A 52,876-nucleotide genomic window follows, 5' to 3' on the forward strand; every position below is an offset into this window, starting at 1 on the left:
GCCCGGCGCGATGGGCGTCACGGAGTTCCTCTCGATGGTCTCCGCGTGGTCCGGCGTCGTCACCGGACTCACGTACGTGTTCTGGGGGCTGCTCGGCGTCTTCTTCCTCACGTACTGGTTCGGCGACGCCGACGGCGGGCGCAGCGCCGCGGCGGCGGCCCGTGACACGCTCCCCATCGCGCCGTTCGCGCTCCTGCTCGGGGCCATCACCGGCGGCACGCAGCTCGCGATCGCCTGGGTCGTCGGCCCGGCGCTCCCCGACATCGCGGCCGGGTTCGTCGTGCTCGCGGTCGGGCTGCTCCTCGCGAACAACGACGTCCTCGTTCCCGACCGCGAGTGGGAGTTCCCGGACGACTCGACGTGGAGCGACACGTGGCTCGGCGGCCTCGACCTCGACGAGATCTCTCGAGACCAGCCGAAAAAGGAGATGTCCGTCCTGCTCGCGTGGACGCCCTACCTGCTCGTCGCGGTCGCGCTGCTGCTCACGCGGTGGCCGGACCTGTCCGTCGCGGGCACTGACGTCCTCCCGTGGATACAGAGCTTCTCCCTCTCCCTCGAGTCGATCCTCGGAACGGAGCTCGGATACACGCTTCAGTACCTCTATCTCCCCGGAACGATGCCGTTCGTTCCCATCGCCGTCCTCACCGGCTTCCTCCACCGGATGGATCTCGACGAGATGGGCGCGGCGTGGCGACGGTCGGTCGAGCAGGTCGCGCCCGCCGCGCTCACCCTCGTCATCGCCGTCTCGATGACGCAGATCATGATCCAGTCACAGACGAACGCCGCCGGTCTCCTCGGCATGATGGAGGCGCTCAGCCGGGCGCTCGCGATGGGAGCCGGTGGGCTGTTGCCAGTGGTCTCGCCGTGGGTCGGCGCCATCGGCTCCTTCATGACCGGGAGCAACACGTCCTCGAACATCCTCTTCAGCGTGCTCCAGTACGACGCCGCCGCGGCGGTCGGCCTCTCCCGCACGATCGTCGTCAGCCTCCAGAACGTCGGCGGCGGGCTCGGGAACATGGTCTCCGTGCTGAACGTCGCCGCCATCTGCGGCGTCGTCGGGATCACCGGGCGCGAGGGCGACCTCCTGCGGAAGGCCATCGTCCCGATGGCGATCTTCGCCCTCTTCGCCGGGCTGTTCGGCATGCTGCTGACGTACGTCCTGGTCCCCGGCCTGTTCTGAACGTCCGCGTTCACCGCCGTTTTCCCCGGCCTCAGCGACCGACCCGCCGACCGAGCCGTTCCGTTCCCGTCGGAACGGGCGCCCCGCGATCGGGTCACGCGGGGCACCGCGAGCGCGTGCCGCGACGGACTCGGGTCCCGTCAGCGCAGCGCGTCGAGGTCGAACTCGAAGGCGGCGACGGGCACCTCCAGGTCGTGCTCGACGAGCACTTCGGGGTGGACCTCGCCGATCACGCCGACGGACTCGCCGTCGACGACGACGCTCGCGGTCCGCCCGTCGATGAACGTCGGGTGCGCGGTCCGCGGCGTCTCCAGCTCGGCGCCGAAGTCGTCACACACCGCCTGGAGTCGGCCCTTCGCGGCCTCGTAGGAGGCGTCCCGGCGCGCGACCGCGCCGGCGACGTGGCGGGACTCCGCCACGCTCGTGTTCTCCGATTCGTCGCGCTCGGCGACGAAGCCGATCTCGGCGACGTCCTGCGGGTAGGCGTTGTGGGTGTTGCCCTCGAGCAGGAGCAGCAGCGACGGGAGCGCCCACGTCCGCAGCTGGGTGTACTCCTCGCTGTACGGCTCCGTGATCGCGACCGGGTCGCCGCCGCCGAAGGCGTCGGTTCCCGGCTCCAGGTTCATGCGGTCGTAGTTCTCGACCCCGCTCGTCATGTGGAAGTTGAGCAGGTCCTCGAAGCCGAGCCCGACGAGGCTCGTCCGGACGGCGTCCTCGAGGCGGGTGCGCTCGTGTCGCCCGCCGACGGTGCCCACGTCGGGGTAGCGCGGCTCCAGGCGGTCGAAGCCGTACGCACGTCCCACGTCGTCGACCAGATCGAGCGGGTGGAGCACGTCCACGCGGTACGGCGGGATCTCCACCTCGTAGGTCACCTCCTCGCCGAGCGAGTACGTCGCGTCCAGCCCGGAGCGCTCGAAGCAGTCGACGACCTCCTCGGGTTCGAAATCGACGCCGAGTAAGGTCTCGATCCGGTCGTGGGAGACCGACTTCTCGTCGACCTCGAGGTTCGGGCGGACGAGGTCGGCGCCGTACTCCGCGGGATGGGTCGCGCCGTCGGCGTACGCGACCTCGACCTCCTCGATCGTCGCGCCGCGCGCGGAGAGCGCGTAACAGACGATCGTACACATCTTGTCGATCGTCCACTGGTCCGTGCCGGTGAGCTCGACGAGCAGCTCGCGGGACCCGGTGTCCACCTCGGTCCGCCGCCCGTTGATCACCGGCGGGAACGAGAACAGCCCGAGCTCGTCGTAGATCGCGGGATAGCGGTCGTACTCGCGCACGAGGTCGGCGTACGTCCGGCCGGTGTCGTGTCCCTCGAGGACTTCGGCGGGCGTGAGCTCGTCGGTCGCGTCGAGCGGGACGAACGTCTCGCCGTCCGGCTCGATCCCGCGGTAGGTGATCGACCGCTCCGCGCCCTCCCGCAGCGGCGCGCCCTTGATCATCGCCAGGTCGTGGATCCCGATCGCGCCCTTCGCGCGGCCGCGACCCATCGTGGCGTGGAGCTTCTCCTGGAGCTGGATCAGCGACTCGAGGGCGGACTCGTCGAGGTCGACGCCGCGGACCACCGCGCCCGTGACGTAGGGGCGCTCGTCGGGCACCGACTCGTCGACCTCGATGGTCCACTCGGCGTCGTTGACCTCGGGGACGTACACCCCGCGGTCGTCGCCGTAGTGGTAGCGCAGCGAGCGCGCGACGCCCTCGACCGAGAGCCGGTCGAGCCGGTCGGGCGCGAACTCGAACTGGAGCTCGCCGTCGTCGGTCTCCCCCTCGAACTCCAAGCCGAGCCCGAAGAGGTCCTCTCTGAACTCCTCGTCCGTCTTCTCCGTGCGGCCGGTGAGCCCGCGGAGCGCGTCGGGGTCGACGTCGACGACGGGCATCAGTAGCTCACCTCCGCGTTCCGCAGGAAGTCGATGTCGGCCAACGTTCCGTGGAGGTCGCGGATGTCCTCCGCGCCGGTGGTGAGCATCGCGAGCCGCTCGAGGGCGAGCCCCCACGCCATCACGTCGCAGTCGACGCCGAGGGGCCCGGTCACCTCCTCGCGGAAGATGCCGGAGTTGCCGATCTCGATCTCCTCGCCGGTCTCGGGGTGGTCGCCGAACAGCTCGAAGGAGGGCTCGGTGTAGGGGTTGTAGTGCGGTTTAAACCGGATGTCCGTGATCCCGAACTGGCGGTAGAACTCCTCGAAGGTGCCCATCAGGTCGCGCACCGAGAGGTCCTCGGCCATCACCCACCCCTCGATCTGGAAGAACTCGAGCAGGTGCGTCGGGTCGAGCGTATCGTTGCGGTACACCTTCTCGACGGAGAAGTACCGCTGGGGCGGCTCCAGCTCCGCGCCCGCGTACCCCGAGAGGTACCGCATCGACAGCGAGGTGGTGTGCCCGCGGAGGGCCACCTCGCGCGCGAAGTCGGCGGACCACGGCGAGTGGTAGCCGTCGCCGTCCTCGCCCCACCCGTCGCGGTGGGCGGTCTCGACGCGGTCGATCAGGGCGGGAGGGATCTCCGCCATCGGCTCCACGTCCAGCGCGAACCGGTCCCAGTGGGTCCGCGCCGGGTGGTCCTGGGGCATGAACAGGCAGTCGTTGATCCAGAAGTCGCTGTCGGCGTGGGGGCCCTCCATCTCCTGAAAGCCCATGCCGACGAGCACGTCCTTCACGCGGTCGGCGGTCCGGCGGAGCACGTGTTTCCGGCCGCCCTCGACCGCCGGCGCGTCCGCTTCGACGTTGTACTCGGCGAACTCGACGTCCGCCCACTCCCCGCTGGCGAGGAGCTCCGGGGTCACCTGGCCGACCGTCTCGGCCGCCTCGACGCCCTCCATCAGCGCGTCGACGCCCGCGTCGGTGAGCGTGACCGCGCGGGTGGTGCGCTCGGCGAGATCGACGAGCCCGCGTGAGGCGAGCCGGTCGAGGACGCCCTCGTCGTCGACGCTCCCGCCGTCGGCGAGCGTCTCGAGCGCGGTCGCCTCGGGATCCCCGTCGGGATCGGCGGCCGGATCGACCGTCAGATCGCCCGAGTCGATCGTTCCGAGCCCCTTCCGCGGGAGGTTCGCGAGCGCGATGTCGACCTCGGGACCCGCCAGGTCGGCGCGGCCGATGACCTCGCCCATCGGGGCGGCCGACGAGGCCGCCCCGGCGTCGACCGCCGCCCGGTAGAGCCGCGTCTCGGGGAGGCCGTCGGCGACGTAGTCGCGCCCCTCCTCCGTGAGTTCGGCGACCGCCGTCGTCGTCTCGGTCACGGCGAGCAGCCCCTCATCGCGCAGGTCGAAGGCCGCGCCGGTGACGGTCTCGGGTTTCAGGCCCGTCTCGGTCGCGATCTCGTCCATCGTCCGTTCGTCCGTCGCGCTCGCGGCCTCGAGGACCGCGAGCTGTCGTTCCGGGAGTCGCATTCGGTTGTGTGGATACGTGTGTGGCTGGGTGGTAACGGTTCCGGCACGTCGCCGGCGCGGTGCGTGGCGGCGAGGACGGGAGCGCGATCCGCGGGGACCGCCCCGTCGCCGCCGGCCGAACCGCGCGGTTTCACCGACCCGCCGCGGGACGGCTCCGCCGCGCGCGTCTCAGTCGAAGAACGGCTCGAACGCGTCGCCGTCGGCTTCCCTGGCGATACCCTCGCAGGCGCGTTCGAGTGCCATGTGCGCCCGTGGAGCGTGCGCCCGATTATACGTTTCGCTCGATCCGCCGCGCCGGACGCTCCCCGCCCGAGTCTGGTGGTTATCCGACCCGATAACCGGCGGGGAGCGTTTATATATCGACGGGCCAAGGGAGCGCCATGAGCAGCGTCACGACGAACGTCTCCGATGCCGGATCGCCGTCCGAGTCGGTCCGGATCGCACACGGCCATGACGAGCGACTACCGAGCCTCGCCGTCGTCGAGGCGCTCGCCGATCTCGCCGGCGTGAATCCCAACGGGCTCGGCGACGAGGCGGGGATCGTCCTGTACGACCACGTCGACCCCGACGCGCTCGACAGGCTCGTCACCCATCGTTCCGACGGCGACGTCGACCTCTCGTTCACCGTGGGGGCGTACGAGGTGCGGGTCGACTCCGACGAGGTCGTCGCCCGTCCCGCGGAGTAGCCGTCCCGCGGAACGGCGCGTTCTCAGGCGTCGTCCGCCGCCCGTTCCCGGAGCGCCGCGATCCGGTCGCCGAGCGGAGGTTGGACCTCGAACCACGTCGACCAGTCGCCCGTCTCGGGCTCGACCCCGCGTCGTTCCGCGACCGTCTCGAAGGCGTCGGCGACCCGAGCGGCCCCGACCGCGTCGGCGGCGCGGTCGTCGGCCGCGTACTGGACCCGCCGTCCGACCCAGAAGGAGGCGAGCCCGATCGCGACGAGGGCGGAGAAGCCGGCGTCGAACGCCACGGCCGTCGTCACGATCGCGGTGAGGAGCCCGACGACGACCGCGATCGCGACGGCGCGGAACTCGGCGTAGTACGTCCGGACGCGACCCGCCTCGGCGGCGAGGAGCCCGAGCGCGACCTCCTCGTTCAGCTCCCCGAGAACGGCCTCGGTGAGAAGGAGCACCCGCCGGCGCGGCGGCCCCTCGACGGAGACCTCGATCGCGTCCGGGTCGGCACCCTCCACGACGGCGACCCGGTCGACCGAGAGGCCGGCCTCGCGGCGGAGCTCGTCGAGCGCCGCGCGCTCGGGACCGGTCGGCTCCCGGAGGTCCCGGAACCGATCCGCCGCGTAGAGGGGGCCCACCGCGACGGCGAGGAACGCGAGGACGACGACGCCGACGAGGAACGCGGCCGTGAGCATCGGCCGATCGTCGAGCCCGCCGCGGCTAAAACCACGCGGTCCCGGCGACTGCCCTCTCGACCCCCGTCACCGGGGAACTCGGCGCGCGATCGCACGGACCGCGTCGGCGGCGGCGCCGCCGGGGGCCGCGTCCACGACGGGCCGTTCCTCGACGACCGAGCGACCGACCCTGGGGTCCGCCGGGACGATCGCGACCGGCGCGCCGATCGCGTCCGCGACGGCGTCCGCCGGCGGCTCCTCGACGACCCGATTGACCGCGCACGCGACGAGCCCGGCGTCGAGCTCGCGGGCCAGCTCTCGGGTCCGGATCGCGTCCGCCAGCGCGAACGCCCGCGGGGAGACGACCACGAGGCAGGCGTCGGCGATCGCCAGCGGGACGCCCGCGTCGGCGCGCCGTCCCGCCGGACAGTCGATCACGACGGTCCCGTGCGTCCGTTCGACGCGCTCGACGGCGTCGCCGAGCCGAGTCAGGTCCGCCGCCCGCGCGCCGGCGAGCGTTTGACCGCAGGGAACCACGTCGACCGGACCGGGGCGGAGCGTCTCCTCGACCGACGCGCGACCGGCGAGCACGTCGTGGAGATCCGGGCCGCGACCGGCCGGGAGGTCCGCCATGCCGAGGTCGGCGTCCACGACGGCCGCGCCGAGCGCCGCCGCGACGTTGTACGCGAGGGTCGTCTTCCCGACGCCGCCCTTGCCGCCCGCGACGGCGAGGATCACGCGAGCCGCTCCAGCGCCTCGGTCGGCACGTCCGTCTCCTCCGCACGCGCCGACAGCGCCGCCGCGCGCTCGCTCAGCCGTCTGAGCGCCGCCGCGTCGTCGGCGACGCGCTCGTCGAGGGTCCCGACCGCCGCCACCCCGCCCAGGCGGTCGACCGCGTCGGTCGCCGTCGCGAGGTCGGCGCCCGTCAACCGCTCCGCCCGTTCGATGCGGCGCTCGGCCCGCTCCATGCGTCGTTCCGCCCCCGCGAACGGGTCGTCGGGGCCGCCCCGTTCCGTCGAAACGGCGGCGACGTTCCCGCCGACCGCCCCCGACACGCGAGGGTCAGCCTCCCCGTTTCCGCCGTCGTCCGGTTCCGGGTCCGTATCGGCCGTCGGCGTCGCCGGGTCGTTCTCGTCCACCGCCTCCGCGTCGGCGCCGTCCGCCGGCCCGGCGTCGTCCGTGCCCGGAGGGGTCGTCCCGGCCGCGGATCCGTCGCCCGCGCACGCGTCGACGACCGGACCCGTTCGACCGGCGTCGACGACGGCGTCCCGCGGCGGGCGATGGTCGCCGAGGGATCGGACCGCCGCCTCCGCCGTGCGGGGAGGCGAGTCGACGGCGGCGATCGGTCCGGCGTCCGCGATCTCGACCGGGGGATCGGCGATCTGCTCGGTCGGCGGGACGACGACCGCGAACCCGACGCCCCGACGTTCGTCCGGCTCGAGACGGAGCGTCACGCCGCCCGCGTCCCACCCCGCCTCCGGAACGCCCGATCGCCGCGGCGGGAGTGCCGGGCCGTCGATCCGGCTTCGGACGCGCACACGTTGCGGAACGGCGGTCGCGTTGTGGACCCGACAGGCGACGAACCGCACGCTCCCCTCGGGTTCGACGGTCCACGAGAAGTCCACGCTCATGCGCCGGCTGGCGCGGCATCCTACCTAAAGCTCGGGTCCGGTCACGGGGACGCCGAGGATCGCTTCCGGATCCCTCCCCTCCCACGCGTCGGAAACGGGCTCGGCCGTCGGGCGGAGGACCACCGGTCCCTCGATCTCCGCGATCCGTATCGCCGCGAGCGAGGCGGCGCGTCGGGGACCGTCGTACCCGCTCGGGGCCCTCCCGGCGTCGGCGGGATCGCCCCCCGGAACCGCCGACAACGCCTCGCGGAACGCGTCGTACACCGCTCGCGAGAGCTCCTTCCGGGCGTCTCGCCTCCGGTTTCCCAGCCGGTCGCGCAGGACGAGCCGGCGCTCGCGCTCGTCGCGCGCCGCGGCCGCCCGCTCGCGTTCCCGCTCGAGCGTCTGTTCGGCCGCGATCCGAGCGGTCTGTGCCTCCGACAGCTCCGCCGCGGCCGCCTCGAGGTCGGCGAGCACCGCCGCGGGATCGGCACCGACCGCCCGGCGGCCCCGGACGTCGCCGCGGAGCGCCGCGACGCGTTCCGCGAGCCGCCCCTCCTCGCCCGCGGCGTCGGCGAGCCCTCGTCGGGCGCTCTCGAGGTCGACTTCCGGGATCTCGATCGCCGTCGACTCCGCGCGGATCGCCGCGATATCGTCCGCGACCGACGCGGTCCGTCCGCGGGAGCGCGCCGCGGCGGCGAGCTCCCGCCTGAGGCTCGTTCCGGTCGGCACCCGCCCGAGCACGACCTCCGGATCGGGGACCGGCGCGTCGTCGACGCGTGCGACCGGCGCGTCGTCCGCTTCGGAAGCGGTCACAGCTCCCGACGCTTCATCGCCTCCGGGTCGGGGTGGTCCGTCCCGGCGGCGAACGACGCGTAGGGCGTCGACCTCGCGTCCCGCTCGGCGTAGGCGCTCGCCGCCCGCCTGACCGCGTCGTCGACGATCGCGAACTCGTTGAACGGCTCCGTTCGCTCGATCTGGACGGCGTCGCCGTGGCTCTCGCGCAGCCGCAACGCCAGAAACGCGCCGTACGCGCTCGCTTCGAGCAGCGCCGCGCGGCCGAACCGCCGGACCACCTGGTCGTCGTGGCGGCGGCACGCGTTGCGGAGCCCGGTCCGGGCCGCTTCCGAGTACGTCACGACCAGTATCACGACCGTCGGTCACGGTTATCGGATATATCGGTTCCGAACCGCCGCGGCGCCCGGCCTCGGCGACCGGTCGAGCCGCGAACTCAGACTCGCTCGAGGTCGAACTCGGGAACGTCCCCGTTCGCCTCCGACCCCACCCGCCCGGCGGCGTCCGCGTCCGGCGCGGGATCGATCCCGGCGGCCGCCAACACCCGCTCGCGCGCCGCCGCCCTCGAGGGGGCGACCACGACGCGTCCGTCGACCGGCGGATCGCCGACCGCGCGGAAGACGGCGCCCTCGCCGTCGAACTCCGTGGCGTACGTCCGGAGCACGGCCGCGACGCGTCGTTCCGTCCCCGAGAGGTCCTCCTCGCCGTTCTCGAACGCGCGGAGGGCGTTCTCGACGTTCCGCAGCGCGGATATCCGGTCCATCTACGTCGTCCGCAGGTGGCCCTGCTGTGGCTCGTACACTTCGCCCTTCGTCCGGAGCTTCTCGATCTCCTGTTCGGCCTTGCCGGGGTCCATGCCGATCTCGCCCGCGCGGTCGAGCACCTCGTCGACGGGCGCGCCCTCCTCGTACTCCTCCTCGATGTCCGCGATGAGCCCCTTGATGTTCTTGATGCGGTCGCGCTGGCTCTTCGAGGTGCCCGTCTCGACGACGTCGGCGTCGAACTGGCCCGTCTCCGGGTCGACCCCGATGTCCTGAAGACACGACTCGACGATGTCGGTCGCGCGGTCCGCGTCCTCGCGGTCGACCGTGTCGGAGAGGCGAACCCGTGCGCTCGCCTCCGAGAGCCGCACCATCGCCTCCAGCTTCCGGGCAGTGACCGGCACGGGCGCGTCCTCGTCGGCCCCCTTCGCGCGGAGGTCGACGTAGAACTCCTCGATGAGCTCCTTCGCCTCCTCGGTCATCGTCGGGTAACAGGAGCGTTTCGCGTGCGCGATGTACTTCCGAAGCAGCTCGGCGTCGATCGCCGGAGCGACCTCCTGGGTCACCTCCGCGACCTGATCCGAGGTGAACTCCGAGGTCGCCAGCTCCTCGCGCTGGGTGTTGAGCTCGCCGGCGTAGTTCGTCTTGATGATGTGTTTCGCGAGCCGCGAGTCGTGTTCGGGGTCCGGCTGGTCGGTCACCGTGAAGATCAGGTCGAACCGCGAGATGAGCGCGGGCTCCAAGTCGATCTGCTCGCCGATCGGCTCGTACTGGTCGAACCGCCCGTACTTCGGGTTCGCCGCGCCGAGCAGCGAACACCGCGCCTTCAGCGTCGCGTTGATCCCCGCCTTCGAGACGGAGATCTTCTGCTGTTCGAGCCCCTCGTGCATCGCGGAGCGGTCCGAGGAGTTGTGGACCACCAGCCCGTTTGCGACGAAGTTGTGCGTCCCCTCGACGGTCAGATCGTACACCTTCGGCCGCCGTCCGTCGTCGATCCGGGACAGGATCGACCGCAGTTCCTCCCTGACGGCGGTCACCTCGCTAACGACCGCCTCACGCAACTCGTCGAGCCGATCCGTTTCGACGGATCCGGAGAGCCACCGCGAGACGGTCGCCTGGCTCACGTCGAACGACGACGAGACGTCGGTCTGACTGACGCCGTACGCGTCGAGTGCGGCCAGCAATTCCGTTCGCGTCCCCTTTGGGAGTTCGCGGTCGACGAGTTCTCGCGCGCGTCGCTCGACCGTTCCGATCGGTCCGCCGATGGCGTCGGCGAGTCGCTGTCTGAGGACCGTGCCACGGTGTTCGACCGATTCCGGAGGAACCGCCTCGACCGACTCGACCCGACGCCACTTCACGTCGCCGCGGACGAACTCGCGGAGGTCGTCGAGGTCGGTTTCCGCGACTTCGGTGAGCACCTCCCGGAGTCGCGCGGTCACCGTCCGACGGACCTCGTCGCTCTCGCCCCACTCGCGGGAGATCTGCTGTTGGGACAGCGTCGTCCCCTCGGCTAACTCGGACTGCGAGACGTGGTATCGACTCCGAAGCTCCGAGAGGGTCTCCCACGTCGGCGTCGCGTCGAGCGCGTCGCGGTCTTCGTCCGCGCGCTCGCGCCGGTTCTCGAACGCCGCGAGTATCCGCTCGGCACGGTGTAGCGAGACGTTCGCATTCCCGTTCTCGAAGTCGTGATACGTGACCGCACCAACGCCGCACTCGCTCTGGTGAAGCCGGAGCGAGTCGCGACACCACGCGAGTACGCCGTCGATCTCCGGGACCACGTCGAGGATCGTGCGGTCGCCGTCGGCGGCATCGACGACGCGGTCGAGGGCTTCGGCCTTCCGCGTGGCCGTGAACCCGACGTACCGCCGGAACGCCGCGAGCGAATCCGCGTCGGTCACCGTGAGGTAGTACACGTCGCGCCCGCCGTCTCGCTCGCGGTGCTGGAGCTGACTCGACACGCCGAACCGTAAAAGGAGGTTTCCGGTGCCGCGGAGGAGGTCTCGGCTCGCCGACGCTATCCGAACGTTGCCCGCCGACTCGTCGACGTGCCCCTCGCTGTCGGCCACCGCGCGGACGAACGCGGCCTTCGCCGCGCGGCTCCCCGTCGTCACGGCGGTCGGGAAGCACTTCTCGTCGTACCGACCGAGGTTCATCCCCGCGTCGAGGACGATGTCGGCGTGTTCCTTCCCGGCGACGCGGACCGTCTCGACGCCCTCGTCGCGCCTCTCGCTCGGCGGCCGCACCGGCTCCGCGTCGAACGCCGCCCGCGCCGCGCGCTCGAAGTCGGCCAGCAGTTCGTCGTCCGCGTTGGTGAACCGGACGCCGTAGACGCCCTCGTCGCGGTCGTAGTAGACGTTCCCGTCGCCGGAGAGGTACCCGAGGACGCTCGCCGTGGCGGCGTCGACGCCGTCAGCGTCGATGCCCTCGCAGCCGTCGGGTTCGGTCGCCGGTCCGTTCCCACGGCTCGCGGCCGCCGCTCCGCCGTCCGCCGCCGTCGTCGGGATCTCGCGGGGGACGTACACCCAGTCGCCGGCGTCGAGCGCGGCCGCCTCGCGCTCGACGCGCTCGCCGTCGTCGAGGACGAAGAACGGATGGTCGGCCGTCGCCGTCAGCGACTCGCCGGTCTCCATCGTCACTCGGGTCAGCTCCGACGGCGCGTCGTACTCGTGGACGGCGGAGACGGGACGCTCGACCAACCGGCCGCTCTCGTCCATCGACCAGACGGCGAGGTCGACGTCTCGGATGCGGCGACCGTTCGAGAGCGATTCTATGTCACCGTCTTCGGCCGCTTCCCGCGCCAGTTCGTCGATTCGTTCCACGCGTCCGTCCGCGAGTGAGACCAGCGTGTCGCCGGTCACGCAGTCCATCTTATCGAGTTCGTCGACCGCGGCGATTCCCTTGTCGGCTAAGACGAGCGCGCCGGCCTCGAGCGACCACTGCTGGCCGTCGCCGAAGTCGTCTCTTACGGCTGCGGCGGTAAGGCCCGCCGCCGAGGAGCCCTTCCCGGAGGTGTAGACCGATCGAGGAGCGATGTTTTCTACATACGAAATCATCTGGGAGTTGTGTGAGATGATCCCGTTCGAGACGTAGTTGTGCGTGCCCGTTACCTCGAGATCGTACACCCAGTCGTCCTCGGATTCGACCCGTTCGATCGACTCGATTCGATCCCATCGAACGTCTCCATCGACGAATCGACGCAGTGCGGCAACGTCACGCGCGGTAGAACCGCCGTCCGCTTTAGCAAGCACCTCGACTTCGGAGCCGTTCGAGGATCGACACGCGTCCTCGAACGCATCGACGATCCGACGAAGCGCGGTCCGACTCGGGTTTCGATTTCCGGCTTCGTAGTGTCGGAACGTGCTCCGCGGGACGCCGCATTCGTACTGCGTCAGCCCGAGCGATTCACGTAACCGGCGAAGGGTCGAACCGACGCCGGGGACCACGTCCACGTTCGTGTTCTGGTCCGTCTTGAGGTGTTCCTCGGCTGCGGCCTGTTTCCGATCGGTGATGAATCCGATATCGGTAACGTATCGATCGAACTGTGACCCGCTGATACGGAGACGGTGACTGCCGTTTTGCCGCTCGTGTATCTGGGTCGTTATCCCGTGCTGAAGCAGGAGAGAACGAACGCCCGTGAGCAACTCCTCGCTCATCGACGCGACGGTTATCTCGCGTTGTGAGGTCGAGACGTGACCTTCTCCCTCGACAAAGCCTTCGATGAACGCTGCCGTGATAGCCTCGGAGGTGCCGAAGATACTCGGAGGAACTCGCCTTCCTGACGAGTTCTCGAGTATAGCCTCATCGATCCCTTCGAGGAAGCTGACGAACTCTCCCGCGGAGCAGAGCAATTCATGTACGCTCTTCCCGTCGTGTGGTTTTCGGATGGTGAATTCGAGTCCGAGGTTCGCGAGCGTGTTGCCGGCGTCGTCGAGGACTGCCTCGTCGTTGTTCGTGATCGAAACGAAGCCGGAGTGGTCGTCACGTTTCTCCACGTATCCCTCCGCTACGACGTATCCGATGAGACGAGCTAGCGCCGCAGTCCACTGCGTCGGAGGTTCGAGACGAACCGCGTTGTACGACCGTGCCCTACGGAAGTCGACGTCAAGCGTGTCATCGGCGTCGACGTCGAGTCGGCCGGGAGCCGCCACGAACTCGCCCACGTCCAGATCATCGGCCACCACCGGAGTGAACCGTGCGTCGCGCTGGACGAACAAGGGGTGAGACGGCGTCACTTCGATCTTCCGTCCCGACGAGGTTTCTATCCGATACATCGTTTCGGGGGCTTCTCGCTTCCAGACCTTCGTCGCTCGCGACCGTGCGATCGATCCCTCCTGCTGGAGGGCAGGAACCTCGAAGTCGACGTCGTCCCAAACGCCGTCGTCTACTTCCTTCGGATCGTCGAGGTTCTCCTCGACGACTTCTCTTATTTGACGTTCCCGACCGTCCCCGAGCGTGACATGCGTGTCTCCGTGAACACACTTCCCTGTACCAGGGTCGCCAATGAGGAGCATGTGGAGGTCGCCGCGGATCCGCGAGCCGTCGGGGAGGTGTTTGGTGACCCCCGAAAAGAGCTGGAGGATCATCGCGAGCTTCTCCTCCTCGTAGCCGTAGATGGCGGGCGCGATGGAGTCGACCATCGCCTCGTAGATGTCGTCGCGGTTGGAGAGCTCGATGATCTCACGGCGGTCCTCGTCGGTGATGTCCATGTCCTCGAACTCCTCGTCCTCGATGGCGATGGAGACGCCGTCCATGTACAGGTCGAAGATGGCGGACTTCTCGTTGCCCTGCTCGACCTGCTCGATGTGGAGGACGCCGACGCAGGTGACGTGGTCGCCGGGGCTCACCTCGCCGGTGATGTCGTCGACGATGTCGACGTCGAGCGACTGGGGCGTCTCGCCGCCGCGGAGTCCCTCGGGCGACTCCTGGATCCGGAGCTTCTGGGAGTCGACGAACTCCGACTGGTCGAAGTTGACGCGGAAGGGACCCTGCCGTTCACACCCCTGACACTCGTGTGGCTCCTGGAAGCCGCCGTCGCTCTGTGGAATGTACGTCATCGTCCCGCAGCGTTGACACTCGAAGGCCGCCTCGGTCACCTTCGGGCGAACGTCGGTCGCCTTGCGGACGATCCCCTGGACGGAGACGAGCTTGCCGATGTGGTCGTCGTGGACGCGGATCCCGCGGATGTCGATGCTCTCGGGGAGGTTCCGGAGGCGGACGTGTGCGCGGCCGAGGCTGACGTCCGCGGGGAGGTCGTACAGGCGAAGCGCCTCCTCGGCGTACTCGCGCATCTGGTCGGGCTTCGTGAGGAAGTCCTCGGCGAGGTCGCGGTCGAACTGGAAGAGGTCGTCGTACTCGACGTACAGCGAGCGCTGCTCGTTGGGGTACTTCTGTGCGAGGGTGCCTATCTCCTCGCGGTAGTAGTTCCGGTAGAACTGGATGAACCGTTCGGTGAGGTCCTGATTCCCGGCCTGAGCCATTACGCCACCCCTTCGTCGGCATCACGTATGAACCCCGTGCTCGACCGACGGAGCGGGGTGGTTCGGGCTACGCCCGCGAGACGAACGTCGCGTCCGCGGAGGTCCGTCCCTCGTTGAACGAGAGCACCTTCGCGCGTATCACGTCGCCCTTCCCGAGGTCGCTCGGGACGTCCTCCGTGAAGACGACGAACCCCTCGACCTTGCCGACGGCGACCTCGCGGCCCGAGTGGTGGTCGGTGAGCTCCGTCACGCCGAACTCGTAGGTCTCGCCGATCTCGACGGGCGGCTCGCGCTCGCGGGCGGCCTCGTGAGCGCGTTCGGACTCGCGCGCCTCGTCCGAGGGGCCGCGCACGCGGTTGAGGACCCCGACGAGGACGAGCAGGACGACCGCGGCCGCGGCGGCGACGGTGACCGGAGAGGTCGGAATCATACGCCCCCGTCGCCCCGTGGTCACCTAAACGGTCGGGATCCGGGCGTCGGTCGGGGCCGCGGGACGTGGGTGGCGGCGACGCGCGACGACCGTCGCACATGAGAAACGCCTTTGCGGCGGCGCCCCCGGTATCGATCCAATGCGACACAGCCGCGAGCGGCCTCGACTCGTCCACGGGAGCGGTACCGTCCACGAAGGTGGTGTGGCCCGCGGAATCGGTGCCGTCCACGGGAGTGGTGCGGCGTGAAGGTCGCGGACGCGGTCCCGGAGTTCGCGGACGCCTTCGGGTTCGAGGAGTTCAACCGGATGCAACGCGAGGCGCTGCCGGGGATCGTCGAGACCGACCACAACGTCGTCGCCTCCGCGCCGACCGCCTCGGGAAAGACGGCGCTCGCCGAGCTCGCGATCTGTAAGACCCTCTCGGAGGGCGGAACGGCGCTGTTCGTCGCCCCGCTCCGCGCGCTCACGAACGAGAAGGAGAGCGAGTGGGAGCGGTTCGAGGAGCTCGGCTACTCCGTGTACGTCGTCTCCGGCGAGCGCGACCTCAACCCCCGGCGCGCCGAGCGCGCCGACGTGCTCGTCACGACGCCCGAGAAGGCCGACAGCGCGACCCGGAAACACGACTCGGCGCGCTACTCCTTCATCACCGACGTCGACTGCGTCGTCATCGACGAGGTCCACCTGCTCGACTCCGAGAAGCGCGGGGCCGTGTTGGAGGTCACCGTCTCGCGGCTCCGGCGGCTCCAGGACCCCCGCGTCGTCGCGCTCTCGGCGACGATGCCGAACGTCGACGACGTGGCCGAGTGGCTCGACGCTCCCGCCGAAACCACCTACTCGTTCGGCGAGGAGTATCGCCCGGTCGACTTGGAGACCGGCGTCAAGACGTACAGTCACGGCTCGAACGCCTTCGCCGACAAGTACCGCCGGCTCTATCGGGCGATCGACCTGGCCGAGCCGCACGTCCGCGAGGACGGGCAGGCGCTCGTGTTCGTCTCCTCGCGACAGGACACGGTTCAGGCGGCGAAGAAGGCACGCGACGAGATCACGGAACGGGACGTCCCGATCGACTCGCGGGGCGACTACGACTTCCACACCGACGCGACGGAGCTCTCGAACGACACCCTGCGACAGTCCGTCCTCGACGGCGTCGGCTTCCACCACGCCGGGCTCTCGAAGGGGGACCGCGACCGCGTCGAGGCGTGGTTCAAGCAGGGGAAGATCAAGCTGCTCTTCTCGACGTCCACGCTCGCGTGGGGCGTGAACCTCCCCGCGCGCTGCGTCGTCATCCGCGACACGAAGTACCACGATCCCCTGGAGGGGGAGACCGACATCTCGCCGCTCGACGTGCTCCAGATGCTCGGGCGGGCGGGCCGCCCCGGCTACGACGACGTGGGGTACGGCTGGGTGGTGTGTGACCGCGCGGACGCCGACAAGTACCGAACCCTCCTCCGGGAGGGCAAGGAGATCGAGTCGCGGCTCGCGGCGGAGCTGGAGTCGCACCTCAACGCCGAGGTCGCGATGGGGACGATCCGCGATCTGGGGGACGTGATGGAGTGGCTGAAGACGACGTTCTACTACGTCCGCGCACGGTCGGAGCCGGAGGCGTACGGCTTCGACGGCCTCCGCGACCGCGTGCGCGACACCCTCGACTCGCTGGTCGAGGAGGGGTTCGTCGCGGCCGACGACGACCTCGCGGTCGAGCCGACGACCCTGGGTCGGCTCGCCTCGAAGTACTACATGCGCCTCGAGACCGCCCGACAGTTCCGCGACCTCGCGGAGCGCGACCGGCTCACCGTCGATTCGGTGCTCGAGACGGTCGCCGCCGCCGGCGAGTTCGACTCGGTGTCGGCGCGCTCCGCCGAGTCGGACGCGGTCGACCGGATCCTGGATGGCCGCGACACCGACCTCGAGGACGGCCACCGCAAGGTGTTCGCCATCCTGCTCGCGGGGATGGCCGACGCGACCCCCTCGGACCTCCGCTCGGACGCGTGGGTGATCCGCCAGAACGCGCTCCGCCTGCTCGCGGCGCTCTCGGAGTTCCTCGACCGGTTCTCCGGCCCGCGGGCGGCCAACCTCGCGTGCCGGATCGAGGCGCGGCTCGAACACGGCGTCTCCCGCGAGGCGGTCGCACTCACCGCGATCGACGGCGTCGGATCGGGACGCGCGGAGCGGCTCGCCGACGCCGGACTGACCTCGCCGGCCGCGGTCGTCGAGGCCGGCCCGGAGGCGCTCGCGAACGCCGGGATGAGCGACTCGGTGGCCGAGCGGATCGTCGAGGCCGCGGGCGAGTGTCCGCGGATCGACGTCGACTGGGGGGCGTTCCCCGAGACCGTCGCCGCCGGCGAGAACGAGCTGTGCGAGGTCGGCGTCTCGACGGCGGGCGGCGGCGCGCACGTCGGGATCCGCGTCACCGTCAACGACGTGGAGATGACCGAGACCGCGACGTACCTCGACGGGGAGACGACGACCCCGATCGGCGTGTTCGGCCCGCCGGACGCCGACGAACTCGAGTTCGTCGTCGAGGTGGTCTTCCCCGACCTGCCGCTGATGCCCGTGCGCGCCAGTCGAACCGTTCGGGTGGAGTAGGGAACGAGTGCGGTGGCGTCGCCGGCGGCTCCGCCGCCGGCTTCAAGCGAGAGCTTCGCTCTCGCCCTGCGCCTCCGAGTGCCCCGCAGGGGCGCGAGGAGCCCGCGAGGGACGCCACGAGCGAAGCGAGTGGCAACGAGGCGCTCCGCGCCTCTGGCAGCCGGCGGCGAAGCCGCCGGCGACGAGGCTGGGGAGGCGTGAGGTGCGGTTGCGGTGCTGTACGGGGCGGGACTCAAAGGGGCAGTCGCGATTCCCGCGAGCGTAAGCGAGCGGGAAGTCGAGAGACGAAGTCTCTCGGAAGGACGAAGCACGGCGACGGAAACACCGCAGCGAGCAACGCGAAGCAAGGAGCGCACCGAGCCGCGCGAGTCCTCGCGGCTGGGGCTTTGATGATGTCTTCCGTAGTCGTGTTCACCGCATCAGCACCAACAGATGAGTGATCGGTTGGATCTTTCGCGGAGCGGATCTTGAGTCCGTCGCCGTTTCCGGTCTTGAACACCTACGACTAGTGAGGAATTCCGAGTGAAGTTTTTGCGAGGGAAGAACGCTCCGAGAGCGCCCTTCCGCATCACGGGGGATGGACCCCGGCGATGCGAGGGGAGGGATTTGAACCACGGTCGCGCCGAAGGCGCTCCCTGATTCGAATCCCTCCGTCGTGCATTCGCGCGCTGTGGCGCGCTCATGCGAGGGGAGGGATTTGAACCCACGGACCTCTACAGGAGCGGATCTTGAGTCCGCCGCCGTTTCCGGGCTTGGCTACCCTCGCACGCGGTCGTGGATTCGACGCCGCAGCCCTTTATGCCGTCGGTTCCGCGCCGACCAGCCGCGCCTCGAACCCGCCCGCCCGCGACTCGCCGACCTCCAGCGTCCAGCCGTGAGCGGCCGCGACGCGCTCGACGATCGCGAGCCCGATCCCGGTTCCGCCGTCCTTCGAGACGCCGAACTCCGTCACCGCCTCCCGCTCCTCCTCGGGGAGGCCCGGCCCGTCGTCGGCGACGTACACGCCGCGGTCGTCGACGCCGACGCGAACCGTCGGCGCCTCCCCGGCGTGCTCGAAGGCGTTCGAGAGCAGGTTCCCGAGCGCCCGCCGGAGGAGGCTCGGGTCCGCGAGCACCGGTCCCCCGTCCTCCACGACGAGGGTCGCGCCGGCGGAGGGGTCGCCGAAGTCGCCCGACTCCCAGCAGTCACGCGCGAGCTCGCCCAGATCGACCGCGGTCTCCTCGACCGCTATCGCCGCCGGCTCGCGCGCCAGCACCAGCGCGTCGTCGATCAGCGCCCCGATCCGGTCGAGCGCCTCCTCGGCGGGATCCAGCCGGTCGAGGTCGCCGGTCTCGCGGGTCAGATCGACGTATCCCCTCGCGACCGACAGCGGGTTCCGCAGGTCGTGTGAGAGGAACCCGGAGAGCCGCTCGAGCCGTTCGTTCAGCCGTTCGAGTTCGCGCTCCCGCTCGACGCGAGCCGTGACGTCGCGGATGACCCCGACGACGCCGACGATCCGGGAGCCGGCCAAGGGGTCGTCGCCGCCGTCCGCTCCGTTCCCGATCCGACCGAGCTCCGCCGCGGTCAGCGGCGTGAGCCGAGTCTCCGTGGTCACGGACGACCCGTCGTCGAGCGTCGTCGTGAGCTGGATCCGCTCCTCCTCGGCGTCACCCGAGAGAACGCGCTCGGCCGCCTCGCGATACCGGTCGCCCTCCTCTTCGGGCCAGTAGCCCGCCTCGACGAGCCGCTCGGGGTGTTTCGCGAGGAGGAGGTCGTCGTCGAACCCCGTCACCTCCCGGAGCCGGTCGTTGGCGAACACCCGGACGCGGTCGGCGTCGAGCACGTACGCTCCGTCGCGGATGGCGTCGACGACCGCCGCGGCGTACCGATCGCGGTCGCGATCCCGCCCTTGACCGTCGTCCGGGGCGTCTTCGTCCGTCGAGACCCCGTCGTGGTCCGGGGTCTCCTCGTCGTCCATGGACCGAGCACGGAGGCGAGCGATAAGTGTGCGGCGATGTCCGCGAAACGGTTAGGTCGCTGGCGACGCGACTGGCGGCATGGACGATCACACCCGCGATCCGGGCGTCGCCCCGCCGATATCGGGCGAACCCGTGGGCTGGCGGCGCGACCGGACCGCGTCGAACGGGTGGGAACACGGGACGCTCCGGCGGGCGGTGGTCCACGGCGTCCGGCTGTACAACGACGGCGCGTATCACGAATCTCACGACTGCTTCGAGGACGAGTGGTACAACTACGGCCGCGGGACCACGGAGAGCACCTTCCTCCACGGGATGGTCCAGGTCGCGGCGGGCGCGTACAAGCGCGTCGACTTCGGGAGCGACGCGGGGATGCGGAGCCTCTTCGAGACCGCGCTCCAGTACCTCCGCGGCGTCCCGGCCGACTACTACGGGGTCGCGGTCGACGAGGTCCGCACGACGCTCACGGCCGCCCTCGACGACCCGACCGCGATCGACGGCTGGCGGATCGAGCTCGACGGCGACCGGCCGACCGCCGGTCCGGACAGCTACGCGTACGCGGAGGAGCTCGATTGACGGAGCGGCGACGGGGTCGGACGGGATCGCCCGCCCCGACGACCGGTTTATGTCGCCGGAGCGCGGAACGGGTACAACGATGGAGCGTCCCGGATCCGAACCCCGATCCCGGCGTCGATGTCTCCGCGCGATCGCCGGGATCGGGGTCGTCTCCCTCGCCGGGTGTCTGAACCGCGGGGGGTCGACGGAACCCACCGACGTCGACGCAAGCGAAGTCGACGTCAACGCGAGCGAAACCGACGGAGAGAACGCGACCGGAAACGACACCGAGGAGGTCGACGAGGACGCGGACGAGGGCGGCGACGGCGACAACGAGGACGACGACGGCGACAACGAGAGCGACGGCGACTCCGACGGCTCCGCGGACGCGGAGAGCGACCCGATCCACCCGGAATACGAAACCCGCGAGGTCGTCGTCGAGACCTCCGCCGGCGACGCCCTCGGGTCGGTGACCGCGGCGATCGCGGACACCGACGACCTCCGGCGCACGGGGCTGAGCGACACGGAATCGCTCCCCGAGGACCGCGGCATGCTGTTCGTCCACGGGTCGGTCCGGAGCCTGACCTACTGGATGCGCGAGATGGACTTCGGGATCGACATCGTGTTCGCGGACGCCGAGGGCGTCATCACCGGGATCCACCACGCGCCGGCGCCGGGCCCCGACGAGGACGGGACGGATCAGACGTACGGCGGCCGCGGGAAGTACGTCCTCGAGGTCGCCTACCGGTGGACCGAGGAGCGCGGCGTGAGCGTCGGCGACGTGCTCGTCTTCGATCCGGTCGAGTGAGTGGGCCACCGTGATCGGTCGGTCGCGTGGGGGAGTCGCCGCCGTCGGCTACGACCGGCAAACGACCGACCGATCCGTTTCACTCCTCGGAACGCCGGGACGCACACGAGCACCGGAACGAACGGGCGTACCGACGCCGTCCCAGGATCCCCGTTCTCCGTGAGCGTGAGTCGCCTCTCCGCTGCTCACCCGCCGCCGGACGACTGACCGAGCGAACGAACGAGATCACCGTCGACGTAGATCCTCTCGGTTCCCGTGACCTCCACGGTGTGATTCCGCGTCTCGAACTCGACGCTCCAGGCCCGACTCTCGTGATCCACCAACTCCTCGATCGCGTCGGTCGACACGTGGTCGTACAGCGTCGTATCGAGGTTCGCCGGCTCGACCCCCTTCGCTTCGGCGAGTGCCTCGGCGATCTGATTGGCAACGGATTCCACGACCCGTCGTTGCTTGTCGATACGGATTAACTTTTCCACACTCCTCGATCGAACGCGCTTCGGTCCGGTACGCATCGAGATCCGGCTCTCGAGCCGTGACCCGGAGACGGACTCGGCAGCATCCGAACCCCGTTGTCACTCGGACGGTATATTTAACACAGATTAGTAAGATCGCTGAAATCACATGAGACGACTCGTCACACGGAGCTTCCGGGCGTACAGCGCGTTGGCCGTGACACTGGCCGGTCTCACCGCCCTGTGGGCACTCGACGTCGTCGCGGTGCCGATACCGGTCGTCGGCTACGGCTGGCTCGGCGTCGCCGTCGTCGGGACCCTCGTCGCCGTGGGAATGTACACCGCTCCCGAAGCAACGCTCGAACGGGACGCCACCGACGAGCGGCTGGAGACGTTCGAGGAGAGCACGTTCACCGGACGGCCGCTCGAGCTGTACATCGGCGCGCTCGCCGTGTGGGCCGCCGTCTCGTTCGGCTGGGTCGTCGGCGGGATGAGCCCCGGCGGCCTCGAGCTCGTCGGCTACGGCTGGCTGGCCATCGCGTTCTACGGCGCCGTCGTCGTGATCGGGCTCGTGACTACCCACGGCGATGCCGTCGCTACGGCCGTCGATCCGACGGAGACGCTGAAGACGAACGACTGATCCTCGCTCGTCACTCGGATCCACCGGGGGTTCGGTCGCCGACCGGCGGCCGGCGGCTCCGCCTTCGACGACGGCCTCGAGGCCCGAGGCGCGAAGTGCCCGGAGGAGCGGGCGGCATACAGCCCGAGATCCGCTGACGACGCGCGAAAACACGACACCTACACGATAACCTATTTTATATTAAACCGCCTGCTCGAAACGGTTTGCCGTTTACCATTTCCTTGTGGCGTGTCACCATGGAGATGCTCCGGCCTCGCGACGGGGAGGGGGTTCCTTCGTCGACGCGACCCTACGAGAGCAACGCCAAACTCCTCGGAGACCTTCCGTGGGTCGCGTTTCCGGCGGTCGTGGCGGGTCTCGTCCTCGTCGGCGGTCAGCTTCGCACCCCGCGTCCGGGGCAGGCGGTCCCGTTGCTCGACGTCGTCGCGGTGGTTCTGGTCGTATCGCTCGCGTGGCCGCCGTCGTACCGGCTGCTGCGCGACCGGCGCCGCTCCTCGCGGGCGATCACTCCGCCGGCCGTCCCGAGTCCTCCTCGCCACGCGAGAGCCGTGCGTCGTCCTCCGTGGGCTGGTCGGGGACCGCTCCCGGTAACCGGAGAACGACCGTGGTCCCGGTCGTCGACGTCTCCTCCCGGCGTATCTCGCCGCCCGCCGAGTCGGCGATCCACCTGGTCAGCCAGAGGCCGAGCCCGCTCGCGTGAGTGAGCTGGGAGATGTCCTCCTCGCCGGCGACGACCTCCCACTCGGCGTCCGAGATGCCGGGGCCGTCGTCACGGATCCTGACCTCCGCCCACTCGCTCCCGTTCGAGACGCGTCGGGCGTCGATCGAGACCGTCGGGGTCTCCGCGTCGGCGTGCTCTATCGCGTTTCCGATCAGCTCCTCGAACGCACGGCCCACGTCCTCGGTGCCGTTCACCCACAGCGCCTCGGGAAGGTCCACGTCGATCTCGGCGTCCGGATGCGCCGTCCGCGCTTCGGCGACCGCCTCCCGGAGACTGGAGACGACGTTCATCGGGCGGGCGTCCCGCTCGCCTCTGCCCAGGACGGCCTCGAGCTCCTTGGCCTTCTCGCTCAACGTCGCGACGTCCTCGGCGTTCGCGCGAAGCCGCTCCGCGTGTCCGACGAGCTCCTCGTCGTCGATCCGGTCGACCAACTCCGACGCCAGTCCCATGACGACGTTCATGTCGTTCCGCAGGTTGTGCCGGAGCACTCGATTGAGCACCTGTAAGTAGCGTTCGCGCTCCTTCTGGTCGGTGATGTCGGTGTACACCGCGAACGCGAACTGCTCGCCGTCGAGCGAGTAGGGGATGCTTCGCACGAGGAAGTCGCGACGACCACCCGCCGTCTCCCGTTGGACGTCGACGCGCACCTGCTCGGCCGTTCGGGTGCTCTCGTGGAGGATCCCGGCGTCCGGGGCGTCCTCGGTCGGCACGACGAGCGCGTTCAGGTCCGCGCCGCGAGCACGCTCCCTGTCGTACCCGAAGACGTCCGCGAAGGCCGGGTTACTGAACTCGACGATCGGATCCGTGCCCTCGAAGCGCACCTCGACGACCGGGTCCGGGAGGTTCTCGAACAGCTTCCGGAACCGCTCGCGTTGGGCCTCGAGGGAGGTGCGGGTCGCCGCGAGCTCGCCGATGTCGTGTAACACGCCCGCGATCGCCGCGTTCCCCCGGTCCGTCTCCGTCGCCGAGAACTCGAACTGGACGGGTCGCGTCTCCCCGCCCTCCGATCGGACCTCGGTCTCCGTCGTCCGGTGGTCGTCGGGCGACGCCGTCCGTACGTCCCGAAGCGTCGCCCGGAGCGACGACGCCTCGCTCGCGGGCACGAGGTCCGTGAGCGGCGTCCCGACGAGCTGACCCGGTTCCCGTCCGAGATACGTCGTCAGCGGTTGCGTCTCGAAGGCGAACTCCCCGTTCCCGTCCAGCAGAAACACCTTCTCGTCGAGGTGGTCGAGGATGCGGTGGAGCTGTCGCATCTCCGTCTCCCGCCCGAGGCGGTCGAACGCGCTCGCCGCCGTGATCGCGAGGAGTTTGACCAGGGCGGCGTCCTCGTTTCCGAACGCGTTTCTCGTCGTCGCGCCGACGCCGAGCACGCCGTGGTCGTCAAGCGGGATGAACATCCCCGACTCGACCGCGCCGTATCCGACGTCCGTCGCGTCCGCGAAGTCGTCGACGACGACCGGCTTCCGCGACCGGAACGCCTCCCCGGCCAGGCCCTCGTCGTCGCCGAAGGTCGGCGGCTCGGGAACCCGCGCGTGTGCCTTCGCGGAGTACCTGGTCGGCGGCAGCGTCCCGCTCTCGGCGTCGTGGAGGCGGACCGACGTGATCTCGTACCCGAAGACCCGCTCCATCTCGTCGACGATCGCGTCGAGGAGCTCGTCCTCGGTCGTGACCTCGATGAACGCCTGGGAGGCGGAGACGAGCGCGTTGAGCGTCTGCTCACGCTCCTTGCGCTCGGTCACGTCCTGGGCCGCCCCCCGGATCGTCACCACGTCGCCGTCGGCGTCGGTGATCGGCAACCCCTGGACGCGGAGCCAGCGAAGCTCGTCGGGGGTCTTCCAGTAGCGGAGCTCCACGTCGAACGACGAGCCGGACGCGACGGCCTCCTCGACGGCGTTCTCGATGGTGGGTCGGTCGGCCTCGTGATAGACGTCGAGCGCCTCGTCGAGCGGCGGCGCCGTCTCGTACTCGACGCCGAGGAGATCGAAGAGGTGCTCCGTCCAGAAGACCTCGTCCGTCTCCACGTCGATCTCCCACCCGCCGACCTCGGCGACACGCTCGGTTCGGTTGAGCAGGTTCTGGAACCGCTCGAGTTCGTCCTCACGCCGCTTGCGTTCCGTGACGTCCGTGAAGTACACCGATAAGCCCTCCTCGTCGGGATACGCCCGAACCTCGAACCAGACGTCCAGCGGTTCGAACCGCTCCTCGAAGGAGACGGACTCCTGCGTCTCGAGGGCCTCGTGATACTTCTCGTAGAACGTCGTTCCGACGGCCTCCGGGGCGTTCTCCCAGAGGTGTCGCCCGACGACGCCGGCGTCGTCGTCGAGCCCCATCGCCCCGCGAAGCACTTGGGCCCCCATGTCGTTGATGTAGGTGACGCGCCAGTCGGTGTCGACGGTGAAGAACGCGTCGTCGACCCGCTCGAGCGTGCGCTTGAGTCTGTCCCGCGTCGCCGTGAGCTCGCGGCGCTGTTCGCGCCGTTCGAGCTGTTGGCGCAGCCACTGTGCCATGATCTCGATGAGGGCCCGTTCCTCGTCGGTGAACTCGGACCGCCGCGGGTCGCGGTCCGCGAAACACAGCGTTCCGTACAGCTCGCCGTCGACGGCGATCCGAGCGCCCATGTAACAGCCGAGGCCGAACTTCTCGAAGGCGGGGTCGTCGGCGATCTCGTTCGACGCGTTCCGTACCGTCAGCGGCGACTCCGTGTCGGGGGCGACGGTTCGGCGACAGTACGTCTCCGAGAGGTCGCTGGTGATCCCCTCCTGGATCAGTTCGTGGTCGCCCGCCGCCGCGACGATCTCGAAGTCGCCTGCCGCCTCGTCGATGCGGGCGAGAAACGCGACGTCCGTCCCGAACACGTCGGAGCCGAACGCGAGCAGCTGATGGACCTGTTCGGTAAACGTCGCCTCCGGATCGGACGTGATCCGGTGGAGCCGCTGGAGCCCGTCCTGGCTCGCCTCCAATCTCGCTTCGTAGCTTCGGCGCTCACGAACCCGCGACACGACGGACTCGATCTGGTTGGCGACGAATCCCTCGTGTACCTCGCCGTCCCGCATCTCGACGATGCCGGTCGCCGAGCTGTCGAGGACGTGATCCGCGTGTGCCGTCCCGGTCGCGAGCAGGATCGGCAGCTCCGGGTGATCGGCGCGCAGCGTCGAGAGGACCGCCACGCCGTCCATCGCCGGGGGACTGTGGCGCGTCACCACGCAATCGACGCGCTCGTCGGCGAGGACGGACCGTGCCTCCTCGAGCGTCGAGACCGTCCGGAGCGTGAGGTCGTCGCGCTCCGTGAAACTGAGCTGCGACGTGAGATCGATCTCGGTTCCGGCCGACGGCTCGAGTACGAGGACGCGAACGTCCTCCCCGGATTCGTCCCCAAACGACATGTATTATTACACGGTTGAACCGGGCGTTGATAATAGTTCCGAGCGGGACGAGACGGATCTCACACGATCGACCACCCCTCGCCGGCGGGTGACCGCCTCGGACACCGGCCGGGAACCGTCCGCGGAGCGGCCAGCCCTGTCGGACGGCTCGACCGATCCCGCCGCCGGCCCAGCCGTGGCGTCGCCGGTGGCCGTGGCCGCGGGACGTCCTCTCCCCGATCGTTTCGGCACGCCAACATATATGTGGACGCGCGGCTCACGTCAGCCCGATGAACACGCTGGCGGCGGACTGCGACACGGTCCTCGTGGCGGGGCCGACCCTGTCGGGTCGACGACGGCTGCTTCACCGGACGCTGTACGACCGGGCTGGCGGGTCGCTCCTCGTCGCGACCCGGCAGCCCGCGGACGACGCGCGCGAAACGCACCGTCGGTTGCGCCCCGACGACGCCCCGGACGACGCCGACGGCGGCTCGGCCGACGGCGACTCGCCCGTCGTCGTGGACTGCGTGACGAACGCGTTCGAGCACTCGACGGACGACACCCGCCGGACGCGGTACGCACAACACCCGAGCAACCTCACCTCGATCGGGACGACGTTCACGGAGGTGATCGAGGCGCGGGAGGAGCAGTCGCTCGCGGTGGGCATCGAGACGGTCTCGCCGCTGTTGGTGTACGCCGACACGACGGACGTGTACCGGTTCCTCGACCTGGTCGTCCGGCAGGCGACCGACGTCGGCTGGCCGGTGACGGCCGGGATCGACACCGCCGCCCACGACGACCGGACGGTCGAGCAGTTCGTCACGCTGTTCGACGCGGTGGTACGGACGCGATACGTCGACGGCGAGCGCCAGTACCGGCTCCAGCGTCCGGAGCGGACCGACTGGCGGCCGGTGTACCCCGAGGTCGGAGACGCTGAACCTGAACGCTGACGCTCGCGCTTGAAGATGCGGGAGGGGGCCGATCCACGCCTCCGTCAAAGAAGGACGGACTCACGAACGGGGTCACGAGTCCCGTCGCTCGTGACCGGAGCCGCTCCGAGAGCGTCGAGTCCGAGACACCGGATCACGGCGTCGAGACCGGCGGCGACGAAGACGTCTCCGTCGACGGTGCTCGTGTTCGATCGGTCTCGTCCGAGGACGAGAGTGACGCCGGCGGCGGGTGACGTGACGCTGGATCTCTCGCCGTGTCACTCCCACGCCGAAGCGTGAACGTTTCGTCTCGGGCTTCTCGCTCCATCGATCGCCGTCCGAACGGCTGCCGTCTGTCGTTCACACAGAAACGAGGGTGTCCGTCGCGGTTCGACCCATGCCCAGTCGACGTGCTCTGTGCTGATATCGACGGTGCGTTCGGCGGTGAAACACGCGTAGTGGACGGCAAACCTGTCCCGGCCGCTCTCGTTCACCCATGAATCCGCCGCCAGGATGTCGCCGATCTCAACCGAGAGATCGGTCTCCTCGGTGATCTCGCGTCGAAGCCCGGAAACGGTGTCCTCGTCGGTTTCCAGCCGGCCACCGGGCAACTCCCACTCCTCGTCGGTCGCGCGTTGGAGGAGCAGTGTCCGGCCCCGTGGACCCGTAACCACGCCGCGAACGCTGACCGTCGCACAGTGGAGAGTATCGGTCATTGGATTGACTGGTCGCCTTTCGATAATAAAGATACGGGGCACTCCGGGAACTCCGCCACACCGTCGGGACCAGTTCGTGACTCGTCACGAGGTCGGTCCTAGCTCCTCCAAGACGACCCCAGCTGGATCCAGAGGTCTCGCAGCAGCGCCACGCCCGTCACGCCGAGCACGATCGCGGAAAACGCTGTCCACAGCCGGACGTTGATGCCGTTAACGCCCGCCCAGAACGGGACGCGCGGTCGTGGTCGTGCCGTCGCGAACGGCCACAACAGATCGGACGGTATCCGGCCGGTCACTAGGACGGTGTAGGTGTCGCCGACGAGATGTAGCAGATACGCGCTCACGAACGCGCCCCCGAGGCGGATCCGGTCGGTTCGCCAGGCGTACAGAAGAACGGCGATCACGATCGGCACGGCGATCGGGAGCGAGTGGGTGAACACTCGCCCGCTCGGCAACAGGCCGAACTGATGCGCGAGCGGCTTGTCCACCAGATCCGGAAACTGGCTGCCGACGGCCGTTACGCCGACGACCGCGACGGACGGGAGGGCCCGGTCGCGGACGGCGACGTAGGCCACGACCGGAAGGAGGGCGACGAGCAGGTGTTCGTGCGGGAACACGCTCGCCCGTTGTCTCGCGGCGCAAAGAAGCTTGTCGACTCGGTGAGACCGTTCACGTCGTCGGTCGGCAGCCGTTCCACTGCGAGCCGGGAAGCCGCGACGACGCTAGAAGTGACGTCACCACCCACGTCGACACGATTCGCACCTTGCTACGGCGGACAGTCCCCGCTCGATGACTCGACCGCACTCACAGCGTGGAGGTCCCTCGTGTTCGGCCATGCGATAACATGACGTATGACCTATATAACCATTTTGCCGGTCGCGTTCCTCGCCGTGGGGCTCGGATCGGAGCGAACTCCCAGTGTCCGCTCAGCGCGTACGACGCCGACGAACGCCGACTCGTCCTCGAACAGCGCGAACGGGTCGCCTTCCGCGACGGCGTCCTCGAAGACGTGGTGATCGCGATGTGTGCGGCCTACGGGGCGAAAGATTCCGGCGACGCCCGGAAAACACTGGACCTCCGCTTGAAGACCGGCGATGTCGCCCGCGAGAGTGGGTCCGACGTCGTGACCGAGACACACGTCCAGGAAGCCCGCGAGCGCGTTCAAACGGACCAGGTGGTTGAGGGGATACAGAACTACTCGCAACATGGAAAGCTCGTGTTGTACGCACTCACACGGCTCCACGAGCGCGGCGACACGCCGGTTCGGACGCGTGACGTCGTCGAGACGTATCGGTCCGTGGCTCGCTCGGAAGGGGTGAGTCCGGTCTCGGAGCGGTCTGTCCGTGACTACCTTGGCGAGTTGGCACAGTTGGGGATCACAGGCGTGACGGAACACAACCGAGGCAAAGACGGTGGGAAATACAACGAGCATCAACTCGAACAGTCCGTGTCGGCGGTTCGGAGTGGGTTGTCGACGCTTTTGGAGTCGGCGTGAGTGAGGATTCGCTCGTGGTACTGAGATAGCGGCGTCCGCCCCGTGCTAACAGCGGAACCGGTGGGGTGGGTGTGTCGAGTCGCGTCGCGATCGAAGGTTAGTGGGTGGATAGTTCACCGTTCTCCCCTCTCTTCCCACTCCGGACGGGGTGTCGGGGACGGGAGTTCGTCAACCGCCGTTCGGAGTTCGTCCTCTGTCATCCACGGGAAGCACCGTTCGTGGAGTTCGAATTTGCGGAACTTGTTGAGATGGACCCAACTGTACGTTGCCAGCCCTTTGTCCTCATCTGCCCGGTTGTCGATCACATCCCAAACCTCCTGTTCGTCGATGTCGAGGCCGCTCTCTTGGGCGCGATCAACGAGCGACTCGACGTTTGCTTGGACTTCATCCGCCGCCAAATCGTCTGTGAACGCTATCTCGAGGGCGGCTTGAACGACGTGCTGTTTCGAGTCAAGATTCTCGTCAGTCACCCACGCGTAATCACGTGGGAACACGTGCGACTTGTCGAAATACGGTGGGTCATCGATCTCGCCCAATTCAGGCGCCTCCCCACCACTCTCCTTCTCGAAGATACCGACGATGTAGTCGCTGTACGTCGCGAGCAACGAAAACATGATATCGAACGTATTGAGTCGGTCAGTCGGGAGTTCGAGGAGATCACCCATGATGAACGGATAGGCACCGAGCTGCTTCGTGAGTTCGTTCTGGACGGCGCGAAGCCGGCGGATATAGGGGTCGCGATAGCTCCCCAAAATGAAATACGATGTCCGCTGACTCCAGAGATACGGCAATTCACGCTGGGTGAACCGCCAGATTTCCCGTTTCTCTGCAGGCTCAAGTTCGATACCCCCGACGGCCTCGTGAACGACGGTCATAATTTCCCCAGCGTCCGGTGGCGGGCTTGGGTCGGTCATTAGCTGCCAATTCAAATTACATCACCTTGTCTCTTCTGAATTACATTGGTTTTTTCTGAATTAACCAACTTGGATGGCCCTAACTGTTATGTCGCCCTCCCTCGTACCAGCACATATGAGCGAAACCGACACTGGTGCGGCCGATGCAGGGCCGTTCGCAGAACAGCAGCGGCTGTTCACGCTGTTGTCCCAGGATACGCGCCATCTCATCATCCAGGAGCTGCTGGGCCATCCCGCCCATCTGATGTCGCTCGCCGAACTCGAGTATATGACCGGAAAGAGTCAGGCAGCCATCAAAGACCAGTTGGAGACGTTGATCGACGCCGGGCTCCTCGCACGCTACACGTACGACCCAAGCGAGGGGACACGTGATCTCCCCTCTCAGTTCTACGGATTCACAGAGCAGGGGGTCGAGGTCCTCCACGACTACAAGTATCTCCGTGGGCTTCCGGTCGCACGTGCCCTCTACGAAAACACGCGCAAGACCGAGAAAATCGAGCGCCACGAATCGGCCCCTCGCCCGGAGCTTCCCGACGCTGTTGCGGACGCACTCGAGTTCGACGAGCCCGATCTCGACGCCATCGATGGTGGCACAAACCGATAGAGACAATACCGCTTCGAAAAGCCAGCGGCCAGCCGTATCGTCGCTAGCGAGGCCCTGCTGGGATTCGTGATCAAAGAAGAACGCATTTTGCCTACATCTCTGTAGTAGGACTATGGCCCACGAGTGCGACGATTGCGGAGCGTCGTTTGAGACACTCACCCGCCTCCGCCTCCACGACTGTGAGGATGTCCAGTCGGAGACATCCGTTGGCTCGGCTAATCTCGAACAGTCAGAATCCACAGATTCGTCGCCAGCCGACAAACAAAACGCGGCCGTCGCCGAACTCGATACCCTACTCGACCGCTTCTCGGGTGGTGACAGAGCCGCCCTTCACGACGCAGTCACCGAGTTCGAGTCGGCGCTCTCGGCTGCACTCGAGGAAGACACCAGTGGCGACACATACCGAGACGTGTTCTGGCCGTACCACGAGCGCGTTGGTGAAGCCCTTGACGAGGCGGCGCAAGCAGCTGGCTGGAGTTTTCTTGAGGAGGTCATCGATGCGTACGACCCGACCGCGGACGACGAGCTGCCGCTTGTGACGCCCACGATCGCGAATGCTGTGGGACGGAATCTGATCCGCACGCGGGTAACCGAGAATGTGGAGGCGATTCCAGTTGCGGCGCTCGAGTACCTCGATGGCGTCGCAGTCAACGCCGCCGATACGGCCGATACTGCGCGGGAAGAAGTCCACGCGTACGGGTGGGGAATCGGGCATCCTGACCACTCGGTGGCCGACCGTCTCCACGCCCGCGCCTCGGAGGACATCTTCTCGGTTACTCCGACACTCGAACACGCGTTCTACGCAGACCAGTACGCGGCGGTCGATCTGCTCGACGCGTTAGTGAGAGACGAGTCGATCGACGGAACGTTCTCGCGTCCCGCCCGTGAGGATATGCCGTATCGTCGCTATCTGCTTGATTGCGTCTACGGGCTGCAGACGGACGACCACTGGCCAGGGATGCCGCGGTACTACGACTGGCACGAGGAGTTCGACGACACGTTCGAGCTGGACGACACGGTCGAACAGCGCATCTGTGACCTCGTCGAAGAGGCCGGCTTCGACGCCGACCTGCCGAACGACTGGACATTCCGGGATCTCGGCATCTGAGGAACCAACAACACGTTTCACGGCTGACGCTGTTCACTCCTTGTGGGTAGGGCTTCCTGCTTCCACGACGCGCTTTACTCATCGCCATCACCTTCCTCGAGGAGGAGCTTCTCGACCGTCTCAAACTTGGTAGTGCTGTAGATTGGGATTCCTGAAACGACAATTTCCCGGACGTCTTCTGTGTACGTGGGAATCGCGTGGACCACCTCAACGTCGATGTCGTAAGCATACCGGTTCCCGTCGAATTCGGCGTCTTCGAGGTCGCGACCAACAGCGTTCGCCTCTCGTTGGTTTGGGGCTCGATCGTTCGTCGTGAGCACCCAGAGGTCAATGTCGCTGCGCCGGTCGGCTTCGCCGCGCGCTACACTTCCGTACAGAACGATCCCGATGACGCTGTCGAGACGGCCGGTGAGTTCGTCGACCGCGGCTTTCACGGGCTTCTGGAACTCTGGTTGCGGTATTCGGAGGAGAGGGTCGTCCGGAACAGTGAGTCGGTCTCGGTTGATCTGAACAAGCCGTTGATTGCCCTCGGGTGATTCAACCACTAATCCGTTCTCTATGAGGGTATTGACTGCTCTCCGAGCCGTCTGTTGTGAATGGCCAATCTGGTCAGCCACCTCGCGCTGTGAGAACTGTTCGAATCGGTGGTTCGTTAAAAATAGCAAGATGTCGTTCGTTGCCTTGCTTTTGAATAAATCCGCGTCTGCGGCGGGTATTGGAACAGATATGGACACACCCTGTGTGGCGTTCGATTCCGTCTCATGGCTCATGTGCCATGATATGGCTCACTACTATATAATCTATATATAAAAATACGGCTATACTTAATAATAATCGGCTTTATTACAGTTATCATTAGTTGACCGTTACGCTTCCTCAATCAGCCAGTACAGACAATACACTGACGGAACTTTTCGTTCAAATGCCGAGGCTATCTTTGATTGCCGAGTCGATTTTTACCATGTCTGCTGACGGGACAGATCCACTGTTCTTTTTCACACGTTCGTTGATGTCGATGACTCGGATTTGACTGAGATCTGCCACTGAATCGTGATTGAGGGGAGTATCCGAAGCGAGTACTTCCACCTCAAACGGGTACGTGTCTCCAGACGTGTACTGCGTTGTGAATGGAGCGATGATGGTTGTCGGCGAGTACTGATTCCCAACATCGTTCTGGATGATAACACAGGGCCGGCTCTTTCCTTGCTGCTCACTCCCTTTCGTGGGATTCAGTTCAACGATGACAATGTCGCCGCGGCGTACCTGCACACTTGACTCCGAAATTCATTCACTCCAGCTGGGCGCGTCACCGAGATTCCCGGTTGCTTCTGCGGATGCTTCTTCCATTTCTTCAGCTAACTCACGAGACCGCTCGGCTCTCTTTCGATATCCTTCAGCAAGCCGTTTCTCATCTGTCGGCGGTTTGAGTATGATCTCGTCATTCACTTCGACGAATTCAACTTCGTCACCGCCTTCGATGCCACGACGGTCCCGCAGTTCCTTCGGAATCGTCACCTGCCCCCGATCTCCGACTTTCCGTTTGTGTTCGGGCATACTCATTCATACTTTTTTCATACTGATATAGATGTCGGTGGCATGGTCATTCAAATGATCGAACCTCCGTCGACGGTGAGCGAGACCGAGCGGACGCACTCTCGATCGTGGCATTCCCAGCTCGTCCCGGTCCATTCGTCGACAGAGCGCCACCACCCGGAACCCTCCTGTCGCGGTTCGAATCGGTAGCGACGTCGCGTGGCGTCCTCGCATTCGATTTCGATTGTGAAACACGGATCCGACTGGATCTCTGTGGCTGCGGTGCCGCCGTCTGCGATCGCGAGTGTCGCCATCGATGCTGGCTCGACTGGGGTTGTTGTTTCGGTCATGGGCTCTTCGGGCGGGATTTTGTCCGGCCCTCACCCAATTCGGGGAATACAAACCGTTTCTGGAAGGTTCGACCCAACCTCACGGCGAGTGTTTCTTTCTGTGGTTGCTGTCGCCCTATTGGATACCGAATGGCACTCGTTGGTACGAAGTAGGGGGTTCAGTAGGGGGTCAAAGAAAACTCCAGCGAGGTGGTAGTAGGTGACTGATCAAAATCGCATGATGGAAGAGAGGTAGGGGATAACCAACCCGACTGATTAAAGAAGAATAAGAAGACTATGCTGGAGGCGGTGAAAACAGGTCAACACTCCTTCCGGCACGGAGGCCAGAAGAACTCCGTGAAAAGAGAATTGCGCAGGTAGAAGAGAAAGCCATGTTCATTCAGCAGGTTTCGAGGCGGAGCCTCCGGCCTCAAGGAGCGAGGGGTTCCGACGCTCAGTCGGAAGCGCGACGCGAGTAGGCCGGAGGGGAAGCCGACACGAGCTTTCACAGCCGTTATGTTATACCATATTTTACTGCCAGTTAGTGCCGTGCGTCCACAAGTGGCACGCAGTACGGGCCGCAGTAGCCCGGCCCTGAATGGTGGGTTTGTCGACCCCGAAGGGCGTCCGGTAGGCGGGGCGCACAAGACGCCCCGTCGCGCTAACCGAGGGCGAGAACCACATCAAAGCCCAACCCTCAACGAGTGAGCTGTAAGGCCGAGCGAAGTAGGGTGGGGTTGGTTACGAGGAATGGTCTGAGCGCTCGAATCACCATATCTATTATATTTCTGGCTATCCTGCTCAGTTCAGCATATCACGTTCCAGAAAAAGATACAAATAATGAAATATTTAGGTGCCATACCTGATCTGCTGAGCGGTGACTCGAACGCATTTCACTAGTGGGTTGTGACTCATCACACCTGTAGTTTCAGCAATTGGTTATCAGATCAGCAGCGTGGCTGACTGAGTTTCAGTCGTGGTGGTGAGAAATTGGAACGTCCACAGAGTATCTATCCAGACAGATCTGATTGATCATCGGCTCCGTCCTGTCCAGTGGAACCGTCATCTTAGCCGCCGTTGACAACATCTTCTTCTTATTCTTCTTTAATCAGTCGGTGATGTAACCCCCTACCTACGTTACGTCATGCGTTTTTACTCTTCTATCTGCTACTGATCTGCCAGCATACGGTTAATCAAAATTTGACCCCCTAATCGATAGCAGGCTCGCCTATCGATATCGATCATCAAATAGCGAGTAGAGGGTCGATCTGACCCCCTACAAACTGAATATCCAACAAGTATGCCGCCGACTCGCGCGAGTGGCCAGCGGCTCACGATCAACGTGCTATGAAAATCATGAGTGATATTTTGGCCCAACAGAATATATACGGCTGATTGCTCGCTTTGCGTATGCGATGATCGTAGGTAATAATCACAGCGAGTATGAACTACTCTCCACGGTCACATCGGCCACCGAATATCGACGACAATTCGGTTATATGATGTGTTTGATAACATATTTGTTGTTGTCTCACGTGGGGGCAGTCAGATCGAATCTCCACCGGGGGGATCAATGCTACTAGATTCTCGACATGCGTCGACTCCTCGCTCGCTTACCGAACTCACGCCACCACCGGATGAGTATTGGGCACGGGTCGTTCCTCCTGGCGTTCAGGATTCGCGGGCCCGCGTGGGCGGGCCGGTCGTTGGAATGTTGACGCCGATCGTTGCTGAGATACTTGCGGATGATCTGGCGAGCGGTATCGAGATACTCTCGTATCCGGGAGTGGATCACCAAGAGTATCTGTTGCGGCCGTGGTCGCCGATTTCGTTTCCAGAAGACGAGGGGGAGCCGCCGACACCGGGGCGACCAGAAACGGTCGACAGCGAGATCGTGCGGTTTGCCATGGTCGTGAAACCGCTGCTTATCCAGCGATTCGGCCTTGAGGTCGTTCACCAAGACTGGACGCCGCTTGGACAGACCCCGGTATTGACCGACCGGCTCATGAGTGTTGATGACCGCCGCATATCGCTGTCACCGTCGCGGACAGAGAGTTCCTTTGGCGCGTATCTTCACAGGCTTACAGACACGTCAATTCCGACCGTCGTGCGGATGCGGCTGCTACCGACAGATCGGGAGACGTACTTGCTCGAACAACAGATCGGGTACTTCGATTACCCACATCGATATCTCCTCCCGGCTGATAGTCTCTCCGTCCTTGGAGACACCCCGGAGACGGCGATCGCAGATGCGTATGCCGAGTCGGATCTCACGTCGCTGTTTCTGGTTCTTAACGACCTGCTCGACAAGCCGATGGGGTTGCCTGAGTCTGCGCGTGATGCGTACCGTGCTCGATTCATCGAAGACACGGCCGGGTCTGCTACAGAGACCGCTCTCGGGATCGACAGCTTCGAACAGGGGTATGAGTTTGATCGGCTTGTCGGCCGCTCAGAGCAGACAGATCCGCTTTCAGCCCTGTACTCTGCGCTCTCTGGAACGCCAACAGTCGAGATTACGCCTGACTCGCTGGCGCAGTATCTCGGCTACGTGCCAAACTACGGGCCGGATCAATGGACCGGACCGATGTGTACGGATCGCAGCCCGCCAACGCTTGAAACAGTCATCATCTCACAGGAGGCCAGCGGAACTCAACAGTCACTCACTACACCGACGCAGGATCCTTCACAACGCCGCCGAACCAACACCGATCAGGAGACACCGTCATTCACGACGCTCACACAGACCAGTCTTCAACGGCTCAAAGAGTACGGTGATACCGTCATCGAAGCGCACGACGACGCATTTGCTGATAATACGTTCGTGCGGACGACACCGACGGGTGACAGCGACTACGTCGTTGTCGGCACACGCGAAACGCTTGCGGCAGGCGATCTAATCGCGACGGTTGCGGCCGGCTCGGACAGCGCCGGCGCCTTGTTTATCACCGGTTCACAGGCGGATGCACGCTGGATGATTTCTCGTCTTCGCCATCCCGTTCGAACGGCCGGTGAGCAAACCCACCTATACACACGACGGGATCAGTACTGGCATTCTGATGAGTGGATCGCGCTCATCCCGCAGGGAGTCACATACAAGTGGCAGGTGTTTCCGGACGGAACACTCGAATTACTCGCTGATGAGACGGTGGCGGCAACTGGTGATGTGAACAGCGGTCTTCACAACATAACCGCAAACGTCCGCTGGGGGCGGCTGAGAGACACGGTGTTTGACGTATATCACGCAGATGGAACATCCTTGGCTACGAATCAGTCGTATGATGCCGTCTCCACCCGCTATCAACCGGTGACGGTTCCAGCTGTTCCCTCACGGGTTTCATATCTCAATCACGCAGCCGTGTTCGTTCTTGAGGAAGGCCAACTCGTCCATCAGCTCCCGGAGCTCCAAACCGGGGCACAGTCCCGAGACTGGTCGAGGACGGAACTGGAGGCGTTTCTCTCAGATTTCACCTGCTTGTGGCCCGGTGATCAACTCGAGAAATCCGCTGTTGGTGTGCCGTTTCAACACTATCTCTGCGGGCTCACGAATGACGTTCCGCCGCCAGCAACGCTTGTTACCAAGTACCTCGACGATCTTGGGGTCTCATTTCAAGTGATGTCTCACCGCGAAGACGGGAACCCCGTGCCCGAGATCCGAACCCGTCAGTGGCGATATCCGCTTGAGGCGACGCCGGACCCGTTCGTCGAGACCGCACTGACAGCGACCAACGAGACCGCACGAACACTCGATTCATCCCAATGAGACACGACAGAACACACCGACAACCGGCGACAACACCACGCACAGGGGAGAGCAGCTGATGAGCAACGACACCCAGGGTATCAAATCGAGGTGGCCACGCATCGGCTGTGTTCGAGTAACACTGCCTGACGGCGACCAGCAAGATGACCGGTACCTCCGGCCTGTCTCACTGCGGCCCGTCATCAACCAGATCTTCGGGAAACATTCGAATATCACCCGACTCGAAATTCTATCGTGGCCCGGTGACTCACAACAGGAGTGGATTTTCTTCCCCCGGGGAGCTAACGCAACCGAACTTGATGAAAACGCGATCACCCCGGATTCAGCTGCCCTTTCTGAAATCAACGAGGCGCTGACAGAGACCATCGCAGATCGTGAGGAGGTCAGCGGTATCCTCACCACTGTCAAAAACGCCTGTGAAGAACATCTCCCAGGATCCTTCGGATACGATTTCTGTTCGGTGGATCTGGCGCCACTTGAGAGTACGATCCGGCCGACATCACGATTGATCGCCCGTGAGAGCCCGGATCTGAAGCCGTTTACCTGGCGCAGCCCGCACCCGGTAACGGATCTGTTTAGTCATCTCTATGACGCAAGTTTGCCACATCTCTTTCAGGTCATTATCGATAGGGGAAAAAACTCGGATTACCAGGTTTCCCAGCGACTCGCCGTATACCCGCCAAACTACGGTATTGCGACGGGACACGATCTGGCGAAGTTGCTTGAAGAAGGCCCACAGGTCAATCTCTCGCGGTTCTATGACCCGAACACGAACAAGATCCTCTCTAACTTCGATCTGGACAGTAGCAAGTATTTCAAATTCGAAGTCGATGAGGAGACGGGAAAACGGACCGCAACGAAACGATACAAACACGGTGAACAAGCAGCCAAAGACGCCCAAAGGATTCTGGAGGGCAAACGTGAGTGTTATGAACTGTACGCTGGGTTTCACGATACGGACGCGAAGTTACGAAACCTGTACCCCTCAACTGACTACTACACAAAAATTGCCGTCAATGAATCAGACATCTCTGCGTTCATCAAACTCGTTCCGAACTACTACGCGTACTCACCGTGGTCGTTATTGAACTACCAGATCCAAAAGCCCGAGATCATCGGTAATATCAAAACGTTCGCTGCCGGCTCACGTGCGCCTCACCGCACCGACTCCGAAGAGACAACAGAAACGTCAACGTTCGCAACACAGGGAAGTGATCTTCACCAAGAGCACGTTGAACAGACACGCAAATACTATGAGCGAGAAGGATACGAGGTCGAAATATTGGATGACCAGAGTACGGATTCCGTTCCAGATCTCCGTGTCCGGAAAGACGGAATCACGCACGTCATCGAAGTTGAAGTCGCCGGAACGAGTCGACCGGCAAACGTCCTGACAAACGCTGGCCGCGCGTTCAACGAAAACCTCAATCTGATCTTTGTCGCAGAAAACAAACGCAAAGCACAGCGACTCGTGAAGATCCTCCGGCATCCGGTTAAGAAAAATACCCCGGAGGGGGCTCAACTATATACGTATTCAGAGGCGCTGACGCTTGCGGATGGCGGACAGCCGTTGCTTCCAGCCGGCACCGATGAAACCTCTTCGACGTGGTATCTGCGTCACGATCGGGAAGCGCTTGCTGATGGGGCTCCGGAAACGGGGTATCCACCGCGGGATGATGAACTCCAGTTAGTTGTTGATGGAGACGTGATTGCGTCTGGGCCCGCGGATGAGTCCGTGACGACCTGGGAGTATGACACGACAGTCGTGACCGACGGGGAGATCCCAGCTGGCCGGACACGCATCCATGCGGGATTTGTACCGTCGCGATTGTCCTACTTGCGTGGCGTCGAGATTCGCTACGTGAACGGCAAAGAGCTCTCTATCCTCGAAAAAGACGATTACCCGACTGAGTGGGATTACTCTGATGCAGAAGGGAAGCGAAAACGATACCGCGCGGCGTATGATAAGTTCATCACTCAAAAGACGGTTCCCGTCTCTGGTGGTGAGATCGACAAACGAGACGTGATGTCGACGATACAAACTGAGTTCTACAAGCCACAAACCGGACTCAAAGCGCCTGGGCCAGGGGAATCTGGGAAAGCGCTTCGGGACTCAGTCGACATCAAACCGAAACAAGAGAATACGCTTCACGTCTTGACTGACCGGGTGTGGCGTTGGCGGCGTGGCATTGAGTCGCCTGACACTCCGTTTACTGCTGGTGAGTCGTTGGGGTTAGACGACTGGGGGTGAACAATCTCACCCAACTCACCCGCTGGTCCACCTTCGGTCAACTATCCCACCTACTCGCCCACGATGTACAGGCGGAGCAGGCCGCGTGTCTCGGAACTTGACCGCGAGGCGATTCACTCGTCGGGTGTACTCTCGAGAACGGACACAATCTCGGACAGATCGAAGAGGCGAACCGCATCTCGTTTGTCTGCGGCTTCTTTGACGGATCGTTTGAATCCAGAGCGACTGAACTTTCCGTCCGGGGCGCCGTACACGGTCGACGAGCAGCGGAATTTCGTCGCGAGCGACGAGCGGGACACGACGAACCACGGAACGCGAGTCGCGTTCATCCTGTCACGCTTCGCCCCGAAGGATGTCTACAGTTGACATCCTCCTCCGCGTAAACGCGGAGGAATCCCACCACAGGATTTCAGGCCGAGAGCGGCCCGACGATCCTGAAATATGCCCACGACACTGACGGAACGGCAGTCGAATCGCTCGACCTCTCGGAAGAACGCGACAGACTCGAACGGGATCAACGGAACCTCTCACGCAAAGAGTACGAGTCGAACAACTGGGAGAACCAACGTCAGCGTGTCGCTGCGTGTCACCAGAAAATCAAGCGCAAACGGCGTGATTTCCTTCACAAACTCTCGAACTACTACGCTCGGGAGTACGAACTGGTGGCCGTCGAAGACGTTGAGGTCAAAGGGATGCTCGAATCATCGCGAAACAGCCGCCATACGGCGTTAGCGGCGTGGAATATCTTCACCGATATGCTCGAAACGAAGTGTGAGCGTGAAGGCACGCACTTCGTGGAAGTTGAACCCGAAGGAACCACCAAAGAGTGCGCTCAGTGTGGTGTCGAAACCGACAAGCCGCTGTGGGTGCGTGAACACTCCTGTCCTGCCTGTGGTTTCGAGGCGGACAGAGACGCAAACGCAGCGTGGAACATTCTTTCTCGCGGACTCACCAAACTAGGAGTGGGCCACTCCGAAGGAACGCCTATGGAGACTGCGCTCCCTTCGGACACTGCGGTTGTGTCTGTAAAGCGCGTCGTAGAAACAGGAAGCCCCTGCCTAAAGAAGCCGCCGAAGGCGGTGAGTAGGCAGGGGTAGTTCACCCGGCTAGGCGGAAGCCCTATATATTGATATCGCTGTAGAGATAACCACGAACGAGCCCGGCCAGACAGAAAAGAGGCCATATACCAATGATCGAATTAATGGACTCCACAGCTGCGAAGGTTGTCTTAGCAGCCCAGCGTGGCGATTCTATCAATCGCATCGCGAGCAAGATTGACATCTCGTACTCATGGGTGTACGACTGGATTGAGCGGTTGAATAACGCAGATATTATCGCTAAAACCGATAATGGAATTCAGATCGTCGACCACGAGATGCGCCAGCAGTACGCCGAGATGATGGCTGCGTTGTACAGCCGCGACACCATCTCACAAGAGGACGCGTACATCGTCCCCCACTTCGCTGGGATGGAGTTTGTGTACACGGAAATTGACGCGGCGTATGTCTGGACGCACGGTGGCTACCAGATCGCGCGGAGCCACAACGACTATCCGGTATTCATCGACGTACACGACCGTGATGTCGAACGGTGGATTGCGTTTTTCCAACAGTGGGGCGTCGATACGACGATCAACGAGCGTCCGGACGCCAGCGACGTCGATGGGAACGTCCACTACGTGTTGTACCCGAAGACCAATGGTATCGACGCCGAGTGGGTCAATGGCAACCCCGTCATCCCGTTGGACGACGCCATCAACCAGATGATGGAGAATCGCCCGGCGTACGAACCCGCTTTGGAGATCATCGCCGACAAGTACGACAGGGAAATCGATGCGGCCCACCACAGTGCGATGAGCACTTGACAGTGACGAGAAAATGAGTCTCCCCGAGCGACAATCCGAACTTATCGACACGCACCGCGCGGTACAGGACGCCGAACTGCCGTATGTTCTCGTTGGCGGCTGGGCAGTGTCTACGTTCCAAACACGATTCACGACCGATATCGATACCGTAATTCCAGATACGGCACTCGACGACTACGATACACTTCTTCGTGATCTCGGCTACGAGAAACAGTTTGAGCAGGATGTCTCGAACGAGTACGACGGTCGAATGATCCAGTACGCGAAATCGGTCGGAGCGAACGCCGTCAAGTTCGAGGCACTCGTGGATGCGATGGGATGTCGACAGACCGAAGCAGAGTGGTCATACCGCCATCTCCACGAACACAGTACGATCGAGTCACTCGATGTCGCCGAAGGCCTCGACGGGCGAATCCCGGAACCGGCACTGCTGTTCGCGATGAAGCTTCACAGCGGCCGGAAAGCGGATACCCGTGATCTGGTCGTGATCAGCGTGCGTGCGGACTTCAACCGTATTGAACGACACGTCCATCGTGGCGACCCCGAGAAGCTCAAGAGACAGATCGAGATAGTGCTGGATCAACTCCAACAGGATGGGTTCAAAGACTCGTTCAAAGGTGTCTTTCGACAAGAAGAGCTGCCAGTAGATGCGGTTGACGATCTCGTTTCCTTTCTGTCCAAGCAGCGAGATCAACTGTGATAGGAATGGTCCTGAAAGGTCTATGCGACCCCCGGTCTAGAGTGTGACATCCTCCTCGCCGTAAACGACGAGGCTTCCCGTACCGCAGGTGGGATATTTGCTGGTCTACGACACGACCTGTTCTCTCGTTTTGAACGTCCCGCTCTCGCGGTCGAACAGGTATGTCGATGGCTGTGCCACACAGCCGTTACTCCTATCCTCACCGTGAGGACTCGGAGTTATCTTCTGTCGCATATTCTCTGCCCCGTTACAATCCGCGTTGGCTACCAACTCGCACGACGAACAGACGTACAAGCCACGTTCGACACGGTTCGATTTCGTGTCGTCTCCACAGCGTGAACACGTTTTCGAGGTGTTCCACTCGTTCTCTTTCAGTACCTCAACACCGTGCATCTCGCCTTTGTATTCGAGGTACTGGTAGATGCGGTCGAATGCCCACGAGTGTAACTTCTTGTTGCCGGTTTTACCCCAATCTGACTCACGCACGTCTTTAGACCAACTCACCGCGAGCGTGCCGACACCGCGTTCGACACACTCCGTAATGATTGCGTCCGCCAGCGTATGGTAGAAGTGTGTCTCGCGTTCGGAAAGTTTCCGACGCGCCCACATCGACTGCTCTGACGGGCCGTCTTCTCCCTTGGTGTCGTACTCCGCTCTGGTGAAGTAGTGTTTGTCTTCTTTGAGCGAGTTGCCGGGGTACAACACGTATTCGTCGGGGAAGGCGATCGTGGCGATATTTGTAATTCCGAGGTCGATCCCCGCAACACCGTCGCCTGCTGTGTCGGCAGATTCGAGCTCGACGTTACAGACGAAGTGGAGTTCCCATCTCTCACCAGTCCAGACGGCACGAACGTTCTGTACGCTGTTGACCTCTGAGAGGTCAACGTCTGGCCGGGCTTGGTACTCACAAAGCAGGAAATCTGAGAAGTGTTCTTTCAGATTTGAGCCTTTCGAGAGTCGGACCCGGTTGTTGTCAGGGTCGTGTTTGAACCCGTCTTCTTTGAACGTGACCGTACTGCGCGGTCGGGTGTCGCCGTGTTTGCGGTAGCCGGGCGGATTCGCCTCTTCGAACTTGTGTCGCAGATCGAACCAAGACTGAAAAGCGTCAGAAAGTTCTTCGATGACTTTCTGACTGGATTGTGCGTTCAAATCTTTCCAGCACGGCTGGTTCTTCATGTACGATTTCAGGGCACCTGAATCGGGGATCTCGCCGGTTGCGTCCCAGATACGATCGGCTGTCCATCGTGCGACGTTCCAGATTTTCGAGGCGGAGTCTCCGAGCGAATCAAGGCCATCACAAACCTGTTGGTGGTTCTGGATGGAACCAATGTAGGTGCGTGTGGCCTTAATCGCCATACATAGCCTATGTAAATACACTTAGTTAATGGCGTGGATTAGTGTGGAATATCCAGCCTGCAATCGGTGAGAGACTGTGTCAACGTTGTCGGATTCACTCCCGGCGTAAACGCCGGGATTCTCTCCTCGTAGAAAGATAGAGAGACCTTGGATGGAGACCGAACACTATGCTGTTTCGATTGAGTCGGAGCGGATATTTCTCCTCAGCGAGGCCTATCAGGCACATTTTAGCAGAATACAGGCGGTAAGCCCCCTTCCTCAAGGAGCGACCAGCGGGAGCGAGTAGTGAGGGGATACACCGCCGTCATCATGTCTCAAACACGTTCGTACTCGCTGCCCAACCACCCCACCGATAGAGTTACGTTGAAATAATGTTTAAACACAGATGATGGATAGACACGAACTAGAAGGCCACGAAGTCATCGAGGGAGAGGTGAAGCCGACCGGCAACGGCGCACACGTTCTCGTTCCGAAGCGATGGCGTGGTGCCGACGTGAAAATCGTCCGAACCTCAGCCCCCGACGAATAGTCAATGCGCTACACCTACAGATTCCGGCTTGATCCCACGCCTGAACAGCGTGAGCTGTTGGATCATCACCGAGATACCTGTAGGCAACTCTACAATCACGCACTCAACGAATTTGAGAAAATCCCCGAATCGGCGGGAACACTCACCCAACGAGTACGCCAAGTACGCGATCAGCTCACCGATCTTAAAGTATGGTGGGATGAACTAAATGACCTCTATTCAACGGTCGCACAAGCCGCTGTCATGCGTATCGAAGACAGCATCAAAGCCCTCTCCCAGTTGAAACAGAACGGCTACAACGTCGGAAGCCTCAACTGGAAGGCTCCCAAGGACTTCCGCAGTTTCACCTACGTACAGTCTGGCTTCGAGTTCGATAATAAGAACGGTCAGACCGTATTGTCGCTGTCGAAACTTGCGGATGTTCCACTCATCAAACACCGCACAATCCCCGACACCGAGACGACCAAACAAGTCACGATTAAGAAGGAGCCAACTGGGGACTGGTTCGCTTCATTCGTTGTCGACGGGAAAGAGACACCTGAGAAACCAACCGATCCAGATCGGTGCGTTGGTATCGACGTGGGGATTCTCAAGTATGCCCACGATACCGATGGGTACGCTATCGAAAGTCCCGGCTTCAGCGACGAGCGCGAACGATTGGAACGCGCCCAACGCGACCTTTCGCGGAAGGAACACGGCTCTACGAATTGGGAGACACAACGACAAATCGTGGCGGAACGCCACGCTGATCTCAAGCGAAAGCGCCGCGACTTTCTCCACAAGCTGTCGAACTACTACGCCACAGAGTACGACTTGGTGGCTGTTGAGGACTTGGATGTAAAAGGGCTGGTCGAACTCCCCAGAAACTCACGAAATCGGGCGGGAGCGGCGTGGGGAACGTTCCTGGGGATGCTCGAATACAAGTGTGAACGTGAAGGGACGCACTTCGTCGCCGTGAACCCGCGCGGGACGACAAAGGAGTGCGCTTCCTGTGGTGTGAAGACTGAGAAACCGCTGTGGATGCGCGAACACTCCTGCCCGGCGTGTGGATTTGAAGCGGATAGGGATGCGAACGCGGCGTGGAACATCCTTTCTCGTGGTCTTGAAGAAGTAGGAGTGGGATACTCCGAATCAACGCCTGTGGAGACTGCGCTCCCTGTGGATACGCCTGTATCTGCAAAGCGCGTCGTAGAAACAGGAAGCCCCACCCTCAAGGAGCGAACGGCGTCAGCCGTGAGCGAGTAGGGTGGGGTAGTTCACCAGTCACGATCTGGTAGACGGTTCAACTGAACTGGTAGCGCGGAGTCCCCTACCTAGCGGCCTCGTCAATGAGCTCGTCGGCCTTCTCGCGAAGTGTTCCAGTCATGTGAAGCCCGTGTGAGTCAATCCGCCTTACGAGATCGTGTGCTGCCTCTCGATCGAGTCCCTTCTCTACTGCCCGAACGATCACACCGACCGTTCCAGTGACTGTCGCCCCAAGCCCACGAGCCGTGGTTCGAACACGCTGGTCATCTGAGACGACACCGACTGGTCGGTCTTCAGCCGTGTAGGCCAACACAGCAGCAATCAGAGAGACGTCCCCATTCTGTTCTACTTCGCCAAGGACCTCTTTAGCTTGCTCAACACGATCTTGAATGGCGGGATCGGTCGTTGTAACCGCATCCTGCGCAATGAACCGGCTCAAATTTGTCTGTGCGGGCTCTGTCGTGACCTCACGTTGGACTGTGGGCAAAGCAACAACCTCACCGCTAAAACTCAGCAGTTGCTCGAGTTCACCGATGGTTCCGAGTGCGATGAGCGTCGTCGCATCGAGGAAAATCCGCGTCACAGCTCACGGGCAGCAGCGGCGTCTGCTTCGATATCCTCTGGAGACAGTTGCGTTGTGAGATTATGTTCACGGGCGATCTCGAGCCACTCTGCGAGACTGACACCGGCAAGTCGAGCCGCCTCGTTGACCGAGAGCTCGCCACTTTGGTACCGTTCAATCGCGACACGTCGACGGATGGATGACAGGCCCTCTGCGAGCGCTTTCCGAATGACTGTACTCTTGTCTTCATCTAACAGCTCACTCACCGCTTCAAGCTCGTCTTCATCATCATCAGGAACTCGGGCACTAATTGACGGCATGTATACATTGTAGCACGTTGTACTACATAATGGTTTCTCATAGCGGAACACGGAGGAAGCCCGCAGCTTCAGCTGTGAGAGGATATCTAGCCGAAGTCGTAGTCGCTGTCGCAAGCGTTGACGTACTCATCGTTGCCCGCTCGATCCGGCACGAAACACGGACCACTCGCACTCGCGATTAACACCGGCGCCTCGATGTCGAGATCACTGCGTCGATCCACCAGCTGGGCACGGTCTCGCGGAGCTCGCTCACCCGCGGCTCGCGGCGAGTGCGGAGCGTCCCCTGGGGTGGGCGATGTTCAGTCAGCGGTGGGAGCGACTTGTTGGAGAGATCGTCGATGGTGACGATCCGCACGTCAAGGAGTTGTGCGAGGTACCACGCCGGGGTGGTCACGCCCCACGCCACCACAAGCCGGGGCTACTCATCACGCCATGAGCCCCATACCTCTCGATACTTGCCGAGTTCACGGTACTCCTTCTTCCGCTCGAAAGCGTCGATGGCGTAGATCACCTCGTTGTCTTTGTCCCAATCGATTAATACGCGGAAGTCACCGATTCGAAGCTTGTAGCCGGGGTGGTTCTTTAGCCGATCAAGAAAGTGGTCGGGGAAGTCCACGATGTCCTCCAATTTGTTGATGATCCGTTCAGTGTCCTGTGTTTCAAGCTTCTCTAGCGTTTCGACCAACGTCTCTGTCAGAACGACCTCGTGAGCCACTGTTCACCCCCTCACTCGTCGATACCAAGTCGTTCGCGGGCCTCATCCGTGGACATCGTTCGGCCCGCCGCCACGTCCGCATAGCCCTCCGAGACTCCCTCTTGCGCACCAGGGGTCAGAATTGGCTCCGTGGTGTCGCGTAGCACCTCACGAATGAACTCCGACCGGTTGGTGTACTCCAATTCCTCCGCAAGCTCGTCGATCTCTGCGAGAAGTCGTTTCGGGACCTTCACGTTCAATTTGACCATGTCCCCGTCGCTGTCGTTGTCTGCGCCCGTACTCATACATCGTGGTACACGGGTGGTACTAATAGAACTGTCGCCAGCTGGCTGGATGTCAGCATCGTCGCCAACTTGTTGCCAAGAGAGTGAATCTTGTGTCTACAAAGCCGTCATATATTTACACCATATTGTCACAAAAGAATCCCGCCAAGTCGTATCTCATCACGGTACTGGTGGCAGTGTGGCCGGAAACGCCGCGTTCACCCGAAGTCGTAGTCGCTGTCGTAGGCGCTGACGTACTCGTTGTTGCCCGTTCTGTCTGGCACATAACACGGGCTTGTCCCCCCAGCGAAGAACACTGGCGCCTCGATATCGACGGTGCGCTGCCGGGCCACGATCGACGGGACGTGTTCGCGAAGTTCCCTCACGGAGGGCTCTCGGCGGGTATGGAACGTTCCCACGGGTGGCCGATGCTCTGTGAGCGGCGGCAGCCCGTCTTTCTCGAGATCCTCGATGGTGAGGATGCGAACATCAAGTTGTTGCGCGAGCGTCCACGCCGAGGCGGTGACGCCTCTGGCGACGACGAGGACGGGCATTGCGCGAGCCAGTGCGGCCCGGTGAGAGATTGCGGCGACAGCGTCGCGACCGACGAGGGTTGTGTGCCAGTCTTTACACTCACCGACGATGAAGTCGTCCGGCTCGTTTCGTGGGGATTGTCGGCGTGCGAGGACGTCGGTCTCAAGCCCGAAGAGCTGCGCATTGCGGGCGGTGAGATACCCCCACGCTTCGAGCGCGTCAGCGAACTTTCCTTCGAGCCACCGGCCGTTCGTGGGGTCGTGATCGGTGGATGTCTCGTCGGGGTCGCGGCCGCCAACCTCCGGGATCTCCTCGTGGTCTTCGGGGTCGTCACTCATCTGTGGCCTCCGGGGCGGGTGCTCTCATGGCGGTTTCAACAAGCGCAGTCCCGAGTGCCTCTGCCGCGGTTGGGGTGAGTGTTGCGTCCGTCGTCTCGTCTGGTCCCTCGACACTGAGCGTGACTGTCGGCTCTGTGGACGCATCGAGGCTCACGGTGAGCGAGCCGTCGTGGTGGGTGACGAGCCGATCGCGTGTAATGTGGGTGGTGAACTTGAACGTGGGTGCTGTCATTGTTTCTCACCCCTCTGGTTCGAGTGGAGCGGGAGCGTTGCCTGTACTGTTGGGTGGTCGGATCGCATTTTGGTGGGCTGGGGTTGGTCTGACGGCGGTTCGGTGGGGTGGTCTGGTGGCTGTTCGTCAAGGTGAGGACCGGGTGGGTGTCTGTGGTGACACGCGTGTGTACTGGGTGGATTCATTGGGTGGGTGGTGGTGACTGTGGTTGGCCTTACGCCGGCGCTCTCCGGGTGTGGTTGGCTGGTGGCGTGGCTGGTCACCACCTGATGGGGTGTAATTGGCTGTTGGTGCGTCTCCAGCGTACCTGCCGACTGTCGAGCGCGAGTTGCTCGTGTGGTCCAGCGGCGGTGGCCATCCACCTGTACCGCACAGACCCGATCAAGCGCGCGAACGTCCCGGAGTCGACGATCATAGCTGCTCGCAGAGATGTCCGCGCGCTCAAGGAGCTCACTGCGGCCGAGTGGTTGCTCAGCGCGCAGCAAGGTGGCGTACAGCTTGGTCGCGCTTGGCGCGAGATCCGGCCGGAACCGCTCCGGCGGGAGCGTGGCCATCGCGCGCTCGACGTCGGCAGGGGCTGGGTGGTGAGACTCGTTTAGCGCTCTCAAGAGGCTCTCCACGACGTCGTACGGACACGCACGCCGTGTGGTGTCCGCTGGGCCAAACGAGCGGAGACAGAGCCGCACGAGCCGCTGGCGCTCGCGGGGTGTCCACTGGATGTCGTGGGTCATCGCGACCTCGTCGAGTACCCGCCGGATGGCGGGGTAGGTAGTCGCGTCCCTGACGGGGATCGAGAGCGGTGGTGCGTCTTCAGTGCCCTCGGCGATCGCTTCACGAACGGTGGTGAGTTCCGCTTGGAGGGTAGTGGTGATCTCCTCGTGGAGTTCGGTGATTGTCGGGCCCGCAATCACCCACGACATCGTGAGATCAAGGCGATCAGTTGGGTCGACATCGTAGGGGAGTCGCCGGCGCAGTTTTGCGGGCCGATCTTCGAATAAGAGGCGATAGCCCGAGTGAATGTCATAGACCGATTGTTTGGGGACCGTCTTCGCAAGGAACGCACAGAAGTCTGCTCGGGTCTTGTGATTTCGAGCAAGCGCGGCCGTGTCTGGGACTCTGAGCGTGGTTGTGAGATCAACTCCAGCCGCCTGATACAGTTGGGTGACAGAGGCGACGAGCCCGTGGAGATCTGCGAAGAGGTCGCTGCGGGCGGCGGTGTCATCACTATTCGTGAGCTCAGCGAGGCGGGCGAGCAACTGATCGCGAACGGCGGTGATTCGATCCCGCCAGGCGCGGTAGGTGGCGTCGTCGTCGCTAAACCACCCCACTTGGTGGCCGCGCTGGAGGATTCGGGGCGTGTCCTCAGTGGGGTCAGTGATGTTCTCGAATTTGTTGCCAAGCCGTGTTGGGGTGAGGACTTCTGCGAGTGCTTTCTCGCTCAGTAAGGCACTCGCGAGACGTCCCAACGTGGCTAAGGGGCCACCCCACTGGAGCACGACGAGCGTTTCTGTGTCGGTGTGGCTGAGATACGCAACACGGCCGTCCTCGAATGCGTCGAGTGGATCGTCGACGAGCGTGATGCTGTCATCAGTGGCAGGGATGGCGAATCGCTGGTGGCGGGTGGGTGAACTGGCGTTCGGGTCGGTGAGCCACTGGACGTACCCGGCGTCGTCGTCTGTCTCGCCAGTTGTCGTGATCCACTCCTCGGTAGTGGGGCCCTCCGCCCGACGGGGCGACACTGTACTTGTGAGTTCCTGAGGGGTCCCAGTAAGACGCTCGCAAAGCCGGCGCTGATTCGGATGGATGAGCGCTTGTGCGTCGTCAAGACACGCTTCGACGGCCGTCTGTCCCAACGCGGTGAGCTGGACGGTGTTTTGTTGGCCACGCCGATCGACCGTGACGAGGTCGCGTGCTTCGAGATCAAGGACGTACCGACTGACGGTGCCTTCAGCGATGTCGAGTGTGGGCTCATTCGCGAGGTCAGCATACGAATGTGCGTCCTCATCGGTGAGACACCCCAACAAGTGGCGTTTCGTCGGCTCCGTGTCGAGGTCGTTGATTGCCGACCATGCGTCGTTGAGGTCTCGTGACTGTTGGTGGTCCCTAGTGGGGGACCGATCCCGGCGTTCAGTAAGATCGAGATGCGCCTCGGTCCACTGTGGATACCGCGTGGCGAGGTGTCGTTGGAGTGCGGGTGAGACACTAACCCGAACACAAAACCCGTGTGCGAGTACGGCGATCGTCGCTAACGCTCGGACGCCGGTGCGGCGATCCTTGAGGCTGGTCCACGCGGCCCCATCAAGCAAGAGCGTGATGACGCGTGGGTCATTATCGAGTTCTCGATGGAGTGCGACCGGGCCCTTCGCGAGCGCTCCCAAGCCGGCGTTGACGGGACCACGCCCAGTCCCGATCGACTCGACAGTGTCGACGAGGTCAGTGTGGCGTTGCTGGTGGTACCTTGAGCGTTCCTCGGCCGTGTCGTAGGTGGTCGCGAGTGTGGTGATCGCGTGGGTGTACGCGACCGCTTCGGCGACGTCGTCGGTCCACGCGTGGTCGAGAGAGTTCCATTCAGGGTGGAGTCGCGAGCAGAGTGCGCTGCTTGTCCGCCATGAGTCGGTGGTGGAGTGGTTGTGGATTGTTGCTTCGGTGCGTGGTCGAAGTTCGGCGAGCAGGTCTGGAAGCCACTCTGTTCGCCGTGGCGTGACTCCTGAACAGACGAGTCCGTCTGTGGATTCGGCCGGCTTGTTGCTGGCGAGATGGACCCCTCGCTCAGGGGTCGCAGGCTGGCGTGTCCGCACCAGCAATCACCGTGAGTTGGCTGCGAGGTGGCGTCGTTCGGGCCGCATTACTCCGAGCCTCCATCTCGCGGACCACCATCAGCGCGCGTCTGCTCGCGAACAGCGGTGAACAGTGGTGTTGGCTCCCGCTGGGTAGGTCGAGTGGAATTGCGTGGGGTTGTGGTGTCTGGGTGGACGTGCGGCTTCGTGTGTGTGGTAACGCTCGTGACGACGATGGTCGGCGCGAGAAGGACCCAGGTCGTTGATTGGGTGCGGGTGTTCGCACAGCTCCCGATGTGGCCAGTGACGACGAGTTCACGGACGCTGCGGGTGAAGACGGTTGGATGTCCGTGGGTATCGTGACCGCACATGAGATACCCAATCTCGTAGGTGGCCTCGCCGGCTGGGCGGTACGCGTAGACGGTGATGTCGTCACCTTCGTGGAACTGGTCACCACAGACCTGACACCGCGGGTCACGTGTATCGAGTGCGATCCGGGTGAGGTGACTGCGATCGGTCTGGCGGCTGTACGAGTTATTCATCGTGCGCCCCGACGTGGTTGCTGTAGAACTCGCCGAACGCGGCCGCACACGTAGAACAGAGTGGGCCGCCAAAGGCGGCGTCATAGCCGCTTGCGGTCTGTTCACAGAGGCGACAGCTGCCTTTGTAGGTATACGACTCCGTGGTTGTCTCGCAGGGCTTAAGCCCCGCAGTTGGATTGGTTAGCATGGTTCTGTGTCGCGGCACAGAACCCGTCCCGGCTGGGTGTTGTAGCACCGCAGCCGGGGTTTCTACACTTTCTCACGAGCCGAGGGTTCGTCGCTTGGGCTCTGTACTGCCTAGTAGTGGCTTATATGTGATAAAACTAACTGTGTTTTCTATACCACACAAAATTGTACTGAACATACATCCGGTGAAACAAAGTACAGTTAAGCAAACAGTGTTTGTATGAGAAAAAGCGCAGGCTGGATGACTATCTGGGACGATCGTATCCTAGAAGCCATACGCGCCGAAGGGTCTGGCTCCCCTACCCCACTATCTGAACACAGCCACATTCATGTACAAAAGTCACACATTTCTCAAAGATTAAAGAAATTAGCAGACTACAATCTGTTAGAACACCTCGGAAATGGAGTCTACATTATTACACCAGAAGGTGAGAAATATCTTGATGGTGATCTTGATGCTACAGATTTGGCGTACAACGACCTAGATGAAGAAAGATAGTTGCTGTCAGAAGTCGGTCTAACAGAAATGAGTGGCAAATCTAGTTATTAGTCTAGTGTAAGCGATGAATGATCTGGGGCATTTGATCCGTTTTGCAATTCTGTCATAGCTGTGTGAACAGCAGCCATCTGTGGTTCACACAAAACCTGCTCCACTTGCCTGGGAAGAACCCATTTATTATCGACGTGTTCGTGGCTGAGTGTAACGCTATAGTCTGTTGTCTCACAGTAATAGTGAACCGCAAATCGTCCGTCACCTGCCGTGTTTATCCACGAGTTCGCCTTCACAATCTCAGCAATTTCCACTGTTAGGCCAGTCTCTTCACGTATCTCTCGATGAAGTCCCTCCCTTGGAGGTTCACCCCGACCGAGCCGACCCCCAGGAAGCTCCCAGTCGTGGTCTGAGCTCCGTTGTACCGTCAGCACCTCCCCGCGAGTGTTCTCGATTACGGCGCGGACACTTACTGTCGCACAGAGGAGATCATCAGTCATTAGAGGGTGTCATAGAACTCTT

General features: G+C 63.7%; 44 protein-coding genes, 1 tRNA gene and 2 pseudogenes (1 of these 47 running past the window's edge). 18 read left to right on the forward strand and 29 right to left on the reverse strand.

The genetic code is table 11. From position 1 onward, the window contains the following. Window positions 1-1,180, forward strand: partial view of an L-lactate permease gene (locus DJ70_RS08695; RefSeq protein ID WP_094532021.1) — the 3' portion only. 533 nt of this gene lie to the left of the window's left edge; only the last 1,180 of its 1,713 coding nucleotides appear in the window; the start codon falls outside the window, past its left edge; it ends in the stop codon at window positions 1,178-1,180. Between the two features lie 140 nt (window positions 1,181-1,320). On the opposite strand, the gene pheT is transcribed toward DJ70_RS08695, so the two are convergent. Together pheT and pheS are read right to left on the reverse strand one after the other, a co-directional pair. Next, complete coding sequence (pheT, locus tag DJ70_RS08700) at window positions 1,321-3,057, reverse strand: phenylalanine--tRNA ligase subunit beta (protein WP_094532023.1); 1,737 nt, start codon at window positions 3,055-3,057, stop codon at window positions 1,321-1,323. Then, entirely contained in the window at window positions 3,057-4,562 is a 1,506-nt protein-coding gene (pheS, locus tag DJ70_RS08705; protein WP_094532025.1) for a phenylalanine--tRNA ligase subunit alpha, read from the reverse strand. The genes pheT and pheS overlap by 1 nt, the downstream gene beginning before the upstream one ends. A gap of 380 nt (window positions 4,563-4,942) precedes the next feature. Here pheS and DJ70_RS08710 point away from each other — a divergent pair, with 380 nt between their 5' ends. Continuing rightward, entirely contained in the window at window positions 4,943-5,248 is a 306-nt protein-coding gene (locus DJ70_RS08710) for a HalOD1 output domain-containing protein (RefSeq protein ID WP_094532027.1), read from the forward strand. Between the two features lie 23 nt (window positions 5,249-5,271). On the opposite strand, the gene DJ70_RS08715 is transcribed toward DJ70_RS08710, so the two are convergent. The 8 genes from DJ70_RS08715 to DJ70_RS08750 all read right to left on the reverse strand — a co-directional run bounded on the left by DJ70_RS08715 (window position 5,272) and on the right by DJ70_RS08750 (window position 14,983). Next, window positions 5,272-5,931: a M48 family metalloprotease gene (locus DJ70_RS08715; RefSeq protein ID WP_094532029.1), complete on the reverse strand. Its 660-nt coding sequence runs from the start codon at window positions 5,929-5,931 to the stop codon at window positions 5,272-5,274. A gap of 66 nt (window positions 5,932-5,997) precedes the next feature. Continuing rightward, the gene (locus DJ70_RS08720; protein WP_094532031.1) at window positions 5,998-6,648 is read right to left on the reverse strand and encodes an AAA family ATPase; all 651 of its coding nucleotides are present in this window, start codon (window positions 6,646-6,648) and stop codon (window positions 5,998-6,000) included. After that, on the reverse strand, window positions 6,645-7,541 hold the full coding sequence (locus DJ70_RS08725; protein ID WP_321169299.1) for a DUF7857 domain-containing protein: 897 nt from the start codon (window positions 7,539-7,541) through the stop codon (window positions 6,645-6,647). The genes DJ70_RS08720 and DJ70_RS08725 overlap by 4 nt, the downstream gene beginning before the upstream one ends. Before the next feature lie 24 nt (window positions 7,542-7,565). Continuing rightward, the gene (locus DJ70_RS08730; RefSeq protein ID WP_094532033.1) at window positions 7,566-8,336 is read right to left on the reverse strand and encodes a DUF7856 family protein; all 771 of its coding nucleotides are present in this window, start codon (window positions 8,334-8,336) and stop codon (window positions 7,566-7,568) included. Further along, on the reverse strand, window positions 8,333-8,671 hold the full coding sequence (locus DJ70_RS08735) for a DUF7855 family protein (RefSeq protein ID WP_094532035.1): 339 nt from the start codon (window positions 8,669-8,671) through the stop codon (window positions 8,333-8,335). Before DJ70_RS08735 ends, DJ70_RS08730 begins: the two co-directional genes overlap by 4 nt. Window positions 8,672-8,751: 80 nt before the next feature. Beyond that, complete coding sequence (locus tag DJ70_RS08740; protein ID WP_094532037.1) at window positions 8,752-9,078, reverse strand: DUF7854 family protein; 327 nt, start codon at window positions 9,076-9,078, stop codon at window positions 8,752-8,754. Then, window positions 9,079-14,553 carry an LAGLIDADG family homing endonuclease gene (locus DJ70_RS08745; RefSeq protein WP_094532039.1) on the reverse strand — a complete coding sequence of 1,825 codons (5,475 nt, stop codon included), beginning with the start codon at window positions 14,551-14,553 and terminating at the stop codon, window positions 9,079-9,081. A gap of 67 nt (window positions 14,554-14,620) precedes the next feature. Continuing rightward, the gene (locus DJ70_RS08750; RefSeq protein WP_094532041.1) at window positions 14,621-14,983 is read right to left on the reverse strand and encodes a hypothetical protein; all 363 of its coding nucleotides are present in this window, start codon (window positions 14,981-14,983) and stop codon (window positions 14,621-14,623) included. A 243-nt stretch (window positions 14,984-15,226) separates the two neighbouring features. Here DJ70_RS08750 and DJ70_RS08755 point away from each other — a divergent pair, with 243 nt between their 5' ends. After that, window positions 15,227-17,569: a DEAD/DEAH box helicase gene (locus DJ70_RS08755; RefSeq protein ID WP_094532043.1), complete on the forward strand. Its 2,343-nt coding sequence runs from the start codon at window positions 15,227-15,229 to the stop codon at window positions 17,567-17,569. Window positions 17,570-18,251: 682 nt separating this feature from the next. On the opposite strand, the gene DJ70_RS08760 is transcribed toward DJ70_RS08755, so the two are convergent. Beyond that, window positions 18,252-18,335, reverse strand: a tRNA-Leu gene (locus DJ70_RS08760). A 30-nt stretch (window positions 18,336-18,365) separates the two neighbouring features. Further along, window positions 18,366-19,526 (reverse strand): PAS domain-containing sensor histidine kinase, encoded by a 1,161-nt coding sequence (locus DJ70_RS08765; protein WP_094532045.1) that lies wholly within the window; start codon window positions 19,524-19,526, stop codon window positions 18,366-18,368. A gap of 79 nt (window positions 19,527-19,605) precedes the next feature. Here DJ70_RS08765 and DJ70_RS08770 point away from each other — a divergent pair, with 79 nt between their 5' ends. Beyond that, window positions 19,606-20,100 (forward strand): DUF309 domain-containing protein, encoded by a 495-nt coding sequence (locus tag DJ70_RS08770; protein WP_094532047.1) that lies wholly within the window; start codon window positions 19,606-19,608, stop codon window positions 20,098-20,100. A gap of 79 nt (window positions 20,101-20,179) precedes the next feature. Then, window positions 20,180-20,887, forward strand: coding sequence for a DUF192 domain-containing protein (locus DJ70_RS08775; RefSeq protein ID WP_094532048.1), 708 nt, complete (start codon window positions 20,180-20,182; stop codon window positions 20,885-20,887). 185 nt (window positions 20,888-21,072) lie between these two features. On the opposite strand, the gene DJ70_RS08780 is transcribed toward DJ70_RS08775, so the two are convergent. Next, on the reverse strand, window positions 21,073-21,399 hold the full coding sequence (locus DJ70_RS08780; protein WP_179234018.1) for a HalOD1 output domain-containing protein: 327 nt from the start codon (window positions 21,397-21,399) through the stop codon (window positions 21,073-21,075). Between the two features lie 109 nt (window positions 21,400-21,508). Between DJ70_RS08780 and DJ70_RS08785 the strand changes: the two genes are divergently transcribed. After that, window positions 21,509-21,979 carry a hypothetical protein gene (locus DJ70_RS08785; RefSeq protein WP_094532050.1) on the forward strand — a complete coding sequence of 157 codons (471 nt, stop codon included), beginning with the start codon at window positions 21,509-21,511 and terminating at the stop codon, window positions 21,977-21,979. A 504-nt stretch (window positions 21,980-22,483) separates the two neighbouring features. On the opposite strand, the gene DJ70_RS08790 is transcribed toward DJ70_RS08785, so the two are convergent. Beyond that, the gene (locus DJ70_RS08790; protein WP_094532052.1) at window positions 22,484-26,083 is read right to left on the reverse strand and encodes a PAS domain S-box protein; all 3,600 of its coding nucleotides are present in this window, start codon (window positions 26,081-26,083) and stop codon (window positions 22,484-22,486) included. Between the two features lie 269 nt (window positions 26,084-26,352). On the opposite strand from DJ70_RS08790, the gene DJ70_RS08795 reads away from it, so the two are divergent. Further along, entirely contained in the window at window positions 26,353-27,012 is a 660-nt protein-coding gene (locus tag DJ70_RS08795) for a DUF7504 family protein (RefSeq protein ID WP_094532054.1), read from the forward strand. A gap of 257 nt (window positions 27,013-27,269) precedes the next feature. Here the strand turns inward: DJ70_RS08795 and DJ70_RS08800 are convergent, their stop codons facing one another. Both DJ70_RS08800 and DJ70_RS08805 read right to left on the reverse strand, forming a co-directional pair. Next, window positions 27,270-27,707: an NUDIX domain-containing protein gene (locus DJ70_RS08800; protein ID WP_094532056.1), complete on the reverse strand. Its 438-nt coding sequence runs from the start codon at window positions 27,705-27,707 to the stop codon at window positions 27,270-27,272. Window positions 27,708-27,805: 98 nt separating this feature from the next. Beyond that, on the reverse strand, window positions 27,806-28,324 hold the full coding sequence (locus tag DJ70_RS08805; protein ID WP_094532058.1) for a metal-dependent hydrolase: 519 nt from the start codon (window positions 28,322-28,324) through the stop codon (window positions 27,806-27,808). A 311-nt stretch (window positions 28,325-28,635) separates the two neighbouring features. Between DJ70_RS08805 and DJ70_RS08810 the strand changes: the two are divergent. Next, window positions 28,636-29,202, forward strand: a pseudogene (locus DJ70_RS08810) (cell division control protein Cdc6); the annotation flags it as partial. A 113-nt stretch (window positions 29,203-29,315) separates the two neighbouring features. On the opposite strand, the gene DJ70_RS08815 reads toward DJ70_RS08810, so the two are convergent. Next, complete coding sequence (locus DJ70_RS08815; protein ID WP_094532060.1) at window positions 29,316-30,116, reverse strand: hypothetical protein; 801 nt, start codon at window positions 30,114-30,116, stop codon at window positions 29,316-29,318. 115 nt (window positions 30,117-30,231) lie between these two features. On the opposite strand from DJ70_RS08815, the gene DJ70_RS08820 reads away from it, so the two are divergent. Then, window positions 30,232-30,720: a hypothetical protein gene (locus DJ70_RS08820; RefSeq protein ID WP_049933415.1), complete on the forward strand. Its 489-nt coding sequence runs from the start codon at window positions 30,232-30,234 to the stop codon at window positions 30,718-30,720. A 112-nt stretch (window positions 30,721-30,832) separates the two neighbouring features. After that, window positions 30,833-31,828, forward strand: coding sequence for a hypothetical protein (locus DJ70_RS08825; RefSeq protein WP_094532062.1), 996 nt, complete (start codon window positions 30,833-30,835; stop codon window positions 31,826-31,828). A gap of 74 nt (window positions 31,829-31,902) precedes the next feature. Here DJ70_RS08825 and DJ70_RS08830 read toward each other — a convergent pair whose 3' ends face one another. From DJ70_RS08830 to DJ70_RS08840, 3 genes are all read right to left on the reverse strand, one after another. Next, window positions 31,903-32,598 carry a nucleotidyltransferase domain-containing protein gene (locus DJ70_RS08830; protein ID WP_179234019.1) on the reverse strand — a complete coding sequence of 232 codons (696 nt, stop codon included), beginning with the start codon at window positions 32,596-32,598 and terminating at the stop codon, window positions 31,903-31,905. Between the two features lie 148 nt (window positions 32,599-32,746). Further along, on the reverse strand, window positions 32,747-33,097 hold the full coding sequence (locus tag DJ70_RS08835) for a type II toxin-antitoxin system PemK/MazF family toxin (RefSeq protein ID WP_094532064.1): 351 nt from the start codon (window positions 33,095-33,097) through the stop codon (window positions 32,747-32,749). A 15-nt stretch (window positions 33,098-33,112) separates the two neighbouring features. Continuing rightward, window positions 33,113-33,382: an AbrB/MazE/SpoVT family DNA-binding domain-containing protein gene (locus DJ70_RS08840; protein WP_094532066.1), complete on the reverse strand. Its 270-nt coding sequence runs from the start codon at window positions 33,380-33,382 to the stop codon at window positions 33,113-33,115. A gap of 2,019 nt (window positions 33,383-35,401) precedes the next feature. Between DJ70_RS08840 and DJ70_RS08845 the strand changes: the two genes are divergently transcribed. From DJ70_RS08845 to DJ70_RS08870, 5 genes and pseudogenes are all read left to right on the forward strand, one after another. Continuing rightward, entirely contained in the window at window positions 35,402-37,450 is a 2,049-nt protein-coding gene (locus DJ70_RS08845; RefSeq protein ID WP_094532068.1) for a hypothetical protein, read from the forward strand. 58 nt (window positions 37,451-37,508) lie between these two features. After that, the gene (locus DJ70_RS16880; RefSeq protein WP_143420994.1) at window positions 37,509-39,701 is read left to right on the forward strand and encodes a hypothetical protein; all 2,193 of its coding nucleotides are present in this window, start codon (window positions 37,509-37,511) and stop codon (window positions 39,699-39,701) included. A 431-nt stretch (window positions 39,702-40,132) separates the two neighbouring features. Continuing rightward, window positions 40,133-40,798 (forward strand): annotated as a pseudogene (locus DJ70_RS08860) (RNA-guided endonuclease InsQ/TnpB family protein); the annotation flags it as partial. A 104-nt stretch (window positions 40,799-40,902) separates the two neighbouring features. Beyond that, window positions 40,903-41,565, forward strand: a complete 663-nt coding sequence (locus DJ70_RS08865) for a helix-turn-helix domain-containing protein (protein ID WP_094532110.1) — start codon at window positions 40,903-40,905, stop codon at window positions 41,563-41,565. Between the two features lie 13 nt (window positions 41,566-41,578). After that, complete coding sequence (locus DJ70_RS08870; RefSeq protein WP_094532074.1) at window positions 41,579-42,265, forward strand: hypothetical protein; 687 nt, start codon at window positions 41,579-41,581, stop codon at window positions 42,263-42,265. Between the two features lie 105 nt (window positions 42,266-42,370). On the opposite strand, the gene DJ70_RS08875 is transcribed toward DJ70_RS08870, so the two are convergent. Beyond that, window positions 42,371-43,621 carry an RNA-guided endonuclease InsQ/TnpB family protein gene (locus DJ70_RS08875; RefSeq protein ID WP_094532076.1) on the reverse strand — a complete coding sequence of 417 codons (1,251 nt, stop codon included), beginning with the start codon at window positions 43,619-43,621 and terminating at the stop codon, window positions 42,371-42,373. 388 nt (window positions 43,622-44,009) lie between these two features. On the opposite strand from DJ70_RS08875, the gene DJ70_RS16885 reads away from it, so the two are divergent. Then, entirely contained in the window at window positions 44,010-44,150 is a 141-nt protein-coding gene (locus DJ70_RS16885) for a DUF2080 family transposase-associated protein (protein ID WP_143420995.1), read from the forward strand. A gap of 3 nt (window positions 44,151-44,153) precedes the next feature. After that, window positions 44,154-45,395, forward strand: a complete 1,242-nt coding sequence (locus DJ70_RS08880; RefSeq protein ID WP_094532078.1) for an RNA-guided endonuclease InsQ/TnpB family protein — start codon at window positions 44,154-44,156, stop codon at window positions 45,393-45,395. 64 nt (window positions 45,396-45,459) lie between these two features. On the opposite strand, the gene DJ70_RS08885 is transcribed toward DJ70_RS08880, so the two are convergent. The 7 genes from DJ70_RS08885 to DJ70_RS08915 all read right to left on the reverse strand — a co-directional run bounded on the left by DJ70_RS08885 (window position 45,460) and on the right by DJ70_RS08915 (window position 51,157). Continuing rightward, on the reverse strand, window positions 45,460-45,978 hold the full coding sequence (locus DJ70_RS08885; protein ID WP_094532080.1) for a hypothetical protein: 519 nt from the start codon (window positions 45,976-45,978) through the stop codon (window positions 45,460-45,462). Then, window positions 45,975-46,277 (reverse strand): UPF0175 family protein, encoded by a 303-nt coding sequence (locus DJ70_RS08890; RefSeq protein WP_094532082.1) that lies wholly within the window; start codon window positions 46,275-46,277, stop codon window positions 45,975-45,977. The genes DJ70_RS08885 and DJ70_RS08890 overlap by 4 nt, the downstream gene beginning before the upstream one ends. A 418-nt stretch (window positions 46,278-46,695) precedes the next feature. Continuing rightward, on the reverse strand, window positions 46,696-46,992 hold the full coding sequence (locus DJ70_RS08900) for a type II toxin-antitoxin system RelE family toxin (protein WP_094532084.1): 297 nt from the start codon (window positions 46,990-46,992) through the stop codon (window positions 46,696-46,698). Between the two features lie 11 nt (window positions 46,993-47,003). Further along, window positions 47,004-47,276, reverse strand: coding sequence for a ribbon-helix-helix domain-containing protein (locus tag DJ70_RS08905; protein ID WP_094532086.1), 273 nt, complete (start codon window positions 47,274-47,276; stop codon window positions 47,004-47,006). A 197-nt stretch (window positions 47,277-47,473) separates the two neighbouring features. Then, on the reverse strand, window positions 47,474-48,127 hold the full coding sequence (locus DJ70_RS08910) for a hypothetical protein (RefSeq protein WP_094532088.1): 654 nt from the start codon (window positions 48,125-48,127) through the stop codon (window positions 47,474-47,476). Further along, window positions 48,120-48,359 (reverse strand): hypothetical protein, encoded by a 240-nt coding sequence (locus DJ70_RS16890; protein ID WP_143420996.1) that lies wholly within the window; start codon window positions 48,357-48,359, stop codon window positions 48,120-48,122. The genes DJ70_RS08910 and DJ70_RS16890 overlap by 8 nt, the downstream gene beginning before the upstream one ends. After that, window positions 48,356-51,157, reverse strand: a complete 2,802-nt coding sequence (locus DJ70_RS08915) for a MarR family winged helix-turn-helix transcriptional regulator (RefSeq protein ID WP_179234021.1) — start codon at window positions 51,155-51,157, stop codon at window positions 48,356-48,358. Before DJ70_RS08915 ends, DJ70_RS16890 begins: the two co-directional genes overlap by 4 nt. A gap of 927 nt (window positions 51,158-52,084) precedes the next feature. On the opposite strand from DJ70_RS08915, the gene DJ70_RS08925 reads away from it, so the two are divergent. After that, entirely contained in the window at window positions 52,085-52,363 is a 279-nt protein-coding gene (locus DJ70_RS08925; protein ID WP_094532092.1) for a transcriptional regulator, read from the forward strand. Between the two features lie 47 nt (window positions 52,364-52,410). Here the strand turns inward: DJ70_RS08925 and DJ70_RS08930 are convergent, their stop codons facing one another. Then, complete coding sequence (locus tag DJ70_RS08930; protein WP_094532094.1) at window positions 52,411-52,854, reverse strand: NUDIX hydrolase; 444 nt, start codon at window positions 52,852-52,854, stop codon at window positions 52,411-52,413. Window positions 52,855-52,876: the final 22 nt, after the last annotated feature.

It is taken from the genome of Halorubrum halodurans, assembly GCF_002252985.1.
GTDB classification, from domain to species: Archaea; Halobacteriota; Halobacteria; order Halobacteriales; family Haloferacaceae; genus Halorubrum; species Halorubrum halodurans.

What these genes read in the sequence shown, in the direction of transcription:
- DJ70_RS08780 (WP_179234018.1), bottom strand. Translation starts at nt 21,399, where the DNA reads ATGCGTACCGGACCGAAGCGCGTTCGATCGAGGAGTGTGGAAAAGTTA.
- DJ70_RS08725 (WP_321169299.1), bottom strand. Translation starts at nt 7,541, where the DNA reads ATGAGCGTGGACTTCTCGTGGACCGTCGAACCCGAGGGGAGCGTGCGG.
- DJ70_RS08715 (WP_094532029.1), bottom strand. Translation starts at nt 5,931, where the DNA reads ATGCTCACGGCCGCGTTCCTCGTCGGCGTCGTCGTCCTCGCGTTCCTC.
- DJ70_RS08930 (WP_094532094.1), bottom strand. Translation starts at nt 52,854, where the DNA reads ATGACTGATGATCTCCTCTGTGCGACAGTAAGTGTCCGCGCCGTAATC.
- DJ70_RS08710 (WP_094532027.1), top strand. Translation starts at nt 4,943, where the DNA reads ATGAGCAGCGTCACGACGAACGTCTCCGATGCCGGATCGCCGTCCGAG.
- DJ70_RS08870 (WP_094532074.1), top strand. Translation starts at nt 41,579, where the DNA reads ATGAGTCTCCCCGAGCGACAATCCGAACTTATCGACACGCACCGCGCG.
- DJ70_RS08840 (WP_094532066.1), bottom strand. Translation starts at nt 33,382, where the DNA reads ATGCCCGAACACAAACGGAAAGTCGGAGATCGGGGGCAGGTGACGATT.
- DJ70_RS08875 (WP_094532076.1), bottom strand. Translation starts at nt 43,621, where the DNA reads ATGGCGATTAAGGCCACACGCACCTACATTGGTTCCATCCAGAACCAC.
- DJ70_RS08795 (WP_094532054.1), top strand. Translation starts at nt 26,353, where the DNA reads ATGAACACGCTGGCGGCGGACTGCGACACGGTCCTCGTGGCGGGGCCG.
- DJ70_RS16890 (WP_143420996.1), bottom strand. Translation starts at nt 48,359, where the DNA reads ATGACAGCACCCACGTTCAAGTTCACCACCCACATTACACGCGATCGG.
- DJ70_RS08905 (WP_094532086.1), bottom strand. Translation starts at nt 47,276, where the DNA reads ATGAGTACGGGCGCAGACAACGACAGCGACGGGGACATGGTCAAATTG.
- DJ70_RS08880 (WP_094532078.1), top strand. Translation starts at nt 44,154, where the DNA reads ATGCGCTACACCTACAGATTCCGGCTTGATCCCACGCCTGAACAGCGT.
- DJ70_RS08865 (WP_094532110.1), top strand. Translation starts at nt 40,903, where the DNA reads ATGGACTCCACAGCTGCGAAGGTTGTCTTAGCAGCCCAGCGTGGCGAT.
- DJ70_RS08815 (WP_094532060.1), bottom strand. Translation starts at nt 30,116, where the DNA reads ATGACCGACCCAAGCCCGCCACCGGACGCTGGGGAAATTATGACCGTC.
- DJ70_RS08775 (WP_094532048.1), top strand. Translation starts at nt 20,180, where the DNA reads ATGGAGCGTCCCGGATCCGAACCCCGATCCCGGCGTCGATGTCTCCGC.
- pheT (WP_094532023.1), bottom strand. Translation starts at nt 3,057, where the DNA reads ATGCCCGTCGTCGACGTCGACCCCGACGCGCTCCGCGGGCTCACCGGC.
- DJ70_RS08820 (WP_049933415.1), top strand. Translation starts at nt 30,232, where the DNA reads ATGAGCGAAACCGACACTGGTGCGGCCGATGCAGGGCCGTTCGCAGAA.
- DJ70_RS08825 (WP_094532062.1), top strand. Translation starts at nt 30,833, where the DNA reads ATGGCCCACGAGTGCGACGATTGCGGAGCGTCGTTTGAGACACTCACC.
- DJ70_RS08910 (WP_094532088.1), bottom strand. Translation starts at nt 48,127, where the DNA reads ATGAGTGACGACCCCGAAGACCACGAGGAGATCCCGGAGGTTGGCGGC.
- DJ70_RS08830 (WP_179234019.1), bottom strand. Translation starts at nt 32,598, where the DNA reads ATGAGCCATGAGACGGAATCGAACGCCACACAGGGTGTGTCCATATCT.
- DJ70_RS08890 (WP_094532082.1), bottom strand. Translation starts at nt 46,277, where the DNA reads ATGCCGTCAATTAGTGCCCGAGTTCCTGATGATGATGAAGACGAGCTT.
- DJ70_RS08740 (WP_094532037.1), bottom strand. Translation starts at nt 9,078, where the DNA reads ATGGACCGGATATCCGCGCTGCGGAACGTCGAGAACGCCCTCCGCGCG.
- DJ70_RS08800 (WP_094532056.1), bottom strand. Translation starts at nt 27,707, where the DNA reads ATGACCGATACTCTCCACTGTGCGACGGTCAGCGTTCGCGGCGTGGTT.
- DJ70_RS08750 (WP_094532041.1), bottom strand. Translation starts at nt 14,983, where the DNA reads ATGATTCCGACCTCTCCGGTCACCGTCGCCGCCGCGGCCGCGGTCGTC.
- DJ70_RS08925 (WP_094532092.1), top strand. Translation starts at nt 52,085, where the DNA reads ATGAGAAAAAGCGCAGGCTGGATGACTATCTGGGACGATCGTATCCTA.
- DJ70_RS08745 (WP_094532039.1), bottom strand. Translation starts at nt 14,553, where the DNA reads ATGGCTCAGGCCGGGAATCAGGACCTCACCGAACGGTTCATCCAGTTC.
- DJ70_RS08765 (WP_094532045.1), bottom strand. Translation starts at nt 19,526, where the DNA reads ATGGACGACGAGGAGACCCCGGACCACGACGGGGTCTCGACGGACGAA.
- DJ70_RS08770 (WP_094532047.1), top strand. Translation starts at nt 19,606, where the DNA reads ATGGACGATCACACCCGCGATCCGGGCGTCGCCCCGCCGATATCGGGC.
- pheS (WP_094532025.1), bottom strand. Translation starts at nt 4,562, where the DNA reads ATGCGACTCCCGGAACGACAGCTCGCGGTCCTCGAGGCCGCGAGCGCG.
- DJ70_RS08790 (WP_094532052.1), bottom strand. Translation starts at nt 26,083, where the DNA reads ATGTCGTTTGGGGACGAATCCGGGGAGGACGTTCGCGTCCTCGTACTC.
- DJ70_RS16880 (WP_143420994.1), top strand. Translation starts at nt 37,509, where the DNA reads ATGAGCAACGACACCCAGGGTATCAAATCGAGGTGGCCACGCATCGGC.
- DJ70_RS08845 (WP_094532068.1), top strand. Translation starts at nt 35,402, where the DNA reads ATGTTGACGCCGATCGTTGCTGAGATACTTGCGGATGATCTGGCGAGC.
- DJ70_RS08785 (WP_094532050.1), top strand. Translation starts at nt 21,509, where the DNA reads ATGAGACGACTCGTCACACGGAGCTTCCGGGCGTACAGCGCGTTGGCC.
- DJ70_RS16885 (WP_143420995.1), top strand. Translation starts at nt 44,010, where the DNA reads ATGGATAGACACGAACTAGAAGGCCACGAAGTCATCGAGGGAGAGGTG.